This window comes from Streptomyces sp. NPDC027672 (assembly GCF_055566335.1).
In genome coordinates this window covers 1-57,671 of record NZ_JBVHSO010000017.1, presented here as the reverse complement: position 1 = coordinate 57,671, position 57,671 = coordinate 1, and the positions used below count along the sequence as shown (strand labels likewise).

Genomic DNA, 57,671 nt, shown 5'->3' with positions numbered 1-57,671 from the left:
CCTTTGCTGAAAAGACTCCGGCAGGTGCGGTCGGGAAACCTCTCCGCGGCCTTGAGGCCGGGTCCCGAACGGTATCTCCAGCGCTTTCCCGCGTTACGCGGAAAGCCGGTGCACTTCGTCTCCCACCATCGTTCGCACGCCGCCGGCGCCTATTTCACCTCCCCCTTCCGCGAGGCCGCGGTCGTCGTGGTCGACGCCATCGGGGAATGGGACACGCTGACCGTCTGGCACGCCCGTGGCCGCCGGCTGAGAAAAGTGCGTTCCGTCCGCTACCCGCACAGCCTCGGCCTGTTCTACTCGGCCCTCACCCAACGCGTCGGGCTCAAGCCCAACGAGGAGGAATACATCCTCATGGGCATGGCCGGGTACGGAACGCCCCGCCACCGCGCACTCCTCCAGGACGAACTCCTGGCCGACCGCGAGCCGCCGGACTTCGCGCTCAAACGCGGTCTGCACCGCGGCCTCGGCCCACGATGGCATCCCGAACTCACCCACGCCCCCGACCTGGCCAGCAGCGCCCAGGCCGTACTGGAGGACTTCCTCACCGGCCTCTTCCGCTGGGTCGCCCGCACCATCCCGTCCCCCAACCTCGTCTACACCGGTGGCGTCGCGCTGAACTGCCTGTTCAACGGGAAGCTGGCGGCGATGGGCCTCTTCGACGACATCTGGATCCCGCCCAACCCCGGGGACGCCGGCTCCGCGCTGGGCGCGCTGGCCGCCCACACCCGCCGGTTCATCCCGTGGGAGGGGCCCTACCTCGGACACGACATCCGGCGCCGTACCGATCCCGCGCGCATCGTCGACGCCCTGCTCACCGGATCGGCCGTCGGACTGGCCAACGGGCGTGCCGAGTACGGCCCCAGGGCCCTGGGCAACCGCAGCCTCCTCGCCGACCCGCGGGACCCGGCCGCCAAGGACCGCGTCAACGCCGTCAAACGCCGCCAGCGCTACCGGCCGTTCGCGCCGGTCGTCCTCGCCGAGTACGCCGACAAGCTCTTCGACATGCCGGTGCGCGAGGCCCCTTACATGCAGTACGTGGTGGCCTGCCGCGAGCCCGACGCCTACCCGGCGGTGTGCCACGTGGACGGCACCAGCCGGGTGCAGACCCTGCGGCGCGAGCAGAACCCGCTGCTCCACGAGGTGATCTCGCTCTTCCTGCAGCGCACCGGCTGCCCGATGCTGCTCAACACGAGCCTCAACATCAGGGGCCGGCCACTGGTCAACACCTGGCAGGACGCCCAGGACTTCGCCCGCGAATACCAGGTCCCGGTTTTCTGACGCGCTCGGGAAGGCGGTGGGACGGTGTACGTCTACGCCAACGGCTGCTCCATGACCTACGGTTCGGAACTGGCCGACGACCCGGCCACGGGGGTCTGCCAGGACCACGAATACCGCTGGCGCTACAGCTGGCCGGGGCGGCTGCACGCGCTGCTCGACGCCGACGGCACGTACAACGACGCGATGCCCAGCGGCTCCAACGACCGCGTCCTGCGCACGACGGTCGACTTCGTCGCGCGCTGGCTGAAGGAGGGGCTGCCACGCGGGGCGCTGCTGGTCGCCGTAGGGTGGACGCACCCGGCCCGCCGCGAGTTCCACGTCGCGGGGGACTACCGGCAGGTCGTGCCCCACCACGCGTACGACATCCGCGCGCTGGACCGGCTCGTGACGGCCTACCGCAGGACCGCCGTCTGCCAGGACGAGGCCGAGCAGCGGTACGCCACCCAGGTCGCCTCCCTCCACGCCTTTCTGGAACAGCACGGCATCGCCCATGTCTTCTTCGACGCGATCGTCACCCCCGGGCTGCCCCGGCACCTGCGGGGCACCTGCGTGCAGGAAACCCTCACCGGCCCGGTCTTCCTCCGCCACGACCCGGCCGGACCGACCATGGCCGAGTTCCTGCGCCGCCGGCCCCACACCCTCAACGTCCAGCACCCCAACGAGACCGGGCACCGGCTGTGGGCCACCGAACTGGCCGACCGGATCGACCCCGCGGGTCTGGAGAGCGTCGGCCACGAACGGCTCACCGCGGCCGGATTTCCCGTGCTCGGCGGCGTCCGGGCACTCAGACGCCACGACCGCAAGGGCGCCGAACGCATCGGACGGTTCGTCAGGTCCCGTCGCACCCGCGCACGGCTGCGGCGGTCCGACCGGTCCGACCCGTACATCTACCCCTGAGCCCGGACAGGCCCCGCGACCGGAGGAGCCACCTGTGACGACGCCCGATACGCCGGCCGGCGGCCGGGTCCCCTTCAACGACCTGGCACGCAGCGCGCCCATGGACACCCTGCGGGCCGCCGTCGACGACGCGATCACGGCGGGCGACTTCGTCCAGGGTCGTGCGATCGGCTCCTTCGAGCGGCGGTTCGCCGAGTACAACGGCGTCGCGCACTGCGTCGGTACCTCCTCGGGCACCAGCGCGTTGCAGTGCGCGCTGGCCGCCGCCGGCTGCGGCCCCGGCGACGAGGTGGTCACCGTCTCGGCCACGTTCGTCGCCACGGCGGAGGCGATCACGCACACCGGCGCGTCACCGGTCTTCGTGGACGTCGACCCGGTCACCGGCACCGCCCGGCCGGACCAGGTGCGGGCGGCGGTCACGGCTCGCACCCGGGCCATCCTCCCCGTCCACCTCTACGGCCACCCGGCCGATCCGCGCGAACTGGCCGCGATCGGCGCCGGACACGGGATCCCGGTGATCGCCGACGCCTCCCACGCGCACGGAGCCACCTGGGACGGCCGGCCCGTCGCGTCCTACGCGGACGTGACCTGCTTCAGCTTCTACCCGTCGAAGAACCTCGGTGCCTTCGGGGACGCCGGAGCGCTCGTCACCGACGACCCGCAACTCGCGCGGCGCGCCCGGAGCTTGTGCGACCACGGCCGGGAGGACGGCGAGGTGGTGACGGCCGGCCACAACTGGCGGATGGACACCCTCCAGGCCGCCGTGCTCGCCGCCAAGCTGCCCCACCTCGACCACTGGACCCGGTTGAGGCGGCGGGCCGCCGACCGCTACCGCGGATCCCTGCGCGACACCGGCCTCACCCTGCCCACCACGTCCCCCGCTGCCGGACACGCCCACCACCTGTACGTGGTCCGCCACCCGCAACGGGACGCTCTGCGCGCCGAGTTGGCCGAACACGGCGTCGACACCCGCGTCCACTACCCGCGGGCGGTGCACCAACTGCGGCCGTTCAGTGCCCTCCGTACCCCGCCCGGCGGACTGCCGGAGACCGAGGCACTGGCGCGGCAGTGCCTGTCCCTCCCCCTGTTCCCCGGCATCACCGACGAGGAACTCGACACGGTGGCCCGAGCCGTCCGCGCGGCGCTGCGCACGGTCGAACGGAACACCACCACCGCCCCCGCCGACCAGCCCCGACCGCCCGCGACAGCAAGGAACTGACGGCCATGCCCGCCCTGCGCGTCCTCGTGATCTGGCCGCCCCAGATCCTCAGCTACTTCAACGCCGGACACCACAACCTCCTCTACAGCGTGGCCGGCTACCTGCGCCGCCTGCCCGACGTCGGCCAGGTCGACACCCTCGACGCCTCCGTGGAATCCCTCACCTGGAAGGAGGTCGGGGACCGCCTCCACCAGGGCGGCTACGACGTGGTGGCGATCAGCAACGACCTCGACGGGGTGGACGGGCTGACCCGCTTCACCACCTACGCGAGGCAACTGGCCCCGGAGGCACGTCTGGTGACGTTCGGCCGGCTCAGCGGCCTGCGCCCGGAGCTGTTCACCGACTTCGACCTCGACGCCATCGTCGGCCCGGGCGACTACGAGCCCGCGGTGGCGGCGTTCGTCCGCGCCGTCGGTGACGGCGGCCCGCCACGTCCCGGCACCGTGCCCGGGGTGTGGCTGCGCACGGACAGCGAGTGGACCCCGCCCGCCGCGCCCGGCGCCGTGCTCACCGCCGCGGACTGGGTGATGCCCGACGTCTCCGAGATCCCCTACGACGCCTACGACTGGCTGTACCGGGACGACCGCAACAAGTTCTGCGGCATCCCCGGCCGCCGCGAGCTGGTCGTCCCGGCGGCGCGGGGCTGTCCGGTCAGCTGCGCCTACTGCGAGGTCCCCGCGGTCTTCGGCCGGCCCGACCGGCGTGCCTCGGTCGAGCAGGTGGTGGCGTACATCGAGGAGTCCTTCGCCACGCTCCCGTTCGAGTACGTGGCCTTCTACGCGCCGACGTTCACCCTCGACCGGTCCTGGACCACCCGGCTCTGCGAGCGCCTGGTGGAACGCGGCGCCCGCTACCCGTGGAAGTGCGCCACCACCGTGCACCACCTGGACGAGGACCTGGTGGCGCTGATGGGACGCAGCGGATGCGTCCGCGTCAGCGTGGGCGTGGAGACCCTGGCCGAGTCCGGACACCCGGCCCTGCCCCGGCTGAAACGCAAGGGCGAGGACGACGTCGAGGCGCTCGCCGCCTGGTGTGAACGGGCCGGGATCGAGCTGAACTGCTTCGTGATCGTCGGACTGCCGGGCACCACCGTCGCGGACGCGGAAGCCGCCGTCGCCCGGGTCCGGGCCCTGGGCGGACGCGTCCGGCCCACCATGTACAGCCCGCACGAACTGCTGCGCCCGGGGATGACCGCCGACGCCATCTCGCTGCACAACCGGCAGATCCTCCCCGAGGGCGCTGTCCCCGACCCGGCCGAGCGGCAACGGGCCTACGACATCGTCTTCGGCCGGGAACGCCACGTGACCCGGGTCGGTGAACTGGTCCCGGAGCGGCGCGAAGCCGGCTCGACGGCGGGTACCCGGTCATGACGCCACCCGCCCCGGACCGCCCGCTGGCGGAGTGGTTCCCCACGACGCCCGCCATGCGGGCCCTGCGGCCCCGTCGCCGCGACCACGTACCCGGCCAGCTCAACCTCAAGAGCTGCGAGCTGCTGCACCCCGCCGTGGAGCGGTGGTACGCCGACCAGCTCGGCCGCCTCGACCCCGCCACCGTCGTCCAATACCCGCTGACCGGCCCGGCCCGTGACGCGGTCGCCGCCCACTTCGGCCAGGATCCGGCGCGGGCGCTGCTCACCCCGGGCTCCGACCACGCCATCCACCTGGTGGCCGAGGCGCTCGCCGCCCCGGCCGGACGCCTGGTCGTCGCCCGGCCGCACTTCGATAGCTGGAGCACCTGCGCCGTACGCTTCGGCTTCCGCCTCGACGGCGTCGACATGCCGCACCGGGCCCCGATGGACGTCGACCCGCTGATCGAGCGGCTGCGGTCCGGGCCGCCGGCGGTGCTGGTGATCACCCAGCCCGACAGCATCACCGGCCAGTCGTACACCCGCGCGCAGCTCACCCGGGCGGTCGCCGCCGCCCACCGGCACGGCAGCGTCCTGGTGGTCGACACCTGCTACCTCGCCTACGCGCGGGACGGGGAGTCCACCGTGCGGGAGCTTCCGGCGTGGGACAACGCCGTGCGGATCAACAGCTTCTCCAAGAGCCACGGCCTCGCCGGCGCCCGGATCGGCGCGGTGCTGGCACCCGCGCCGATCATCGACTACCTGGCAAGGTGGTCACCGGACGGCATGCTGTCGCACCTCAGCCTGGCGCTGCTGGAACGCGCCCTCGCCGAGCCCGAGGTGTTCCGCTCGGCGCGGGCCGAGGTGCGCACGGCCCGGGCGGAGCTGGCCCGCGCCGTCGAAGAGACACTGCCGGGCTGGTCGGCGCGGCCCACCCAGGCGAACTTCGTGGCCTTCGACGCCGGACCCGACGACGCCGAGCGCGCGTACGCGGCACTGCTGGAAGGCGGCATCCGTACCCGGCTGCTGCGTGACGTGCCCGGTTTCTCCGGCGGGTTGCGCATCGCCACCCCCAGCAAGTCCGCCGTGCGCCGGGTGACCGACGTCCTGGCCGCCCTCCCCGCCCGCACGAGGAGTTGATATGCCCCTGCTCAACCTCGCGGCCATCGGCTCCGCACCGCTGTCCACGGAGCCCTATCCGCACGCCGTGCTCCACGACAGCTTCGCCGGCCAACAGCACGCGCTGGCCGAAGAGTTCCCCGTGGAAGGCTTCCACTACGATGCCCGCGAAGCCGCCGCACCGGGCGGCAAACGCTACCGGTCGTACAACTACCAGCTCGTCAGGTTCGGGACACCCGACCAGGACAACATCGCCGCTCTCTCCCCGCGCTGGCGGACCCTCCTCAGCGAACTGACCGGCCCCGCCTACCGCGCCGCCGTCACCGCCGCGACCGGGGCCGACCTGACCGGGACCGTCCTGGACATCCGGCTCGTCCGCTATGCGGAGAACTGCTGGATCGAACCCCACGTCGACCGCCCGGACAAGGTGGTGACCCATCTGTTCTACCTCAACCCCGCCTGGCGCCCGGAGTGGTCCGGCTCGCTGCGGGTGCTGCGCTCCGCCGACATCGACGACTGGAGCGACGAGGTCTTCCCCCTCGCCGGCAACTCCGTGCTCATGGTCCGCACCGACCGTGCCTGGCACGCCGTCCCCCCGGTCACCGGCGCCGGATCCCAGGACCGCAAGACCCTCCTGGTGCACTTCGCCCGGCCCCACGACACGGCCACCGGCCCGGGACGGGGGTGAGATGCGCAACGTACTCGTGGTCGGGATCTGCGGCGCCGGCAAGTCGACCCTGGCCGGGGCGCTCGCACACCACCTGGGCCTGCGCCACGTCGAACTCGACGCGCTGCGGCACGGCCCCCGCTGGGGCGTACGGCCCTCCTTCGCCGACGACGTCGCCGCGCTCACCGCGACCGACGGCTGGATCGCCGACTCGACCGCCTACCCGGACGTGCTGCCCCGGCTGTGGACCGCCGCCGACACCGCGATCTGGCTGGAGCTTCCCCGACGCGTGGTGCTCGGCCGCGTCCTGCGCCGCACCGCGCACCGCCTGCTCACCGGGGAGGTCCTGTGGGCAGGCAACCGCGAGACCTGGCGCGGCCTGCTGAGCCGCCGGCACCCCGCGATGAAGGTGCTGCTGGACTTCCGCACCCGCCGCGAACAGGAACGCCGCATGCTCGCCCGGTTCGACGGCACCGTGGTACGGCTGCGTACACCGGCCGAGGCCGAGGCATACCTCGCGGCGGTACGGAAGACGTCCCCCGCTCACCGTGACGACGTCAGGGGGAGCGATGTTCTCAGTGGTCAGTGACGAAGACGCCGACACCCACGGCCTGCCGGGCCTGCGGGTGGCGACCGACGACCGGGCCACCCTCCTCGGCCGCGACGGCCACGATTTGCTCGTCCTCGACGGCGTGCTCCACCCCGACGGCGGCATGACCCCGCCGCGCCTGTTGCGGATGCTGCGCGCCGCCGCCGACGCGGGAACCACGGCCGACTGGGCCGCGGTGAAGGGCCGGTACGCAGGCGCGTACCTGCGCTCCACCCCCGGCGGCACCCAACTGCTTGCGTTCAACGACCACTTGGGCGTGGCCGACCTCTACGCCTGGATCGACGGGCCGGACCGCGCGGTGCGCCGCGTCGCCGTCGGTGACGACTTCGCCGCGCTGCTGCCCCGGATCCCCGCCTCGGCCCGACGCCTGGACGAGCACGCGGCCGACGCGTTCCGGGTGCTCGGGGCCACGGTGAACGGCCGCACGTTCGCCCGAGGGGTACGGCGCCTCCCCCCGGGCACCCTGCTGACGTTCGACGGCGGCACGGTGCGCAGAGAACGCAGCTGGCGGTACCACTTCGAGCCGACGGCACGCGACTTCGACGAGGCCGTGGACCGGTGCTGGCACCTGATCACGCAGGCCGGACGGCGGATCGCGGCGCACACCGAACGCCACCGACCCGCGCTCCTCGGCGTCAGCGGCGGACACGACTCCCGGGTCACCGGCGCCGCCTGCCTCGCCGCGGGCATGGAACTGACCGGCTACTTCTTCGGCGAACGCGACAGCACCGCGGCCCGCGCGGCCGAACACGTCGCCCACATCTGGGACGTACCACTGGAGTTCACCGGACACCACGGCGAACTGTCCCGGTACTTCGAGCGCGCACTGCGCCACCAGCCGCTGGCCGACCTGGAGTGGTGCAAATACCTCCCCGGACGCGACACCCTGGTGGCCGGCTCCGGCACCCTGCTCTCCGGCCGGCTCGGCGACCACCTGCTGAGCGACAAGGGACACCAGCCCGAGGACGGCCCGCAGGACGACCGCACCATCGCAGCCGACCTGCTCCGCGAACTCGCCAAGGAACCACCGGAGCCGACCGCCACCGAGCGGATCGTCACCGACATCACCGAGGAACTGGCCGCCCTCGGGGGCTCGTCCGTCCAGCGCCGGCGCGGCTTCAACTTCCACAGCATGAGCATGTCCGTCAAACAGTGCGGACTGTTCCACACCCTCGGGAAGATCCCCCATCACTCGGTCTTCGAGGACATCGACGTGTTCGAGTGCGCCCTGGACCTGCCCAACGCCTGGCGCGTCGGCAATCGCTTCTACGACACCCTCCTGGCACGCCGGCAGCCACGCCTCGCCCCCTCCCGCGTCGCCGTCCCGACGACCAACGAACACAAGCCGATCGAGCGCTGGCTGCGCGGCAACACCGAGTTCGCCGCACACGCCGGACACCTCGTCGACCCGGCCGACGACATGGCGCTGCCCGACCGTCGGCAGACCTTCGGCGAGGCCGTCGACGCCATCGTCGCCGGACGGGCGACCAGGAACGAGATCCACCGGTTCTTCCGACGCGCCACCGTCAAGGCATATGAGCGCACCCACGGATAGCCCCGCCGCGCGCCTGCGCGCCCACGCCGTCCTGGCCCGCTACGGATACCGGCGTTACGCCGTCTACGCCAAGGCGTCCCTGATCGGCCTCGGCACCACCGTGCTGTTCGGCGTGGTCCGCACCGCCGTCATGCACGGCGTGTACGCCGGCCCACGGCGGATCGGCGGCTACCACGTCGCCCAGGCCGTCACCTACGTATGGCTGGTGCAGGGACTGATGACCGTGGTCCGCGTCTACGGCGACTCCGAACTGGCCACCCGCGTGCGCACCGGGCAGATCGTGGCCGACCTGGTCCGGCCGGTGCACCTGCAGTCCGCGTACCTCGCCGCCGACCTGGGCCGCGCCTGGTACCACCTGCTCCACCGCGGTGTGCCGCCGATACTGGTCGGCTGGGCCTTCTTCGGGCTGACCGGACCGGCGGACCCGCTGACCTGGCTTGCGTTCCTCACCAGCGTCGGCCTCGCGGTCGTGGTGAGCACCCTGTTCCGCTTCCTGTACAGCCTGTCCTCGTTCTGGCTGCTGGACTACCGGGGGGTGGCGCTGATCGCGGTCATCCTGGTCAACCTGCTGTCCGGCTTCGTCATGCCGACCGGCTTCTTCCCCGGCTGGCTGCGGACGCTGGCCGCCGCCACCCCGTTCCCCTCCATCATCCAGGTGCCCGTGGACGTCTTCACCGGACACGACAGCGGCGCCGGCACCGCCGGGGCGCTGGCCGGGCAGGCCGCGTGGGCGCTGTTCCTGCTGGCCGCCGGACGGTGGCTGCTCGCCGTCGCCCGCCGCCGCGTCGTCGTGCAGGGCGGCTGAGCCGTGACCACCATCAGGCTCTTCCTCAGACTGGCGGGCGTACAGGTGCGGTCCCAGATGCAGTACCGCACCAGCTTCGCCCTCTCACTCGCCGGCAACTTCGCCTTCACCGCCCTGGACTTCGCCGCGATCGTCATCCTCTTCGGCGACATCACCCGGCTCGGCGGCTGGACCGCCGGCCAGGTGGCACTGCTCTACGCCGTCTCGTCGCTCTCCTACGCCCTGTGCGACATCGTGCTGGGCAGCCTCGACCAGCTTCCGGCGATGGTCCGGGACGGCTCGTTCGACACCCTGCTCATCCGGCCGGGGCCGACCTTCGTGCACCTGCTCGCGGCGGACTTCCTGCTGCGCCGCGCGGGACGCCTGCTCCAGGCGACGGTCGTCCTCGCCGTGGTGATGATCCGGTTCCCCCCGGCGCAGTGGACCCCCGGCAAGCTGCTGGTGCTGGCGTCGGCGGTGGCCGGCGGGGCGGTCATCATGGGGTCGCTGTGGACCATGGCCGCCTCCGCCGCGTTCTGGGTCGACGGCGCCGAGGGCCTCGTCGGTGTCTTCTCCGCGGGCACCAGCTTCCTCATCCAGTATCCGCTCGACGTCTACACGGCCTGGCTGAGGTCGTTCGTCCTCTTCGTCCTGCCCATCGGGTTCGTGTCGTACCTGCCGGTGTGCTGGGTCCTCGGCAAGCCGGACGCGGCGGGGCTGCCCGGCGCCGTCCGGCTGGCCACACCCGTGGTCGCCGCCGTGACCGCCGGCGCCGCGGCGATCGTGTGGCGCACGTCCGTCCGGCGCTATCGGAGCACAGGAGGCTGAGTGGCCGACGCCATCGAGATGCGCCACGTCACCCGCACCTTCACGGTGCGCACCAGAACGAGCGCGTTCCGCCGGAAACGCGGTGCGGTGACCGCGGTGGACGACCTCAGCTTCACCGTCCCCGCCGGGGAGTTCGTCGGCTACCTCGGCGCCAACGGCGCGGGCAAGTCCACCTCCATCAAGCTGCTCACCGGCGTACTGGCCCCCACCGCCGGCCGCATCCGGGTACTCGGCCACGACCCGTTCGGCGAACGGGCGAAGACCGCCCACCGCATCGGCACCATGTCCGCCCAACGCGTCCAACTGTGGTGGGACCTGCCGCTGCGGGACTCCTTCGAGCAACTGCGGTACATCTACCGGGTCGACGCCACCGGCTACCGTCGACGCCTCGCCGAACTCGTCGACGTACTCGACCTCGCCGCCCTGCTGCCGGTACCGGTACGACAGCTCAGCCTCGGCCAGCGGATCCGCGGCGAACTCGCCGCCTGCGTACTCCACTTCCCGGACGTGCTCTTCCTCGACGAGCCCACCATCGGACTCGACGTCATCGCCAAGGAACGCATCCGCGGATTCCTCACCGCACTCAACCGCGAACAGGGGGTCACCATCGTGCTGACCACCCACGACATGGCCGATCTGGAGCGCATGTGCTCCCGGCTGATCCTGCTCTCCAAGGGCAGGCTGATCTGCGACGACTCCATCAGCAGGCTGTTGGTGGCACACGGTCTGACCCGCACCCTCGTGGTCGACCTGGCCGAGGCACGCCCGCCGCTGCGGGTACCCGGCGCCAGCGTCGCCAAGGTCGATGGACCCCGCCAGTGGCTGAGCTTCTCCAGCCGGGACCTGTCACCGGACAGGCTCATCGTGGAGATCACCAAACAGGCCCGCATCGTCGACCTCACCATCAACGAGCCCGACGTCGAAGACCTGGTCCGGGCACTGCACGAGACGGAGCACCGATGAGCCACGACCACCGACACCCCACCCCCGTCCGCACCGCCGACCGGCTGACGGTGCGCGGCGGGCGCCCCCTGCACGGCTCGGTCACCACCGGCGGCTTCAAGCACTCCCTGGTCACCACGGTGGCCGCGGCGTGCCTGGGCCAGGGCACGGCACGCATCGGCAACTGCCCGCCGATCGCCGAGACCGGGACGCTGGCCGCACTCGTCGAGCGGCTGGGCGGCTCCGCGCGGCTGACCGGAACGACGCTCACCCTGGACCCGTCCGCCATCACCACCAGCACCCTGGACCCGCGGCTGAGCGCGGCCATCCACGGCTCGGTCTACCTGGCGCCGATGCTGCTGGCCCGCTTCGGCTCCGTCACCATGCCCGGCACCGGCGGCTGCCGCATCGGCGACGGCACCGACGGCAGGCGCCCGGTCTCCCATTACGTGGACGTACTCGGCAGGTTCGGCGCGCGCGGACAGACCCTCGCCGACGGCGGGTTCACGGTACGGGCGAGCCGGTTACGCGCCTGCGCCCTCGACCTCGCCGACTACTGGACCCACTACGGAAGCGGCCCCTACCACTCCGGCGCCACCAAGGTGGCCGTCCTCGCCGCGGCCGTGGCCGACGGCACCACCGTGCTCGATCACGTCTACGGCAAGCCCGACGTCCTCGACATGGTCGCGCTGCTGCGCCAGGCCGGCGTCGCCATCGAGGAACCGGCCCACGGACGGCTGGTGATCCACGGGGTGCCCGACCTGCCCACCGCGCCGTCGGCGATCACCCTGCCGCCCGACCTCATCGAGGTGGTCACCTGGTGTTGCGCCTCCCTCCTCAGCCCGGAGGGCATCACCATCACCGGAGCCGGCATGGACCGCGCGCTGCACGCCCTCGCCCCCGAACTCCACGTGCTGCGCACCCTCGGCATCCCCTTGCGGACCGGCACCGACACCCTCACCGTCGGCCCCGCCGCCCTGCCGCTGGCACCGGTGGACGTGGTGGTCTCCGGCGACGGTGTGTTCAGCGACAGCCAGCCGTTCCTCGCCCTGCTGGCCGGCTTCGCCGAGGGTGTCTCCAAGATCCGGGAGACCGTGTGGGCCAGCCGCTTCGGGTACGCGGACCAACTCGCCGAACTGGGCGTCAAACTCGACGCCCGCGACGCCTCGGTCCGCGTCCACGGACCCTGGTCGGCCGCGGTCCCCGGCCGCCGGCTGACCGCCGGGGACCTCAGGGCCGCCGCCGTACTGCTGCTCGCCGCGCTCCACGTACCCGGCGTCACCCACCTCGCCGGCATGAGCCACCTGGCCCGCGGCTACGCCGACCTGACCGGCCAGCTACGGCGGCTCGGCGCCGACATCACGGAGGCCTGACCATGGACGGCCCGCCACACCACCCCGCGCCGGGACCCCGTGTCGTACCCGGGGCGCCCAACACCCGTGACCTCGCGGGCCTGCGCGACAGCACCGGACTGCGCCTCAGACCCGGTCTGCTGTACCGGGGCGCCGGCGCCGCCATCGGGCCGCTCGCCGACCACGCGGCCCTGCGCGTCGTCCTGGACCTGCGCGACCGCCACGAGCGGGCCGAGACGTGCCCGCCCCGGGAGGTCATCGTGCTCTCCCGGCCGCTGGTGGCCGACCGGTCCGTGCTCAGAACGGCCGGCACCCCCCAGCCCTCCCACTACCTCGCCTACTACCACCGGCTGGCGCTGCCCGCCGCCCCCACCGCCGCCGAACTGGTCGGCCTCCTCGCCCAACCCGAGCGGCTGCCGCTGCTGGTGTGCTGCTCCGCCGGGAAGGACCGCACCTCCGTGGTGTGCGCGCTCGCCCTGCGCGCCCTGGGGATACGCCTCGCCGACCTCGCCCGCGACCACGCCCTCACCGGCCGGCTCTACCGCCGGGACCCGGCCACCGCACGACAACTGCCCTGGGCACGCGACCTCGGACCCCGCGAACTCGCCGCACGCACCACCACCCCGGGGCACACCCTGCGCACCCTCCTTTCCGACCTGGAGCGCCAGCACGGTTCCGTCCGCCGCCTGTTGACGGCCCACGGACTGCGACCGGACACCCTGCGCCGGGCACGCCACGTCGTCCTCGGCCTCCCACCCATGACCGCCCACCACCAGGAGTCGACGTGACCCCACCACGCACCGGACGCGGCTACCTCACCCACGCCTTCAACCACACCGGCTCCGACTACCTGCGCATGGCCTACTGCCTCGCCCTCTCCCTGCGCCTCACCCAGTCCGCCGTCACCGCCCTCAGCGTCATCGTGCCGGAATCACAACACCTCCCGCCGCACTACCGGGACGTCTTCGACCACGTCATCGCGATCCCGGACGTCCGCCCGGAGTTCGTCGACAAGAGCTGGCGGGTCGACAACTACGTGCGCATGTACGACCTGACCCCCTACGCGGAGACCGTAACGGTCGACGCCGACACGCTCTTCTTCGACGACGTCTCCCCCTGGTGGGACGTGATGGCGGCGGCGGACATCGTCGGCGGCACCGCGGTCACCTACCGGGGCGATCCGGTCGTCGGCAACCCGCTGCGCACGGAGCTGTACCGGATCGGCCTGCCCGACCTGCACAACGGCTTCTTCTACTTCCGGCAAGGCCCGGTCGCCGAGCGGCTGTTCGCCACCATGTCGGGGTACCTGGCGGACTGGGCGGGCACCTGCGCACGCCACTTCGGCCGCCCCGACGTGCCCTTCTCCTCCGACTCCGCCCTCCTGCTGGCCCTGCGGGACAACGGCCTCGAAGACATCGCCGGCGGCCCCCGCCCCGGCACACCCCACTTCGTCCACATGAAGGCATGCGTCCAAGGCTGGCCGGGGGTACCGGAGACGGCCCGCGAGTGGCGGCCCTACGTCAGCCACGACTTCGACGACCGGCTACGGCTGTGGATCGACGGCATCCGCATCGGCGCGCCCTTCCACTACCACGTACGCGACTTCGTCACCGACGAACTGCTGCTGGCCTACGAGACCGCGGCGAGGGCCCGGCATGGCGCCGCCTGAGGACGCCGCGCGGGTGCTGCTGCTGGGCTGGAACGCGGGACGGGCCGCGGCGGCGCTCGCCGGCCTCGGCGCCCGCGTGACCTGCGCGGCCGAGCCCTCCGAGGCGGCTGCCGCCCGGGACAGCGGGCTGATCGCGGAGACCGTGGTCGTCACCGACTCCGCCGACACCGAGGCCGTCCTCGCGGGGCTCGCACGGTCCGGCCACGCACCGCACGACTACGCCGCCGTGGCCCCGTCCCAGGAGACCCGGGTGGTCGCCGCCGCCGTGCTGGGCGCGCTCGGCAAAGCCGCGGCACCGCCGCTCGACAGCGCCCTCGCGCTGCGTGACAAGGCCGTCCAGAAACGCCTGATCCGCGCGGCCGGCATCCCCACGGCCGCGTCCGCCGTGGCCGCGTCGGCGGTCGACGTCCCTCTGGTGCCGTTGCGCTTCCCGGTCGTCGTCAAGTCGCCGGGCGGCGAGGCGAGTCTGGGCACCGAGCGGCTGGACTCCCGCGCGCACGCCCGTACCTGGACGTACCGCGCCGGGCACGACGGCCCCTGGCAGGTCGAGGAGTTCGTCCCCGGAGCCGAGGTCCACCTGGACGGTGTGGTGCGCGGCGGCGAGGTGACGGCGCTCGCGGTCTCCCGGTACCTCGGGAACGTGCTCACCACCCACGACGGCGCGCCGATGGGATCCGTCGTCACCGATCCCCGACGCGCCCCGGGCCTGTACCGGCACGGCCGATCGCTGACCGCACGCGCCCTGGCCGCCCTCGGGCACCGCGACGGTGTCTTCCACCTGGAGGCGTTCGAACAACCCGACGGCTCCCTGGTCTTCGGCGAGTGCGCGGGCCGGGTCGCCGGTGGCCGCATCGACGAGGTGGTCCGCCGCAAACTCGGAGTCGACCTGCACCAGCAGTGGGCGGCGGCGCTCCTCGCCCGGCCGGCCCCACCACCCCGCACGCCCCCCAGCGACGACGCCTTCGGCTTCATCCGCCTCTCCGCCGCCCCCGGAGTCGTCGACCAGGCGCCGGCCACCCGGGAGATCCTCGCCCGCCCCGGTGTCGTCACCGTGGAACGCGAACGCCGGACCCGCGGCGCCCGCACCGGCAGACCCGTCTCCTTCGCCGTCTTCCGCGCCGTGCTCACCGGCACCGACGAAACCCAGGTGACACAACGCGCCCAGGACCTCACCGCCTGGTTCCACCACCGGACGGACCAGATCCTGCAAGGCGGCCTCGGGTAGCCGGCACGGGCGAACCGCACCGACCCGCCGCAGGAGTTCAGGCGCATGAGTTCGTCCACACCGAGCGCCTGCGGACGTCCGGCGCGGAGGGAAGCGACAAGTGGCCGGCGGGCGAGCCGCCGTTGCGACTCTCGGTCGCCCCGGAGGGTGACCGCCAGTCAGGCGCGGACGACCGCGAGGCACTCGATATACGGGTGCGGCCGGCCGTAACCCGCGAGTGCCCCGGTACGATGCGCCGGTGAACACGGAGACCAGCGGAGGCAGCCCGACGCGGCGGCGCGGAGGGGCCGCCGAGGAAGCGCCCCCTGCCGCCCGTGACCGGCGCACCGTGGTCGCCGGACCCGGTGACCTGCCCGCTTTCCCGGGCGACCTGCCCGCCTTCGCGGTGCAGTTGCGCCGCATGCACGGCGAGGTCGGCCGGGTCATCCAGCAGTACGCGGCCCGGCAGAACCTGCACGCCACCGACGTGCAGGCGCTGGCCGCCATCCTCGACGCTCCCGAGCCGATGACCCCCACCAGGCTGCGTGCCATGCTCGGCCTCACCTCCGGCGCGGTCACCGCCTGCGTCGACCGGCTGGAGCGCGCCGGTCATGTCCGCCGGGTGCGCGAGGACACCGACCGCCGCGTGGTCCACCTCCACTACGCCGACGACGCCCGCGCCGCCGCCCGTATCCACTTCCGCCCCCTCGCCAACGCCTTGCGCCGGGCCGGCGCGGACTTCGACGCCCACGAGACGACCGTGGCCCTGCGGTTCCTGACCGCGCTGAACGACGCCCTGGCCCAGGTACCCGGGGAGCCCGCCGACCGCTGAGGCGCCGTCCGGCGCCCGGATACGGCGGCGCCCGCATCCGGATCACCGGCGCGGTAAGAAGCAGTGAGGGAGAGGTACCTCCAGATTACTCAACCATTGAGATTCTTCATGGTCGAGTTTTCTTCCGCCGTTCGTCCCGAGGAGTTCCATGACGCCCCCGCACCGCCGGGCCCGCAGGCTCGTCCCGTTCGCCCTGATCGCCGTATGGCTGGTGGTCGGGGCGCTTCTGGGGCCCTTCGCCGGACGGCTCGGTGAAGCAGCCACCAACGACCAGGCCGCCTTCCTGCCCCGCAGCGCAGAGTCCACTCGCGTCCTGCGCGAGCAGGCCGCCTTCCAGCAGCGCGAGACACTGCCGGTCATCGTGGTGTGGACCGGCGACGGCGGGGGTGCCGTCAGCGGGCAGCAGCGGTCGGCCACCGCGGCGATGGCCGCGCTCGCCGGCACGACCGGGACGGCCGGACCCCCCTCCCCGGCTCTCCCCTCGAAGGACCGCGCCGCCCTGCAGGCCGTGGTGCCGTTGAGCCCCGATCTGGGCGACCGGCTCGCACCCACACTGCAACGGGTGCGGGCGGCGGCCGAATCGGTGCCCGGTACCCGGGTGCAGTTGGGCGGACCGGCGGCCACCCGGGCCGACCTGGCGGACGCCTTCTCCGGCATCGACGGGGTGCTGCTCGCGGTCGCCCTAGCTGCCGTCCTGGTCATCCTGCTCCTGGCCTACCGGTCCCTGCTGCTGCCGCTCGTCGTCATCAGCGGCGCGGTGTTCGCCCTCGGGCTGGCGTGCGCCGTCGTCTACGCCCTGGCCGACCACGGTCTGGTGCGCGTCGACGGGCAGGTGCAGGGCATCCTGTCCATCCTCGTCATCGGCGCCGCGACGGACTACGCGCTGCTGGTCACTGCCCGTTGCCGGGAGGAACTGGCCGCCGGACGGGACCGTCACACCGCCGCACGCGCCGCCCTGCGCCGCTCGGCCCCGGCCGTCCTCGCCAGCGCCGGCACCGTCGCCCTCGGTCTGATCGCCCTGCTGCTGAGCGATCTCACCAACACCCGGGCCCTCGGGCCGGTCGGCGCCGTCGGGATCGCCTGCGCCGCCCTGAGCGCGCTCTCCTTCCTGCCGGCGGTCCTGGCCGTCCTCGGCCGCCGCGCCTACTGGCCGGCCAGGCCCGCGGGCGAGGCCGGCACCACCGGGCTGTGGCAGCGCGTCGCGCGCCTGGTCGACCGGGCGCCGCGGCGGGTGTGGGCGCTTGCCCTGGCCGGACTGCTCGCCTGCTCCGCCGGGGCGCTCACCCTGGACTCGCGGGGTGTGCCGCTGGACGAGACGTTCGTCCGGCAGGTGCCGTCCGTCACCGCCCAGCAGACCCTGGCCCGGCACTTCCCGGCCGGCGCGGGCACTCCTGTGGTGGTTCTCGCCGACGCTGCCTCCGCCGACCGCGTGGAGCGCACCCTGCGCGGCACCGCCGGCATCGCGGCGGTGACCGCGACCGGCGCCCAGGGCCGCCCGGCGGCCGGTCCGCGCACGGTGGACGGCCGGGTCAGCTTCGAGGCGACCACGAACGCGCCGCCCGATGCCCAGGCCGCCCGCGACACCGTGGCCCGGCTGCGCACCGCGCTGCACGCGATGCCCGGCGCGGACGCCCTCGTCGGCGGCTACACCGCGCAGCAGTACGACACCCTGCGCGCGGCCGAACGTGACCGGACCGTCATCGTCCCGGTGGTGCTCGTCGTCATCCTGGCCATCCTCGTGCTGCTGCTGCGCTCCCTCGCCGTGCCCGTCCTGCTGGTGCTCACCGTCGCCCTCAACTTCACCGCGACCCTCGGCGTGGCAGCGTGGGTCTTCCGTGACCTGTTCGGCTTCAGCGGCACCGATGCGTCCGTGCCGTTGTACGGGTTCGTCTTCCTGGTCGCCCTCGGCGTCGACTACAACATCTTCCTGATGTCCCGGGTCCGCGAGGAGACCTTGCGGCACGGCACCCCTGAAGGCGTTCGGCGCGGACTCGTCACCACCGGCGGGGTCATCACCTCTGCCGGTGTGGTGCTCGCCGCCACCTTCGCGGCGCTCGGCGTGATTCCTCTCGCCTTCCTGGTGCAGATCGCCTTCATCGTCGCCTTCGGCGTGCTGCTGGACACCCTGGTGGTGCGCTCGCTGCTGGTCCCGGCGCTCGTGCGGGACGCCGGGGACCGCGTGTGGTGGCCCACCCGGCCCGGAACCGGGGAGCCGCACCGTCGCGGGGAGCCGGAGGGCCGCTCGACGGCACCGGAACGGCGGTCCCGAGCCGTCCTGCGGCGGCAGGACGGCTCCTGACGGCCGCGCTCCGGGCGGCGCGCCGCCCGGAGCCACCTCCACCTGAGGGACGCCGACCCACCAGGCCGTACGAGGCGCTGGTGGAGTACACCGGTTTCTCCGATACGGCGCGGCGCCAGACCGGTATACCGAGATCGTCGCGGAGCGACTGCGCGCGGCGAAGAAGGGCCGGTGCTCCCCGCTCGCCGCACTGGCAAAGCAGGCCGCTCACGCCCTCGCGGCGTACGCGAGCGAGGGTGATGTCACCGGCGGTGTCCAGCAGTATCTCCGGAGCCGCAGAACTCGGCGTCGACAACCCGCTGTTCGTGGACGTTCCAGTCGCCGTTGAAGTTGAGCGACAGCACGTGATCGCCGTCCGCCGTTGCCATCGTCTCCGAGACGGAGCCCTGGATGCCGCCGTTGTGCCCCCACACCTCGGTGCCGCACGACAACGTCATCTTCATCAGTCCCAGGCCGTAGGAGAAGTTCGGCACGTCATCGACCGCCACGGTCGTCATCATCTTCTCCAGCTCGGGCTTCTCCAGGAGCCGGCCGGAGAGCAAGGCCCGGTAGAACCGGTTGAGATCGCGGTTGTCGGAGATCATCTCTCCGGCGGCGCCCGCGAAGGACGGGTTGAGTTCGGTGACGTCGTAGGTCGCGCCGTTCGGCTCCCCGGGTCCGGCGAGTTCCCCGGTCAGCTTCGAGTAGGCGCGCCCGCTCGGCCCGGGGACGCGGACGCTGGTGCCCGGCACACGGGTGGAGTCCAGTCGCAGGGGGCGCAATATACGCTGCTCGACCTCGTGGGCGTAGGTGTGGCCGGTGGCCTCCTGGATCACCATGGACGCAATGACGTAATTGGTGTCGGAGTAGCTCCAGCCGTGGCCGGGGGCGAAGGTGGGCCGGTGGGTCATGGCGAGCCGGACGATCTGGCGGGGCGTCCAGGTCTCGTAGCGGTGCTTGAGGAAGTCGGTGCTGAACTCCCTTCTTTTGAATGTCTCGTCGTCGGTGTAGCTGTAGAGACCGCTGGTGTGGTTGAGGAGCTGCACAAGTGTGATCTCGCTGCCACGGTTGCCGTTTCCCGCCACGAGGCCCGGCAGCCAGTCGTCCACGGTGTCGGCCAGGCTCAGTTTTCCTTCGGCCTCCAACTGGAGCATCACCGTGGCCACGAACGTCTTGGTGATCGAGCCGATCCGGAAGCGGTCATCGGTGCGCGGCTTCCGTCCGGTCGTCAGATCCGCGGTGCCCGCACGTCCCGCCCAGGTGGTGCCCCCCTGCTCGGCGAGAGCGACACCACCAGGCGGCCCTTCGTGCACCACCGAATCCAAGGCCGCCTGAGTGGCCCCGTGTCCGCCCCGCGCGGCCGGCACGGCCTTGGTGCCCGCGGCCGATGCCGGCAGGGTGAGGCCGGCTGTGATCGCTGCCGCCGCGAGTGCCCCGACGGCGGCGACCCGGAGCAGGCGCTCACCGCGCCTGCGGTTCCCCCGCTTGGACGGACGTGCCCCGTCTGCTGTATGCGCGTCCTCGTACAAAAGAAAGCTCCCGCTCGATGGGTGACTGCCGGACCGGGCTCAGTATTTCGTTCGAGGTCCGGGCCCGGGATACCGCCAACCACCTGCTTGCAAGTAGGGCTATCCCCCGGTGCCGCAGGTCAGCGTCACCGCTACGTGGCGTGCCGGGCCGGCCACGGCGGCGGCACGAAAAGCCGCAGCGCCATAGACCCCTCCGGGGTTGACATGCCCTGCGCCCGTTGGCCAGTCCTTCCGGGATCTTCTTGTCTGTCCCCGGCGAACTGCCCTCTGTCATTCAACCGAGTCGTTTGACAGCGAACCCAGCCGTTCGGCTCTTCCTTGCCATCGAACCCAGTCGTGGGAGGCAGCCGCGCCGGGGCCTCCGGACAACGGTTGTTCCTCCCGGCGGGTGGGTGTGGCAGGGCCACCTGGTTGGCGGTGCCAGCCCGTACGTTGGCAGGCATGGACAAGAACCGGCTGAGCGAATTCCTGCGGGCCCGGCGCGCGCTGGTGCAGCCCGAGGACCACGGGATGCCCCCAGGGACACGCCGCACCCCTGGTCTGCGGCGCGAGGAGGTCGCCGTCCTCGCCGGGGTGAGCACCGACTCCTACGTACGGTGGGAACAGGGACGCGAACGCAATCCCTCACCCCAGGTCCTCAGGGCATTGGCGGCCGCACTCCTGCTGGAGAACGAGGAAGCGGATCGCCCGCAGGCGGGGCGGGGCAGGAGGCAACTCGGTCACGGCGTGCACCGTGCAGCGCTGCCCAGGCTCCCGGCCTCCGGCCCTGCCAGTACGGATGGAACACCACCTGCGCCGGGCGAGTCCTGCTCGGGCCTCGGATAGCCGTTTATTCTTCGGCTGCCTCTGGCAACGTAGCTGTATCGCCTGTCCGGCCAGGATGGTCTGACGCGACGGTGAGCGGCAGTTCGCGCACCTTGCCTGCGGGGCTCAATGCCAGGACCAGCCAGGAGGCCGCCAGTCGTACCGTCATCACCCACGTTGTGGGACGCATACCAATGGCCGAGTCCAGAAGACCGCCCAGTGCAGACTGCCGGCCCGCGACGAGTAGGCTGATCGTTCGTCATCGGACCAGGGAGGTCGGCGTGGACTATGGCGACAAGCTCTTCTGGCTCTCGGTTGTGATTCAACGCAAGTACGCGCAGGTCTGCGCCGAGTTCGACCTGACCCCCTCGCAGGCCACGCTGCTCTGCGCAGTCAGGAACGAGCCGCGGCGGATGGCTGACCTCGCCGCGTCGTTGGGTATGACCAAGAACGCATTGAGCCAGCTGGTCGATCGCACCGCGCGGCGCGAGTTGGTCGGCCGGGCAAGCTCGGCACAGGACCGACGGGTGGTCATGCTCGCTGCGACGCCCACGGGGAAGGTGCTCGCCGAGGCCGTTTACGCCGAGGTCGCCAAGCGCCTGCCCGAGATCGCGAGGAACCTCGACGCCGACGACCAGCGCGACTTCGAGCGCGTGGCCACCGCCATCGTGGACACCTCGGACCTCTCTTCGCCCACCTCGAACCCACCCATCACACCGTGAGGTCCGGCTGCACCCGCACCTTGACGTAGTTCATGCCATGAACTAATTTCGTTCATGGCATGAACTAATGAGGGGTGGCAGCGGTGAGCACACAGACGACCGGCACGATCGCAGTCTTCGGCGCGACGGGGCAACAGGGCGGGGCGGTGGTCGACGCGCTGCTGGACCACAAGGCGCGGGTGCGGGCTTTGGTCCGCAACCCGCAGTCCGACCGGGCCCAGGCGCTGGCCGCCCGCGGCGTCGAGCTGGCGGCCATCCGGGCCGACGACCCGGCGTCGCTGGCCGCCGCGCTGGCGACGGTCGAGGGGTTCTACTTCATGACCCCGGAGGCGAACAGCCTCGAAGAGGTCGAGGAGGAGATCCGCATCGGTACCGCGCTCGTCGACGCGGCGGTCGAGGCGGGCGTCCCGCATGTCGTGTTCAACTCGGTCTTCGGAGCGGACCGGGAGTCGGGTGTACCGCACCACGACTCGAAGCACTCGATCGAGGAGCACCTGAGGAAGTCCGGCCTCAGGGCCGCGATGGTTCGCGCGACCGCCTTCATGGAGAACTTCGCGAGCGTGATGGCACCGAGCCTGGAGCATGGGGAGATCGTGCTGAGGCTGCCGCTGCCGGAGGACGTCGCCCTGAAGATGGTCTCGGTCAGGGACATCGGCCGGGTCGCCGCCGCGCTCCTGCTCGACACCGCGGAGGCGCCCGGCGGAGCCGTCGAGGTCGTCGGCGACGAGCTGACGGGCCCCCAGATCGCCGCGGCGTTCGGCGCGCGCGCCGGGCTCCCGGCACGGTACGAGGCCCTCCCGTTGAGCGTGCTTCCCAACGACCTCGACAAGGCGATGTTCCGCGAGTTCGCGAAGGCGGCGGAATACCCTTCGGACCTCGCGGTGGTGCGCTCGATCGAGCCGGCCACCCTGGACCTGGTCGAGTGGATCCGAGTTACCGGCTGGACCGCGCCCACAAACGTGGCTGGTTCCTGAGCCTCCGGCCGCGATGAACGCCCCCGCGATCGTGCCCACGGTCTCGGCGCTCTGGGCACGGCAATCCGCCAACGGTTGAAGTAGTCACGAAGCTCCCGGGGCGTGCCCGAGGCCGACACCGGCACACTGGTTGTCGAGAGGCCGCCGCGCCGGCGTATGGACCCGTATAGCGGATGGGCCTTGACCCCGGATCCTGGACACTCGAGACACTTGGATCTTGAGTCCAAGGAGAACGGATGTTCCGTGGTCATGAAGCACTACCCGCCGAAGTTCAAGGCGAACGCGGTCGCGTTGTACGAGTCGCGGCCTGGAGCGACGATCAGGCCGGTCACCGCTGATCTGGGGGTCAACCCGGAGACGTTGCGGAACTGGGTCAGGGCGGCCGGGGCGAGTCGGCCCCGGGGACGCCGGGCGGAGGTTCCGGCCGCGCCGCCCACACCGCTGGAGGCGGAGAACGCCGCTCTGCGCAGGAAGGTCCGCGAACTGGAGGAAGAACGCGAGATCCTGCGGAGGGCGGCGAAGTATTTCGCCGGAGAGACGCGCTGGTGAACCGCTTCCGGTTCGTCGCCGACCACCAGCGCCGCCACGGCGTGAAGCGGCTGTGCATCATCCTCGGCATCGCCCGCTCCAGCTTCTGCTACTGGCGCCGAACGGCTGCGGACCGGGCCGCACGGCAGGCGGCCGACGCCCGGCTCGCCGTCCGAATACGGGCCGTGCACCGGGAATCCGACGGCACCTGCGGTGTCCCGAGGATCACCGCCGAGCTCTGCGACGAAGGCGAGCGGGTCAATCACAAGCGGGTCGCCCGCGTGATGCGCCAGGCCGGCCTGGCGGGTCTGCGCTTGCGCCGCAGGCACCGCACCACGGTGGCGGACCCGGCCGCGGCGAAGGCCGTCATCGACCTCGCCTCGCGCCGCCTCGTCGGTGGGGTGGTCGCGGATCACATGCGAACCGGCCTTGTCCTCGATGCCCTGGCAGCCGCCGAACGGACCCGCGGCAGCCTCACCGGGGCAGTCATGCACACCGACCACGGCGCCCAGTACACCAGCCGGGCGTTCGCCGACGCCTGCCGCCAGGCTGGTGTCCGTCAGTCCATGAGCGCGATCGGCAGCTCGGCGGGCTTCGCGCTCGCCGAGTCGTTCAACGCGGCGTTCCAACGGGAGACGCTCCAGGGCCGAAAGCACTGGTCCAGCGAGCGCGAAGCCCGCCTCCACGCGTTCCGCTGGCCGCACCGCCACAACACCCGCCGCCGTCACTCCCGCCTCGGACACCGCAGCCCGATCGCCTACGAGACAGCGTCCTGAGCAACACCAACTACGCTGACACCAGCCGCATAACCCGTGTCCAGGATCCGGGGTCAAGGCCCGGGTCGCCTACGCCAACTACCCGACCGACCCCCGCCACCTGGTGGCGGTGACCGCCCACTCCAACAGGCAGAAAGCGGACGGGAATCGAGTCAGTGGATGCCGCCGGCAGCCGATGCGACCTGCCGCTACACCGCGGACTGGATCTCGGTGAAGCTGACGTGGAACCTGACGGTCGACACGGCCGAGCACGATGCCCTGTCCCACCTCGCCAACGGCTGCCCCGACCAGGCCATCGACTACACCCCGTCCCCCGAACCGGCAGACGGACCCTTCCCTCCGCAGTCCTCGCCGGGGGAAGGACCCGTCTGTCATGCGGCTGAGCGGATGTGTGCCTCGGAAGTAGCCTCTGCGCCTCCCGCACGACACAGCGGTCCGGTCCGGAACCCGGACCGGGCGCTTTCGACTGCGCGGACCTGTGGCTACCCGTTCTCGTCTCCGACCGCCCCATCGTCCGTGTGGTGCTCGCGCAGCGACCGCAGGCTCGGCGTCGGCTGCCCGGTGAAGGCATAGCGGCCGAGGACGTCTATCCAGACGTGCTGGAGAGGTGCGAGGCAGACGAGGCATCCGCCCGGTGACGGGGAAGCCGTGGGCGGCAAGGAGATGGCCACTACTTGCGCCCGGAGCGTGGCGAAACTTCGGGGGTAACCGAGCCCGGTGTCCGGCGGATCACTGGCGGAGCCAGTGATCCGCCGGACAGAACCCAGGCAGTGCGGAGGCCTGCCGGACCGGCATGAGCGGTGACCGTGTCCTTGTCGGCGGCTCGGTTGTGGTCGTGCTCAGCGGGCGCGGCGTGCGCTGAGGGTGGCTGGCGGAGCCGGTGCCACCCGCGCGGTGCGGCCGGCGGTTCGCTTCTGTGCAGATGGTGTCCGGGTGCCGGGGAACCAGATGGACGTGTACTGCTCGATCGCCTCACGCAGGCCGCCTGTGTGAGCGCCCTCCCAGGGCACCCGGTCGGGCCACTGCTTGAACTCCTTGGACGTCCCGTAGTCCTGGTCGTGCGGTTGCACACCACGGGCGGAGTCTTGGTGGTCGAGCGTCTTGTGCTCGGTGAACCGCAGCACCGTGACGTCGAGTTCCCCACGGTCCTGGTGGGCGGCGGCGAGCCGTCGTACCTCGGCCTCGGTCTGTCGACGCTTCAGCAGGCAGAGGAATCCCGCGAACGCGCGGTAGTCACGGGACAACTCCACCTTGGTGCCGCGGTGATGTCCGGCCGGGCCCACACGTCCCGACACCATCATCGCAGTGCCCGCCCTGCCCCACACCCGCACCCGCACCGGCAAAAAGCTGGAAGTCCCCGTCAAACGCCTGCTGCGGGGTGCCCGGCTCCATGAGGTGGCGAGTCGGGAAGCCGTCGACGACATGGACGCGCTGCGGTACTTCACCTGCTTCCCCGCGCCCTACGCGCACAATGCGGAGCCGAAGGACACGCCCAGCCCGCCGGCCCCATGATCCGCAGCGCACGGCAGGCACCGTCGTCGCGTGCGCGGGTGGACCGCCCCTCCGCTCGGTCAGCCGGCGGCGGCCGTGGCACGAGTCGGAAGACATTCGCCGGCGTCCGCCTCGGGGAGCCCGGCTGAGCATGCGGTTGTGCCGCGCCCGATCGGGCGTTCGGTAGGCCGTTCACGAAGCCGGACCAAGACGGTGCACGAGGTCTGGACAGGATCCCGGTGCCGTGTTGTCATTCCGCTGTCAAGTTTTCCAACGTTGGAAGAGCCCCTGCCCCGGCGCCTGTTCAGCCGGTGCCGCCTGCCGAAGGGTCCCTCCGGGATCTCTGCGCGAGGAAGGTTCGATGAAACAACGACACACCCGCCCGCGAGCGAGAACGTGGGCACTGCTGACAGTCGCCGCTCTGGCACTGCCCACAGTTGGTCTGATGTCCACCGCGTCGGCCGCCGTGACGTCCACCAGCGCGTCAGCCCCCTCGTCCCAGCAGGGGGCTGTCGCGGTGCACGGTCTGAAGGGCGAGTACTTCAGCATGTCAGCGCCTGGCGCGAGAGACTTTGCGCAGTTGGGTGGCGCCCTGCTCGATCCGCAGATCAACTTCTCCGGACTGACCAGTACCTTCCAGGAACTGACCGGCAGGACGGAGCACACGACCGCCCGCTGGACCGGGCAGATCGAGGCACCAGCCACCGGTGACTACACCTTCTACGCCAGCGGTGACAACGGCTTCCGGCTCTTCATCGACGGCGAGGCGGTCATCGACCACTGGCAACCGGACTGGGACAACGAGCAGACCAGTGCGCCGGTCAGGCTGACCTCCGGCGAGAAGCACGACTTCCGTCTGGAGATGTTCCAGGACACGGGCGGCGCCAACATGTTCCTGCGCTGGTCGACTCCCGCCATTCCCAAGCAGGTCGTTCCTATGTCGGCGTTCACGCCACCGGCAGGGTTCGAGGTGTATCCGGTCGAGCCGTCGGTAGCCCAGGACGGGCGGCGCCTGCGAGCCCGGTTCGGGGGCAAGGTCGGCGGTGATGTGAAGACGCTGGCGGACCACCTGACGATCGAGTCCGACACCACGCCCATGCCGCTCGCGTCGGTCACGGTCGCTCCCGACGACCCCGACACCCTGCTGATCACCCTCGCGGAACCGATTCAGAAGAACCAGCAGGTCCGGGTGAGCTACGACGGTGAAGGCGGCCTGACGGTCGGCGGCGAGACCGTACCGAAGATCGTCCGCTACGCACAGAACGACTCCGCTCACCGGCTCACCACCGAGTGGGGTGAGAAGCTCGACGAGAAGCATCCCCTGCCGGAGTACCCGCGCCCGCAGCAGGTGCGAGCCAAGTGGAAGAACCTCAACGGGCCGTGGCAGTTCGCTGCCGCCGAAGCGGGCGAGCAGCCGGCCTTCGGCAAAGACCTCGACGAGAAGATCGTCGTGCCGTTCCCGGTCGAGTCACAGCTCTCCGGGCTGGAGCGGCACGAGGACCACATGTTCTACCGCAAGCTGGTCGACGTGCCGAAGAACTGGAGTGTCGGCAAGGGCGACAAGGGAAACCGGCTGAAGCTCAACTTCGGCGCCGTCGATTACCAGGCCCGCGTGTGGGTCAACGGCAAGGAGGTCGCCGAACACACCGGCGGCTACACCGCGTTCAGCGCCGACATCACCGACGCGCTCAAGGACAAGGGCCCGCAGGAGGTCGTGGTCGCGGTCACCGACACCGGGGGCGCCAACCAGCCCATGGGCAAGCAGTCCACCCGCCCGGGCGGCATCTTCTACACCCAGTCGTCGGGCATCTGGCAGACGGTGTGGATGGAGCCGGTCGCCGTCACCTCCATAGACAACGTAGTCACGACCCCCGACATCGACACCGGGAGCCTCGCGGTGACCGTCGAGTCCGACCGCGCCTCCTCCCACGCGCGTGTCGATGCCGTCGCCCGCGACAGGCGCGGCCAGGTCGTCGGCAGAGTCAGCGGGCCCGCCAACAAGCAGTTGCACCTGCCCGTGGCGAAGCAGCACCTGTGGAGTCCGGACGACCCCTACCTCTACGACCTCGACATCGAACTCACCGACGGCAGGTCGACCGACAAGGTCGGCAGCTACTTCGGCATGCGCGAGATCGCGGTCAGGAAGGTCGGCGGCTACCAGAAACTGGTGCTCAACGGGAAGCCCGTCTTCTCCCTCGCCACACTCGACCAGGGCTTCTGGCCGGACGGCCTGTACACCGCGCCCAGCGACGAGGCCCTCGCCTTCGACCTGAAGGCCCACAAGGAACTGGGCTTCAACGCCGTCCGCAAGCACATCAAGGTGGAGCCGGCGCGGTGGTTCTACCACGCGGACAAGCTCGGTCTGCTGGTCTGGCAGGACTTCGTCTCCGGGGACATCACCGACACGACCGGAAAGAAGGCGTTCGCGGATCAGGGCATGGAGGCGATGCGGCAGCACCACAACGCGCCCTCCGTCATCGGCAACATCGTCTTCAACGAGGGCTGGGGCGAGTGGGACCGCCAGGAGACCGGCCGCCTCGCCGATGCCGTCAAGGCCGCCGACCCGTCCCGGGTGGTCAACGCGCACAGTGGCGTCAACTGCTGCAACTCCAAGGGCGACTCGGGCAGAGGCGACATCATCGACCACCACGACTACACCAACGAGGACCCGCCGTTCCCCGACCACCGGGCCGCCATGGACGGTGAGCACGGCGGCTTCACGCTGCGCACCCCGGGGCACATGTGGCCCGGCGCCCCGACCGTGATCTACAGCGGCGTCGCCGACAAGGAGGCGCTGACCCGCAAGTACGTCGAGAACACCGAGAAGTTCTACCTCGCCCAGGCCGGCGCCGAGTTGTCCGGCTCGGTGTACACACAGATCACCGACCTCGAGAACGAGCTCAACGGCCTCTACACCTACGACCGCCGGGAGATCAAGGTCGACCCGGTTCAGGTCCGTGCGATCAACCGCAAGGTCATCGCAGCCGGTGCCGCCGCGGGCAAGCGCGCAGAGCCGAAGGGCGGCGGGCACTGGTCACTCGACGAGGGCACGGGCACCACCGCCGCCGACGAGGGGCCCAACGGCAAGACCCTGAAGCTCTCCCAGGGCACCAGTTGGGCGCCCGGCGTCAGCGGCAGCGCGCTGAAGTTCGACGGCAACGGACAGTTCGCCGAAACCGACGGCCCGGTACTCGACACCACCGGTAGCTACTCCGTCTCCGCCTGGGTGTCCCTCGCCGAACTTCCCGGCAACTACGCCACCGCCGTCAGCCAGGACAGCCGCTTCCAGGCGAACCCGTTCTACCTTCAGTACGGCCATGGCGCCTTCGCCTTCAGCACGCCCGGCGAGAACCGCGCCCGGCTGGTTACCACACCGGAGACGGGCCGCTGGTACCACCTCGTCGGTGTACGCGACGACGCGAACGGTCAGATCAAGCTCTACGTCGACGGTAAGCCGGCGTCGACCGCGGCAGCCGGCCCGAACTACGTCGGATCGGGACCCCTCGCGGTGGGCCGCGCCCAGTGGAACGGCACGGACACCGACTTCTGGAACGGCGCCGTCGATGAGGTGCACGTCTACGACAAGGCACTCACCGCCGAGGAGGTGAGCACGCTCTATACGCAGGAAAAGCCGTAGCCCCGGCCCCTGCGACGGTCCCGGCGAGTGCCCTTCGGCCTACTCGCCGGGACCGTGCGTGTGAGGGCCGGTGACGGCAGCGGCAACCCGCCCACGGCACCGCCGTCCCGGGACGCGGGTGAGGATACGACGACTGGTCTGTCCGGTCCTGGGATGTGCGGGCGGCAGACCTTCCGATTTCCCGTCGGCGCCGGCAGAGCTACGCCACGGTGATCGACAACGCCGGGACCGGTGAGCGGTTCGAGGTACTGCCCGCCCGTGAAGCCGCCACTGTGGAAGCCTGGCTGCGCGGACATCCGGGCATCGGGGCCGTGTGCCGGGAGGCGTTCCCCGGGTGCGGTCACGGTCGGGGATGCCACCGTTGGCGGCACGCCTCGCCGGTGACTGACACGCTGCCGGGGAGCCGGGTGCTCATGCGGCAGCCGGGCGTGGGAACGCCCGGCTGCCGCGTCTGTGCGTGGGTCTGTCACGGAAGCTGTCGTCTGCGGCCCAGCCAGGTCTGGGTGACGACGACGAGGGCCAGGAAGGCACCGCTGACGACCTGCTGGTAGGAGGAGTCCAGAGAGCCGATCTGGTTGATGATGTTCTGGATCACCTTCAGCAGCAGGACACCGACCAGCGAGCCGCTGACGTAGCCGAGGCCGCCGGAGAGCAGGGTGCCGCCGATGACGACGGCGGAGATCGCGTCCAGTTCCATGCCGTTGCCGAGGATGGTGACGCCGGAGGCGAGCCATGCGGCGTTGAGTGCACCGGCGAGACCGGCCAGCAGAGCGGACAGGGCGTAGACGAGGACCTTGGTGCGGGCCACCGGGGCGCCCATCAGGGCCGCCGCGTCCTCGTTGCCGCCGACCGCGTACACGTGCTGCCCGAACCGCGTCTTGCGCAGTACCACGGCTCCCGCGACGAACAGTGCCACCGTGACCCACACGGGGTTGCCGATGCCCAGGCTGGTGCCCTGGCCGAGGTCGGCGAGGACCGAGTCCTTGCCGATCAGGTAGGTTTCGGCTCCCTCGTCGGTGAGCGTGAGCATCAGTCCACGCGCTCCCAGCATGGCGGCCAGGGTGACGATGAAGGGCGCGAGCCGGGAGCGGGCGACGAGCAGGCCGTTGACGACACCGATCAGGCCGCAAACGGTGAGGGGCAGCAGCAGCGCCACGAGGGTTCCGTGGCGCGATCCCCAGGCCGCCAGGACGCCGCCGAGGGCGAAGAGGGAGCCGACGGACAGGTCGATGCCGCCGGTGATGATGACGAAGGTCATGCCGAGCGCGACGATCGCGAGGAAGGTCGAACCCGTCGCCATGTTCGCGATGTTGTCGCCGGTGGCGAAGGAATCGAAGCTGACCGAGGCGATGATGGAGACAAGGACGAGCACCGCCAGTGCGCCGTGCTGCTGGACCAGTGCGCTCAGCCGTTCGGAGCGGACGGAGCCCGCCGATTCCGTGCCGGCCCCAGGTTCCCTGCTCGCTGCGGTCGGGAGCCGGTCCGTCTTCGTGGCAGTCATCGCTTCCCCCGTCCTCGTGCCGCGTAGACCGCGCACACGATCACTATGGCCTGGGCGATCTGGGTCCACGAGGGCGGCAGATCGTGCTTGATGAGGGTGGCGGTGAGCAGTTGGATGAGGACGGCGCCCGCCACGGTCCCGGCGATGTTGACCCGGCCTCCGGTCAGCGGTGTTCCGCCGACGACGACGGCGGTGATGGCGGACAGTTCCATGAGGTTGCCGAGCGAGGTCGGGTCGCTGGCCTGGAGCCGAGCGGTGGCCAGCACGCCGGCCACCGCCGCGAGCAGCGCGCACGCCACATAGACGATGATCAGCACGCGGCGCACCGGCAGGCCGGCGAGCTGGGCGGCGGGGCGGCTGTCGCCGATGGCGAGGAGCTGGCGACCGAAGGTGGTGCGCCGGACGATGAAGGCGACCAGCAGCGCGAGGGCGGCGGCGATCAGGATGATGTAGGGGATGCCGGCTACGGAGCCGGATCCTAGGTCGGCCAGCGCCGGGTCGTGCAGGTCCTCCAGTTGCGGAAGCAGCACCAGTGCGATGCCGCGGCCGCCGACCATGAGAGCCAGGGTGGCCACGATGGGCTGGACCCCGATGAAGGCGACCAGTGCTCCGTTGGCGAGTCCCACGGCTGCGGCGAACAGGGCCACCACCAGCAGAGCCGGCAGCAGGCCGTAGCCGAGGTAGAGCGCGGTCACCGAGGCCGCGAGTGCCATCACGGCGCCGACCGAGAGGTCGACTCCTTCGGTGCCGATGACCAGAGCCATGCCGAGCGCGACGATGATCACTGGAGCGACCTGGACGGCCTGGGTGCGGAAGTTCTCGGCGGACAGGAAGTGCGGTGTGATGACGATGTTGACGATCAGGAGCAGGGCGACTCCCGCGTAGACGCCGTAGGTCTGCAGCCACTGCAGGACGCGGGCCTTGTCCAGCGGGGCCGTTCGCAGGGTGGCTTCAGCCATCGGAAGCCACCTCCTTGACCGCGTCGCGCGCCGGTTCGCCGCCGGCTATGGTGCGCATCAGCTTGTCCTCGGTGACGTCGTCGCCGGTCAGTTCCCCGACGACGGCACCGTCCTTCAGTACGACCACGCGGTCGGACCCTTCGATCAGTTCCTCCAGGTCGGAGGAGATGAGCAGGACGCCCAGGCCGTCCGCGGCGAGTTCGTCCACGAGTTTCTGGACCTCGGCCTTGGCGCCGACGTCGATACCGCGGGTGGGCTCGTCCAGAAGCAGTACCTTGGGGTTCATGGCGAGCCAGCGGGCGAGGAGAACCTTCTGCTGGTTACCGCCGGACAGTTCGCCGACCTTCTGGTGCGGTGAGGAGGCCTTGATCCGCAGCCGCTCCATGAAGGTTCGTACGACGCTGTCGACGCGGGCCTCGGAGACCAGGCCGAAGCGGGAGAGCCGGGGCAGGGCGGCCAGCGCGATGTTCTCGCGGACCGACAGGCCGGGAACGATGCCCTCGCTCTTGCGGTCCTCGGGCAGCAAGCTGATGCCCGCCCGGATGGCGCCGGGGGTGGAACCGCCGCGCAGCGGGGCCCCGGCGACCATCACGTGGCCGGAACGCACCGGGAGCGCACCGGAGATGGCCTTCGCCGTCTCGGTGCGTCCTGAGCCGAGCAGCCCGCCGAGCCCGACGACCTCGCCCGGTCGGATGCTGACGGAGACCCCGTGCAGCTTGTGAGGGATGGTGAGACCGTTCGCCTCCAGCACCGGCCGGGCGTCGGCGGCGTGGTGGTCGCCGGTGAACTTCGTCAGGCCCTCCGTGCGGACCTCGCCCAGTTCCCGGCCGAGCATCGTGGAGACCAGATCCAGCCGGTCGAGGTCGGCCAGCCGGCCATGGTGCACGCGGCGTCCGTCCCGCAGCACGGTGACCGTTTCGCACATGGCGTACAGCTCGTCCAGGCGGTGGCTGACGTAGATCACGGCGATGCCCGCCTCGCGCAGGCGGCGGATGACCGAGAACAGGGTCTCCACCTCCCGCGGTTCGAGGGATGAGGTGGGTTCGTCCATGACGACCACGCGGGCGTCCGTCGCGACGGCTCGGGCGAGGGCCACCATCTGCTGGGCGCCGACGCCGAGGGTGCGCAGCGGCTGCCGGACGTCGACCCGGACACCGTAGGCCCGCAGTGCCTGCTGGGCCTCCCGGTTCATGCGCCCGGAGTCCAGCAGGCCGAAGCGGTTGCGGGGTTCCCTGCCAAGGAAGAGATTGCGGGCCACACTCAGCAGCGGGATGAGGTTGACCTCTTGGTAGATGGTGGAAATGCCCGCCTTCTGGGCCTCCAGCGGTGTGCCGAAGGAGACTTGCTTCCCTTGGAAGGTGATGTCTCCCGCATCCGGCCGGTACACGCCGGTCAGGACCTTGATGAGAGTGGACTTGCCGGCGCCGTTCTCGCCGATGAGGGCGTGCACCTCACCGGCGTGCAGGGTGAGGTCCACCCCGTCCAGGGCCCGGACACCGGGGAAGGTCTTGCTGAGTCCGCGGACGGCGAGGACTTCGGCCGAGGGTGCCACCTGTGCCTCCATGAAGAGGGTGAGTGAGGGAGCGAAGGAGGACCCTGTGGAAGCGGGGCCTTCCTGACGGGTCAGTAGGCCCTGCCGATGTCCTGCTTGGCGTTGCCGGCGCTGTAGGCGCTGTCCTGGATGATGACGTCCTGGGGGACTTCCCCGCCCTTGGTGAAGGTGTCCAGCGTCTGGAACGCCAGCGGACCGAAACGCGGGTTGGACTCGATGACGCCGCTGATCCAGCCGTCCACAACGCCTTGGACAGCGTTGCGGGTGCCGTCCACCGTGACGATCTTGACATCGCCGGCCTTCTTGCCGGCGCCCTTGAGGGCGGTCACCGCACCGAGTCCCATCTCGTCGTTCTCGGCATAGATACCCTTGATGCCTGGCTTGGACTGGATGAGCTGCTCGGTGACCTGCTGCCCCTTCTCGCGGGCGAAGTCACCGGTCTGCTCGAAGACGACCTTCAGGTCGGGGGCCTTCTCGGCGATCCGCTCCCTGAAGCCCTTGGTGCGTTCGGTGGTGACGTTGTTCCCGGCAGAGCCGAGCAGGATCGCGACCTCGCCCTTGCCTCCCGTCGCCGCGATCATCTGGTCGGCTGCGCGCCGGCCCTGCTCGACGAAGTCGGAGGCGATGAAGGAGACATAGTCCTTGCAGGCCTTGGCATTGATCTTGCGGTCGATCGTGATGATCGGCACCTTCTTGGCCGCGGCGGCCTGCAGTACCGGGTCCCAGCCGTCGGAGTTGAGCGGGGCGATCACCAGCAGGTCGGCCCCCTGGGCCAACAGGTTCTGTACGTCGCTGATCTGCTTGGAGAACTGCGACTGGGCGTTGGCCGTCAGCAGCTTCACGCCCCGTTTCCCGGCCTCGTCCTTGACGGACTGGGTCTCCGCGATGCGAAACGGATTGGCTTCCTTCTCCGACTGGGAGAACCCGACCGTGGCGGTCTTCAGGTCGATCTTCTCGGCGCCGTAGGCATCGATGGTGCAGCCCTTGCTGCCGGGCTTCGGTGTGACGACCTTCTGCTCACTGCCGACGGCGGCCGCGGAGGAGTGCTGTCTGCCCGACGCTTCGTCCTCGGATTTGGTGCAGGCGGTCGCGGTCAGAGCCACAGCGGCAGCCAGAGCCACAACCACGGGACGGGCGAAGAGACGAGGACGGTGAGTGGTGCGCTGCATGATGACCCCGATCCGGGCGCGACACTGAAAGGGAACTGGGGAGTTCGGAAGACGAGCGGAAGTGGTGCTTCTCCCCCGAGACGGACGTGTTCGGCCCGCCGCAAAGAGTTTTTACATCGTTGAAAGAAGGCTGTAAACCCCCTGCGCGCGACCTTCGGGCAGGCCTCGGAGTCCGAGGGCATGCCGCGCGGGCCTGGACGGGCCCGACTTCGTCGCGCCGGCAACGCGCCAAGCGATGACTCTGAACCGCCGGGCATTCAGGGCCCTTTGCGATGGGGTGCACTTCCGATGGCGATGCAGGGGGTCCGCCGGTACCCGGCCGCCGGCTGGACGCCGGGCCCACGGCTGGAGCGCGCCATCCACATGCGGTCACGGCCGGTGCGACGTCCACCCGCTCCGGTGAGCGAGTTACGCGACGACCAGACGTCAGTCAACCCTGGCCGGCTGCGCTCGAGCGGCGGGCACGGTGGCCGCAACGCGTCACTTCCGAGCAATTCCGCCGGCAGGGCCCCACGGGCAGCGTTTCACCCGGCGAGGCGCGCCACGCACCTCCTGAGTAACACCGAGACTCCGTTGAAGGCGGGACGTGCGGACCTCGGTCTTGCAGGTCAGCCGCTCGCGCCCTCGTTTGCCGTGCGCCGCCCCAAGGTGCTCTCCCGTTCGACCAGACGGTAGTCCGCCCACACGCGCCGGGGTTCCGGAGCTTCACCGCCGAGCCGGGCCAGTACCGACTCCACCGCGAGCCGACCGATGGCCCCCTTGTCCGGGGAGACGGACGTGAGGGTCACTGCACCGAAACGCCCTTCGACGACATCGTCGAATCCGACCACTGCGATGTCCTCCGGCACCCGGAGTCCTCGCTCGTGCAGAACCCTCATCGCACCGAGGGCCATCGGGTCGTTGTAGGCGAACACCGCGTCGGGGCGCCTGCCGGCGTCGAGGATGCGGGCCATGGCCGCCGCGCCGTCCGCGTGTCCCCAGCCGTCGGTGGCGGCGACCAGCCCGTCATCGACGGGCAGCCCGGCGGCGGCCAGTTCCTCCCGCCACCCGCGCACGCGGAGTTGCGCAGGTTCACTGCGACCGCGTCGGGCTCCGATGAACGCCACCTCCCGGCGCCCGAGCCCGACCAGATGCCGGACGGCGGCCCGGGCGGCGGCGACGTTGTCGATGGCGATGTGGTCGTAAGGAAGGCCGTAGTCCCGCTCGCCGAGCAGCACCAGCGGTACGCCCCCCTCGCGATCACGCAGATCCTCGGTCTCCAGCTCGATGGGGCTGAGGATCAGCCCGTCGATGACCCGCGCCCGGAAGCCATGACTGACCAGGATCTCCTGCTCGCGCCGTCCACCGGTGTGGTCCAGCAACACGATGAAGTCGTGCTTGGCCGCCGCGTCGATGACGGCGGCGGCGAGTTCCGCGAAATAGGGGTTGCCGAGCTCGGGCAGGGCAAGCGCGATCATTCCCGTGCGTCCCGCGCGCAGATGCCGGGCGGTCAGGTTCGGCCGGTAGCCGAGCTCGTCGATGGAGCGCTGCACGCGCTCGCGCATGGCCGGGGTGACGTGCCGGTAGTTGTTCACCACGTTGGAGACGGTCTTGATGGAGACTCCCGCATGCGCGGCGACGTCCTTGAGGCTGACCCGCACGTCATTCCTTTCCAGAACGACCCGACGCGGGTGATCGGAGCCGGCCCGGTGAAGCACCGTGAGCCGTACGCCGAGCCCCGTGTACGACAATTTTACAACGTTATACATCCGTCCCAGTCATGCTGGCAAGGCGACAAGGCGGTGGACGAGCGCTCCCGTATCCGGTCCGTTGCCGTGTAACGCCCGTTCGAGACGTTCCGGTCAGGGGGAAAGTGTGCTGCACGAGCCCGTCGCCGTCTATGGATGTGTGACGCGCCATGCCTACGGCCCTCCGCGGTCACAGTGGCATCACGTCCGCAGGCTCCTGCCTGTTCAGGGTTTCGACCATTGCGAAAGCATCATTCTCCTTGCAATTGCCCTGCCTTGGGTGAGTCCCTAACGAAGTGCGCCTTGCGCTGTCGCTCATGCATGTGCTCATGCCAGTGCGGGGCGTCCTTCTTGGACCTGCGGTGCGGTGGTGTGACCACCCGGCCGCTGGTTCGCGCACTCAGGCCTCGGTAGCCGGGATCGGCGAGTGCGGAGCGGTCCACACCGAACCATGGGTACCCACCTGCGCGCCCCGACCTGTCGCGCATCCGCCCCCGATCCAGCGCGGGGTACCGGCACAGGAGGTGGGTGAACGTGCCGCTCCGGGACGATCCGACGCTTGTCGTCGCGCAACGGGGGGCGGTCGTCTCCTTTTCGGATGCGGGCAGCCCACCCATCGGATCCGGTCTCAACCGGCGCGCCGATACCGGCCCTTCGCGCGCCGACTTCGGACGACTGCGCCGCCGGGCCGCAGAGCAGGGGTACTGCTTCCCCAGCCCTGCGTGCCGGGCAGTCACCGAGGGAAGGGAGCTGCTCGTAGGGGCGACGACGGGCAACAGGTCCGTGTGATCTGGGCGAGTCGCACCCCTGGACGGCTGGCTCGCAGTGTGCTGTCATCCTCATGAGCCTCGCCACTTCCAACGATGTACAAGCCGTACGGCAGCCCCGTGAACGGCCTGGCCGTCCGACCGATGCGTTTCTGCATCGCATCAGCCGCGTCGTTCGTCTGCCGCCCCCGGGCCCCTTGTCCTGAGGAGCGGCCTGGCGGCAGCACCCACGCACCCGAGCCCACATCTGGAGCCTCGTATGTCCGTCAGCAGACGCGCACTCCTCGGCACCGGCGCCCTGGTCCTCGGCACGGCAGCACTGGGGGGTCCGCTCGCCCTCTCAGCGGCGGCCGCTGCACCGGGACCGGCCGGCACACTCGCACCCGAAGCGTTCCGCAAACTGCCCGTCGGCAGCGTCACCGCACGCGGATGGCTCGCCGGTCAGCTCAGACTCCAGCTCGAGGGGCTGTGCGGCCGGTACGAGAACCTCTCCCACTTCCTCGACTTCTCGGCCACCGGCTGGGTGCACCCGGACCGCAGCGCCTGGGAGGAAGTGCCCTACTGGCTGCGCGGCTACGTGCCGCTGGCCATCGCCACCGGGGACCGGCACGCGCTGACCCGCTCGGCCGCATGGATCGACGCCATCCTGGCCACCCAGCAGAGCGACGGCTTCTTCGGGCCGCGCGCGCTGCGCACCTCCCTCGACGGCGGCCCGGACTTCTGGCCTTTCCTGCCCCTGCTCCAGGCGCTGCGCACGTATGAGGACTACACCCGGGACGAACGGATCGTCCCGTTGCTCATCCGGTTCCTGCGCTTCATGAACGTCCAGGGGCCCGGGGCCTTCGACACCGGCTGGGTCTCCTACCGCTGGGGCGACGGCCTCGACGTGGCCCTGTGGCTCCACCGCCGCACCGGCGAGCCTTTCCTGCTCGACCTGGCCTCCAAGATGCACACCCTGGGCGCCGACTGGACGGGCCCCACGCCCTCCCGGCACAACGTCAACATCGCCCAGGGATTCCGCGAACCCGCCCAGTACGCGCAGGTAACGGGCGACGCGGAACTGACCCGGGCCACGTACCGGGCCTATGACAGGGTCATGGACGTCTACGGGCAGTTCCCGGGCGGCGGTATGGCCGGCGACGAGAACTTCCGGCCCGGCTTCACCGACCCCCGGCAGGGCTTCGAGACCTGCGGGATCGTCGAGTTCATGGCCAGTCACGAACTGCTCACCAGAATCACCGGCGATCCCGTCTGGGCGGACCGCTGTGAGGACCTGGCGTTCAACATGCTGCCCGCCGCCCTCGACCCGCAGGGCAAGGCGATCCACTACATCACCGGCGCCAACAGTATCGACCTCGGCAACAGACCCAAAACACAAGGGCAGTTCCAGAACGGCTTCGCCATGCAGGCCTTCCAGCCCGGTGTCGACCAGTACCGCTGCTGCCCGCACAACTACGGCATGGGCTGGCCGTACTTCACCGAGGAACTGTGGCTGGCCACACCGGACGGCGGACTGGCCGCGGCGATGTACGCCCCGAGTCAGGTCCGCGCGCAGGTGGCCGGGAACACCACGGTGACCGTCACCGAGGAAACCGGCTACCCTTTCACCGAGACCGTCGACCTGACCGTGTCCACCCCGCACCCGGTCCGCTTCCCACTGCGACTGCGTATACCCGGCTGGTGCGACGGACCGGAAGTCCGCGTCAACGGCCGGCCCGTGACCGCGCCGGACGGCCCCACGTGGGCCACTGTGGAGCGGACCTGGCACAACGGCGACAAGGTGACCCTGCGCCTCCCCCAGCAGACCACGCTGCGTCACTGGCCCGGCCGGCACGGCGCTGTCAGCGTCCAGCACGGCCCTCTCACCTACTCCCTGAAGGTCGGTGAACGGTACGAGCGGTACGCGGGTGATGACACCTTCCCCGAGTACGAGGTGCACGCGACCTCTGCGTGGAACTACGGCCTCACTCCGTCACCCCGACCGGCACTCACACGGACCGACGGGCCCGTCCCCGACAACCCGTTCACCCACGAGACGGTCCCAGTCCGTATGACCGCCGACGCCCGGCGCATCGAGCAGTGGATCGCAGACGACGAGGGCGTGGTAGCGCCCCTGCAGCCCGGCCCGGCGCGCAGCGACGCCCCCGTGGAAACCGTCACCCTCATCCCCATGGGCGCGGCAAGGCTGCGCATCACCGCCTTCCCCACGGCCTCGCCCGACGGCCGCCCCTGGACACCCGAACCGCCCTTCCGGCGGATCCAGAACAAGCACAGCGGCAAGGTGCTCGCCGTCGACGGTATGTCCCTGGAGAACAGCGCGCGTATCGTGCAGTTCGACAACTCCGGCACCGCCGACCACGCCTGGCAGCTCGTGGACCAGGGCGAGGGCTGGTACCTCATCCGCAATGGCAACAGCGGCAAGGTCCTCGGCGTCGACAACATGTCGACCGCCGACAGCGCGCAAGTCGTCCAGTACGAGGACAACGACACCGCCGACCACCTGTGGACTCTGGTGAACGACGGGGACGGCTGGTTCCGCATCCGCAACAAGCACAGCGGCAAGGTGCTCGGCGTCGACGGCATGTCGACGGCCAACAGCGCCCGAGTCGTCCAGTTCGGTGACAGTGGCACCGCCGACCATCTGTGGAGGTTCCTGTGAGCCGTACGGGGTGCCTCCCGGCCGGGGTGACGGGCCACCTGGCGGTCCGCAGGGCCGCCGTGCCGGGCCGGAGGGCCGGCCGGAGATCCGGTGATCCGTCCTGGCCGGACGGGTGCCTGCGCAGATGACACTCGGACTGGGGCACCGCAGGCCGATGTCCATTGGCCCTGTCGGCCGCGTTCATGCGTAAGCCGGTGGGCACTCAAGTGCGCGACAGCCCTCGCATCCGGTCGGTGCGCGGTGTGTCGCGGTGACACATGCGTGTCAGCGAAGAGGCTGCCGGGGAATCACCGGCAGTTGTACGTATCCGAGGTGTCCGGGTCCGGTGTGGATGGTGTTGGTCGCGCCGGTGTGGTAGCTCGGGTCGTACGCGTCGTCCGCAGAGCCACCAGGCCGCGTTCCAGTTGCGGATCAGCAACACCGGCGCGTGCTCGATCGCCGCAACTCCAGCGGCGGAATACTGTCTACGCTCGCCTCGGGAACCCGTGCGTCGCTGGGCTTGAACACCTGGCACACCCTCGGGCTCGGGTTCTCCGGCGACCAGATAACGGCCATCGTCGACGGGTCCGCCCTCGCCACCGTCAGCGATAGCTCGTTCACCACCGGCCAGGCCGGCTTCGGCGTCGTCGGATACCAGACCAACCTGTTCGACAACCTGAGCGTCACAACGGCACGGTCCCCGCGCTGTGGGACTGCAATAACGGAAGCAATCAGAGCTGGACGTCGATCAAGTCCAACGAGCTGAGCGTCTTCGACACCAAGTGCTTGAACGTGGTGGGCGGCAGCACCGCGGACGGCGCTGCCATAGAGATCCGCGACTGCGACGGCAGCACTTCCCAGCAGTGGCGTGTCAGGTCCGACGGGACGATCGTCGGTGTCGGCTCGGGCAAATGCCTCGATGTGACCGGTCACGGCACCGACAACAGCACACCGCTGGTGATCTGGCCCTGCAACGGCGCCGCCGACCAGCAGTGGCGCCGGACCTGACCGATTCCACCGCCCGCCCCCGTCCTGAGCGGGCCGGGAACCCACAAGGAGCCGCATCCGCACGTCGATGACCATGCTCATGAACCGACGCCTGGCGGCCCAACGTCCACAGCGTCCCGCTCCGGCGCGGGCAGCATGCAGCCGCCCCGTTTCCGCTCGACGAGCCGGCCCCGTTCCCCAGCCGTTTCAACCGGGCCCCCGCCCCCGCGTCGCGGGAGGCGGGGGCCCGGTCCCAGCCCAGTACCACCGGTGTCCGGTCATGGGCGCGCTACGGTGCCTCCCACCTTGCAGCCCATCCGGCACGGGTGGCCGGGCCGTCAGGGAGCCCAGGGGGCTTCGAGGGCCCAGGTGGTGTCCTCCGCGAACAGCGCAGGGCTGTCCCAGGCGTGGGTACCGCCCGGGGTGGCCAGCCACAGCTCGGCGTTGTAGTGGCGCAGATACTGCTCGGGGAAGTTGTACGCCGACAGGCGCACGCCGCCGGCTCCCGGGACGGGACAGAAGGTGGCGTCGGCCTTGAACAGATCGCCGCTTCCTGACTCCTTATAGACGCGGAATGCCCGATGGCGCAGGTACTCGCCGGCATAGTTGCGCGACTCGAAGGAGTAGCAGGAGGCGTTCGCGAGGCCGGGGACGATCTTCCAGGTGGCGTCGTTCTTCAGCAGCGTGCCGCTGGCGTCGCCGACGACCTCCGTGTAGGCCGCGCCGTCCTTGTGCCGGAGGTAGCGGTCGGTGTACCCCGGCGTCGTCACGCGCAGGGACTTGTACTGTCCGGCGGGCAGGGTGAGAGAGGCCGTCGCGCCGCGCGAGGCGTCGATGAGGGCGCGATTGGCGGCCCTGACCCGGGCCTCGTCGACCTTGACGACCTGACGGTCGTAGGTGAGCAGACCGTTGGCCTCGTTCTCGACGTCGGTGATCTCGGTGTAGACGGAGGCGGACAGCCCGCGCGGCATGCGCACCTCGCGGAGGGCGTCCAGCAGGCCCACGAGCCGGTTGTCCAGGTGCGCGGTGTCCTGCTGGTCCTCATAGCTGAACCCGCCGCCGGGGTACCACTCGTGGCCGGCGGCCTTGAAGCCGAGGCCGCCGTACTCGCCGAGGACGGCGGCGCGGGTGGCGCTGGGCGCGGTGGTGCCGGGGCCGACGTAGACGTGGTGGTCGACCACGTCGCCGTTGCCGCCGTCGACGGAACCGCAGCAGTTGACTCCGCTCATGTTGTCGACCAGCCGGGACGGGTCGTAGGCCTTGACGTGATCGGCGATGCGCGTCTGGTCGTACTGGCCCCAGCCCTCGTTCTCGTCCACCCACATCACCAGGGACGGCGAACTGCGGTGCTCGTCGATGATGCGGTCGTACTCGGCCTCCCACTGGGTGCGGGCGCCGGCGTCGGGCGTGCGCAGGTCCATGGCGGGCATGTCCTGCCAGACCAGCAGACCGAGCCTGTCGGCCCAGTAGAACCAGCGCTGCGGCTCGACCTTGATGTGTTTGCGGACCATGTTGAAGCCGAGGTCCTTGTGCTTTTGCAGGTCGTACCGGAGCGCGGCGTCGGTGGGTGCGGTGTAGATGCCGTCCGGCCAGTAGCCCTGGTCCAGGGTGCCGCTCTGGAAAACGAAGCGGCCGTTGAGGACCGGACGCAGGACGCCGTCGACCCTGGCGAGGCCGATGGAGCGCATGCCGGTGTAGCTGCCCACGGAGTCGACGGTCGTCCCGCCGGAGAGCAGGTCGGTCTTCACGTCGTAGAGGAACGGGTCCTCCGGGGTCCACAGGTGCGGGGTGGGGACGGGCACGGTGAACTCGGTGCCGAGCGGGCCGGTGGCGGTGCCCACCGTGACGCCCCCGGTGGAGACGGTGACGCGTGCCTGGTGGCCGCTGGTGCCGGCACCGAGGACGGTGACCTTCAGTCGATTGTTCGCCAGGTCGGGAACCATGTCCAGGCGGGTGACGTGCGCGGTGGCCGTGGGCTCCAGCCACACCGTCTGCCAGATGCCGGACGCGGCGGTGTAGAAGATGCCTCCCCCGGAGTGCGGGGTGACGTCGTTGATGCGCTGTTTGCCTACGGCCTGGCCGCCGGTCTGGGTCGGGTCCCAGACGGAGACGACGAGGGTGTTGGCGTTGCCGTTCAGCAGGTCGGTGATGTCGTAGGAGAACGCGTCGTAGCCGCCGCTGTGCACGGCCCCGGCCTGGCGGCCGTTGACCCAGACCGTCGTACGCCAGTCACTGGCGCCGAAGTTGAGCTGCACACGGCGTCCGTTCCAGCCGGAGGGAACGGTGAACGTGCGCTTGTACCAGAGCTTGTCGCTCTGCGTGATCTTCCGCTGGATGCCGGACAGAGCGGACTCCGCCACGAACGGCACACGGATCTGTTCGGTGAACGCCGCGGGCTGTCCGGCGTCGGCAGGGGTGACGGCGAAGTCCCAGATGCCGTTGAGGTTCAGCCAGTCCGGACGGGTGAGCTGGGGACGCGGGTACTCGGGAAGGGGTTTGTCGGTGGGAACCTGATTCGTCCAGGGCGTCGTCATGGGCGCGGGTTTGGGGGTCCACGCCTGGGCCGCGGCCGTCGCGGAGCCAGCCTCGGTCAGGAGCATGCCACCGAGGAGGGTCAGGGCGGCCAGGACCGCGGTGAACCAGCGTGCTCTTCGTCCGGCTCCGGTGATCGGGGCCTGACGTGTGGGCGATTGTCGCATCGTGGCTCCATGGCTCGTGGGATGGGTCGGGAGACGTGCGCATGCAACGAACGACCGGCGGGGTGGAGAGACCGCAGCCCGCCGCCGAGAAGCGGGAGGCAGGGCTGCCGCGTCCGATGCTCCTGCCGGCGAGGGGTGCCACCTGTGCCTCCGAGGAATGGGTGGGTTGGAGGGACAGCGGGGGGGCACGGCGACCGCCGGGTCCGTGGGACGACCGGCGCATCCTGCCTGCGTTTCCCCCGAGCCGACGCGGGCTGTGACGGTCGGCTCACCGTGACGGCGAGGGCCACGGCCACGGCTGGCGAGGGAACGGCGGCGGATGGCGCGCTGCATGGTGACCCCGATACGAGTGACCGCGGAGCAGGAGAAGTGACGAGCGGCGCAGACCGGTTTTACATCGTTGCAAGCAAACTGGCAACCCCCTGGACGGAGTTCGCCGGCCGGACAGGCAGCGCACGCTTGCCGGCTGCTGACGGAACCGGACACCCACCTCTCCATCCGCCCCGCTCCGTCGACAGCACAGGGCTGGTCGTCACCGGGACAGGTCAACGCTCACGTCGTATCCCCGCCGGGACAGGCACCGCTCCAGGCGAACAGGGCGAACCCAGCGCTCAGGCCGGACCACGGTCGATCCGGGCCGGCCGGATACACCTGGACGACTTCACGCCCGCCCGTCGTCCCATGTGGCGCACGGCGACCCGGACCGTGAGCGCCGAGCCTGCGGTCACCCGTGGGGGATGCGCGGGTCCACTGCATTGACGTGCTCATGCCTCGTAGTTACGTTGAGAGAGCGCTCTCTGCATTTGACAGAGCGTCAGCCCCGCGCGCGACCACACCGCTTGGAGCCCCGCTATGAAGGCAGTGAAATCCTCGTCAACCACCTTTAACACCATCTTGACAACGTTGTCGGTCCTTCTCTGTGGTGGACTGTCGACCGTCCCCGCCGCCGCGGCGCCGACAGCCGTGTGCAACAAGTACTGCGATGCGCGGGACCCGTCGCTGAGCCCTCAGGACCGGGTCCCCGCCACCGCGACGGTCTCCTCACGATCGATCGCGCTGCACTTCGACGACGCCGACGCCATGGGATGGGCGTCCATCGACAACGGCGCACCAGGCGACCGGGTCTGGCTGGACCGGTCCATGGACGGCGGCCGTACCTGGGACTCGGGAAGCCGTCTCGGCGACACCGCGGTGCCCTCCGGCGGGCGGGGTTGGCGTACGCAGATGTACAACGTCGACGACTGGGGCAGCCAGGGCGTCGGGGCTCTCCGGGCCTGCGGGCAGCCGGCCGGAGGCGCCATCGCGTGCACGCCCTGGGCGCGCACGACCTGGAACGCGGGGAGCAGGAGCACCGCTGCGGCCACCGCTCTCATGATGTCGTACGACCGGGACAGCAAGCTCTTCGGCGGCAACGGCTGGTGGACCGGGGCCAACGCGCTGACCGCGATCATCGACAACATCCGCATCAGCGGCATGGGGAGCTACGCCTACGCCGTCGCCGACACGTACGAGAGGAACATCAATGCCCAGGGCGGGCAGTTCCGCAACGAGTACCTCGACGATACCGGCTGGTGGGGTCTGGCCTGGGTCGCCGCCTACGACCTCACCGGGAACCGCCGTTACCTCGACACCGCTCGGGCCGACGCGGACCACATGTACGCCAACTGGAACAGCACATGCGGTGGCGGCGTCCGATGGAGCACGAACGGCAACTACAAGAACGCCATCACCAACGAGCTCTACCTCCAGTTGACTTCGGCCCTGCACAACCGGATTCCGGGTGACACCCTCTACCTGGACCGGGCAGTGAGCGAGTGGAACTGGTTCCGGAACAGCGGCATGATCAACGGTGATCACATGATCAACGACGGCCTCGGCGACGGCTGCGCCAACAACGGCCAGACAGCCTGGACCTACAACCAGGGTGTCATCCTCGGCGCCTTGACCGAACTCCATCGAGCCACCGGTGACGCCGGCCTTCTGACGACGGCCCGCGGCCTGGCCGACGCATCCAGCGTCCGGCTACAGACGGACGGCGTTCTGCGCGAACCCGGCGAGGGCGACGGCTGCACCGGAGACGGTCCGAGCTTCAAAGGCGCCTACGTGCGCGGTCTCGGCGCTCTCAACCGCCGGCTGTCGGACCATCCGTACGCCGCAGCCCTCACCCGGTGGGCGAACAGCGCCTACGACCGCAACCGCAACCTGCTCGACCAGTACGGTCCGCACTGGAGCGGCGGCAGCGGAACCACCGGCTACGGCTGCCAGCAGAGCGTCCTCGACCTGCTGAACGCCGCCTCGGGCTGAAGAGCCGGGTCCCGCCATGGGCCAAGGCAGTGAACCGTCGGCGATCACCCTCGGTTCTCCCGCTCGGATCGCGGATGGCGCGTTCGAAGAGCGCGACCGAACGGACGGATCGCCCGGAAACGTATTCGAAAGGGCCTCAGCGCAGGTCCGCACGGACTCTCCTGCTCCGTGCAATGCCCACCGTGGTGCGCCGACACGGCCTCGAAGCAACTGTCCGAACCGGCGTGTCGGGTCGGGCCGGATGGTGCGACCCGCCGACGGGTGAGGTGCCCCGAGTGGCCGTCCCGTCACCCCTCGGACGGGCCCGTGCCGGGTTCGTGCCGGGTGACCTGCCCTACGTGCCGGCGGACGGCGGTGTGCGAGCCGAGTGGGTCCGGGGCGCGGCCGTAGTGGCTCCGCAGCCGGTGGCGCGAGAAGTCGTCGAGGACACCGTGGTGCAGGGTGCGGGATGCGGGGTGCGAGATGCGACAGCATCGGACGCAGACGTCCGGGCTCGCGGCAGTTCCGGGCTGGTCTCCGCGTTCTGCCCGGATGCGGTCGAACCCGGCCTCGATCCGTGGCGTGGCGCCGCCTGCGGCCCGCCGCCCTCGTTCCAGTCGTGGCACAGGTCCTCCGCGTAGTCCAGTTCGGCCGTGACCTTGCCGGCTTCGACCGTCCCGCCCGTCAATCCTGTACCGCAGGCGGCCCCTCGCGGCAGAGGCACGTACCTTGGCCGGCCGGCTGCCCGCGCCGGCCTCCACCCGCGTGCAGTCGCGTCTGGAAGCCGCGCATCTCGGCGTCCCGCATCGGCCGGGACCACGCAAGTACGCTTCGAAATAAGGCAGTTGACGGTCGGTGGTGGGGTTCCGGATCATGTACGGACCATTGACGCCTCGTGGCACGCTGGCTAGCGTCAGAAGGAAGCGCGCTCCGACTGACCCCGCGTCACCGGGCCCCTGCCTCCGCCCACGCAGTTCCATGGCGCGGCAGCCACACGCCTCCCCCGGTCCAGCCCTCCGGCTCGCGCAGTGGAGGCCGCCGACAACGATGTCACCGGTCGAACACCGGCCCGTACACCCGCTCCGCTGTCCCCCAGCAGTGAGGAACCGAACATGAAGAGGCGCAGAGCTGCCCTGGTCGCGTCAGTGGCGGCCGCGCTCGGCATGGGCACAGCCCTGCCGGTCACGGCTGCCACCCCGTCCGCCCCCACGCACACCCCGCGGCCCGTCTCAGCCGCCGCACCCGTCCCCCTTCGCCTGATGCCGCTGGGCGACTCGATCACCTGGGGCGTCGGAAGCCCGTCCGGCAACAGCTACCGGGGCTTCCTGTGGAACAAGCTGGCCGCTCAGGGACACGCGCTGGACTTCGTAGGATCCGGCCGCAACGGCCCCATGGCCGACCCGGACAACGAGGGCCACTCCGGCTGGCGCATCGACCAGATCGCCTCCATCGCCGACTCCGTACTGGCCCAGTACCGCCCCAATGTGATCACGCTGGAGATCGGCACCAACGACCTGAACGGCAACTACCAGGTTCCGACCGCGCCCGACCGGATGAGCGCGCTGATCGACCAGATCCTGCGGGACGCCCCCGACGCGGCCCTGCTGGTCGGTACGGTGATCGTCTCCACCAGCCAGACCGAGGAGCCCAACCGGCCGACGTTCAACCAGAAGTTGGCCCAGATCGTCCAGTCCAAGGCCGCCGCGGGCAAACACGTGCGGCTCGTCGACATGGGCGCACTGACCGTCGCCGATCTCTCCGACGCGCTCCACCCGAACGACAACGGCTTCAGCAAGATGGCCGATGCCTTCTACGCGGGCGTGCAGGCCGCCGACACGGCCGGCTGGATCGCGTCGGGCGGCTCCGTGCGCTCCGGGATCGACGGCAAATGCCTGGACATCAAAGGTGGCAGCTCCGCCAATGGGACGGCCGCCCAGATATGGACCTGTAACGGAACCGACGCACAGGTCTGGTCGGCGCGTTCGGACGGCACCCTGCGGGCGCTCGGCAGGTGCCTGGATGCCGCGGGACAGGGGACGGCCAACGGCACCAAACTCCAGATCTGGGACTGCAACGGCGGCGCCAACCAGGTCTGGCAGGCGTACGGCGGCGGATACCGCAACCCCGTCTCCGGCCGCTGCCTGGACGACCCGGCGTCCTCCCCGGCGGACGGCACCCAGGTGGTGCTCTGGGACTGCACCGGCGGCCCGAACCAGCGGTGGACCACTCTTCCCATCACCGCCTGACTCCGTAGCGGTACACCACGCGCGGCGCGGAAAACCACCGGCCTGGGGCGTGCAAGACGGACCGGCCGGACACGGGCCCCGGGCCTGGAGCGGTCAAGCCCCGGGCCGCACGGGCCGGCCAACCAGCAGCGGCGCCTGCCCTGACGCGCCTTCTCGGTGCCAGGGCAGGCGATTACCTTCCCCGGCACGCCGGCCCATCCGCACCACCGCCTCGCACCCCGGCGCAAGTCCCCGACTAACGTGCGGGCTTGCCTCCTTGTCCACGACTCCTTGACGGAACCTCGGCACGCACAAAGAATGACTCCCGGCCACTGACAACGTTGTCGAAAGGCTCATGATGAGACGATGCACCAGTCACCACCGACCTCGCCCCCTGGGCGCGTTGGTGGTGGCCGCTGTGTTGGGCACAGGACTCGCGGCGCCGACGGCACACGCCGCGGTCGACGCGTCGCAGCGCGAGCACCGGCTGGCCGATCTGGTCAACCCGTTCATCGGTACGGAAAACGAGGGAAACACGTATCCGGGCGCGGCTGTGCCGTTCGGTATGGTCCAGTTCTCCCCGGACACCGGGCACAACACCGGCTACGACTACGCACAGGACCACATACGCGGTTTCTCCATGGTCCACCTGTCCGGCGTCGGCTGTGGCCTGGGCGGCGACCTCCCGGTGCTCCCCACGACCGGGGACATCACCAGCACGGACAACGCCACCTACGCCGCGGGATACAGCCATGACGAGGAGGAGGGCTCGCCCGGCTACTACAGGGTCGGCCTGAGCAGCGGCGTCAGGGCCGAGCTGACCGCCACCGAGCGCACCGCCGTACAGCGCTACACGTTCCCGGCCACCGACAAGGCCAACGTGCTTCTCAACGCCGGACAATCACTGCACAAGACGCTGCACACCAAGGTCGAGATCCTCGACAACCGCACCGTGCGCACGGCCATCACCGGCAGCGGCTTCTGTCAGGACACCAAGCCCTACACGGTCTACACGATCACGCGGTTCGACCGGCCGTTCAAGGAGTCCGGCACCTGGAAGGGCGCCGACGTCACGGACGGTTCGAAGAACTCGCAGGCGAACGCCGAGCGCAACGGCGCCTTCGTACGCTTCGACACCACCGAGGACCGCACCGTCGAGGCGACCACCGCCCTGTCGTACGTCGACGCGGGAGGGGCGGCACTCAATCTGCGGGCCGAAGGCGGTCGTTCCTTCGACACGGTGCGCCGGGCCGCGCGGCAGGCTTGGGAGGGCCGGCTCGACGACATACGGGTCCAGGGCGGCAGCACGACCCTGCGGCGGACGTTCTACTCCTCGCTGTACCGTTCGCTGCTCGCACCGAACATCGGCAGCGACGTCGACGGGCGCTACACCGGCTGGGACCAACGGATCCACCGTGCGGAGGACTTCACCTACTACCAGAACTGGTCGCTGTGGGACACCTACCGGACCCAGACCCAACTGCTGTCCCTGCTGGCACCACACGAGGCTCGTGACATGGCGCTGTCCGTGATCCGCGTCGCCAAGGACAACGGCTGGCTGCCCAAGTGGGGCTACGGCACGGTCGAGACCAACATCATGACCGGTGACCCCGTCACTCCCTTCCTCACCAACGCCTACCAGCAGGGACTGCTGAAGGGCCACGAGGAGGAGGCCTACCAGGCACTGAAGCGGAACGCCGACGACGTCCCGCCCATCGCCTCCGCTTCCGTTGGCCGTGAGGCCGACAAGGAGTACATCGACGCCGGCTTCGTTCCCTACATCAAAGGCAGGCCGCACGCCAAACCCGGTGACTCCGACTACGACCACGGAGCCTCGGCCACCCTCGAGTACGCCCTGTCCGACGCCATGCTCGGCCAGATGGCAAGGGAACTGGGACACGGCGCGGACGCGCGGCGATACACCGAGCGGGCGCTCAACTACCGCGGGATATTCGACCGTTCGACCGGGTTCTTCCGCGCGCGCGACGCCTCGGGCGCCTTCACCGGACCGGCGGACCCGGCCCGCAGCGAGGGCTTCCACGAGGGAACCTCGTGGCAGTACCAGTGGCTGGTGCCCCAGGACCTGCCCGGCATCATAGATCTGATCGGAGGCAAGGACGCGGCCAATCAGCGGCTCGACTCCTTCTTCGCCTACGACAGGCTGCTGGCCGACCCCGCGCGGACCGCCCGCGACGTATGGGTCCACGGGCCGTACGACTACTACAACGCGGACAAGTACAACCCGCAGAACGAACCGGATCTGATAGCGCCGTATACCTATCTGTCGACGGGGCAGCCGTGGAAGACCACCGATGTGGTGCACGCCGCACTGACCCTGTTCACCGACGCGCCGACCGGTATGACCGGCAACGACGATCTGGGCACCATGTCGGCCTGGAACGTGCTGTCGTCCATCGGCCTCTTCCCTGTCCAGCCAGGCACCGACACATGGGGTCTGTCCACCCCGGTCTTCGCACGCGTGGACATCACGCTCGACCGCCGCTACTACCCGCAGGGCCGACTGACCGTACGGGCCTCGGGCACTTCGGACTCCCAGCGCTACATCCAGTCCGCCCGGGTGGACGGTGCCGCGTACGGCAGGACCTACCTGACCACCGAGGAACTCCGCCGGCTCCGAGACCTGTCCTTCCAGGTAGGCCCGACGCCCTCGTCCTGGGGCACCGGCGAGGACGCGGCACCTCCGGCTCTGACATGACTCCGGGGCTCCGTTCGTCTCGATCAGTCGGTCGTCGGTCCGGATGTACCGTTGGCTGACGCGCAGTGGGCGCGGGCCAAGCCGTTGCTCCCGGACCGGAAGTCGCAGCGGGGTGGCCGCCGGCGGGACTTCCGGGCGTAGCCGGGTACGAAGTCCGGGTGAGCTGCCGCGTACTGGTTCGGGACGGTCAGGACACGACCGAGCAACGGGTCCGGGGCGCAGCGGTGGACGGTGGCCGGTGACGGGTCGTTGCAGGCGCTGGGGAAGTGCCTGGACGCGGCCGGCGGCGGAAGCGCGGGCGGCATGACGATCCGGTTGTGGAATAGCTGCGGCACCTGCGCTATTTCGTCGCCGTCGCCGAGGAGCGGCACTTCGGCCGGGCCTCCGCCCTGCTGCACGTCACCCAGTCCACTCTCAGCGCCCAGATCCAGGCTCTGGAGCGGGAAGTGGGCGGACTTCTGTTCTCCCGTACCAGCCGACGCCTCGAGCTGACCGAGGCCGGTGAACTGTTGCTGCCCGAGGCCCGCAGAGCCCTGGCGCAGGCCGACCGGGCCCTGCTGGTGGCCCGGGAGTCGGTGCACGGCGAGACGGGGACGCTCCGGCTCGGGTTCTCCGGCGTCGCCGTCCTCCAGGGCGTCCTCTCCGACGACCTGCGCGACTTCCACCGGGCGCACCCACGGGTCGGCCTCGCCCTGACCGAGCTTCCGCCGGCTGCCCAGATCCAGGCCGTGCGCGACGGCGCGCTCGACCTCGGCTACTGCCCCGACCTGGGCCTCGACGGCACCGACGGCCTGCATGTCACGCACCGCGCACGCACTCCGCTGTCCGTCGCCCTGCGCACCGACCACGAACTGGCGTCCGCATCCGCAGTCACCACCTCCGCCCTGAGCACCCACAATCTCATCGTCTTCGCAGGAAGCGAGGAGGACGAGACCGTCCTCTCCCGGCTCTGGCCCGCCGCCGAGGAGGCGCGCTCCCGGGTCCACCTGGCCGGCAGCACCCTCGCCGCCCTCGCCCTCGCCCTGGCCGGCACCGGCGTGGCCCTCGTCCCCACCGCGACGGAGCGCATCACCCTGCCTGGCCTCACCTACCGGCCCCTGCACGGAGCGCCGCCGGGACCGGACCTGCTGGTCCTCAGCCGCCATGACGAGACCTCAGGAGTGGTCCGCGCCTACCTCGACGCCGTACCCGCGCCATGATCCTCCCGTCGTCAGGAACACGTCGTTCGTCTCCCGCTCCCCGATGATGACCCTGACCCCGCCGAGGCCGTAGGCCCGCACGGTCACGCCGTTGGTCAGTTGGTCGTTGAGCTGGTTACGGGGAGGGGGCGGTGGGGATGGATCGTGCCGGATGGCCTGTGGGAGATCGCCAGGCCGCTGTTGCCGCCAGCGCGGGTGCGTCCGCAGGGCGGTGGGATCGCGAACATCGATGACGAGGCGGTGTTCGCCGCGATCATCCATGTGCCGGCGAACTTGCAGGTCCGTCACCCTCTCATCCCCGCAACTACCTCGCCTTTCCCGGCCTGGCAGCCGACCTCTGTGGCTACAAGCGGTTCCTCGAACTGACCATGCAGGACACGGTCTCATGCCGCCGGTAGTGCGGATGGCGAGGCCGGTGCCCCACTTGGAGACGCCGAACAACGGGGCAAGTTGGCGCAGATCAAGGGACGAATCCGAACCGGTCGCTGGCGGTCAGGGCGCCCTCCGCTCATCACCCCTGGCAAGTAGCCATCTTAAGTGAAGGCTAAAGAAAAGCTGGTTCAACTTCTTGACCGGACCATGACCGCCAGGCATGGTTCCGGAGAGCGCTCTCCCGGACGCTCCGCCCCGACTTCGCCAGGAGACGACTCCGTGACCGCTCCGCACCCCGGACCGCGCCGCTCCGAGCGCGGTCCGGCATGCACTCCCCTCCGGGCCGGCCGAGCCGCCCCGCGCACCGGCCCGGAGGGGCCGCACCCGCACCGAACCGACCCGTCAGGAGCATCCGTGTCCAGACCGCCTTCCACGATCACCTCCGTCCCACGCCGCGCCGGCGTGTCCCTCCTCACGCTCGGCGCGCTCCTCGCGTCCTCGCTCACCGTCGCCCTCGCACCGAACGCGCACGCGGCCGACGCCCTGTTGTCCCAGGGCAAGACCGCGACCGCCTCCTCGCAGGAAGGAGCCGGTTACTCCGCCGCCGCCGCGGTGGACGGCGATCTGACCGGTACCCGGTGGGCCAGTCAGTGGAGTGACCAGCAGTGGCTCCAGGTCGACCTCGGCCGGACGGCGGACCTCAGCCGTGTCGTCCTCACCTGGGAGTCGGCCTACGGCAAGAGCTATGAGATCCAGGCATCCGACAACGGAACCGACTGGCACACCCTGAAGACCGTGACCGGCGGCGACGGCGGAACCGACGACCTCACCGTGTCCGGGACCGGACGCTACGTCCGCATGCAGGGCCTGGCCCGGTCCGGCGGATACGGCTACTCGCTGTGGGAATTCCAGGTCTACGGTTCCACCGGCGGCACCACCCCGCCGCCCCCGGGCGGTGCCGTCAGGGTCGAGGGCACCCAGGGCAACTGGCGACTGACCGCGGGCGGCCAACCGTACACCGTCAAGGGAGTCACCTGGGGCCCGGCGGTTTCCGACGGACCCAAGTACCTGCCGGACGTCAAGGCGATGGGTGCCAACACCATCCGCACCTGGGGCACCGACGCATCGAGCAAGACGCTCCTGGACGCGGCGGCGGCCAACGGGATCCGTGTCATCAACGGCTTCTGGCTCCAGCCGGGCGGCGGGCCGGGCGCGGGCGGCTGCGTCAATTACGTGACCGACACGACGTACAAGAGCAACTCGCTGACCGAGTTCGCCAAGTGGGTGGAGGCGTACAAGAGCCATCCGGCGACGCTGATGTGGAACGTCGGCAACGAATCGGTCCTCGGACTGCAGAACTGCTACAGCGGCAGCGAACTGGAGGCGCAGCGCAACGCGTACACCAGCTTCGTCAACGATGTCGCCAAGAAGATCCACAGCATCGACCCGGACCACCCGGTCACCTCCACCGACGCGTGGACCGGCGCCTGGCCGTACTACAAGCGCAACGCTCCTGATCTCGACCTGTACGCGATGAACTCCTACAACAACGTGTGCAAGGTCCGTCAGGACTGGAACGACGGGGGCTACACCAAGCCGTACATCATCACCGAGAGCGGTCCGGCCGGCGAGTGGGAGGTGCCCGACGATGCCAACGGCATCCCCGACGAGCCGACCGACGTGCAGAAGGCGGACGGCTACACCAACGCCTGGAACTGCGTGACCGGTCACCAGGGCGTGGCCCTGGGCGCCACTCTCTTCCACTACGGCACCGAGCACGACTTCGGCGGCGTCTGGTTCAACCTCGTGCCCGACGGGCTGAAGCGGCTGTCGTACTACGCCGTCAAGAAGGCGTACACCGGCTCGACGGCGGGTGACAACACGCCTCCGGTCATCAGCAACATGACCGTCTCCCCCGCCTCCTCGGCGCCGGCCGGCGGTGAGTTCACCGTGCACGCGGACGTCCGCGACCCCGACGGTGACCCCGTCACCTACAAGGTCTTCCTGAGCGGCAACTACGCGAGCGGGGACAAGCGGCTCGTCGAGGCGCAGTGGCGCTCGACCGGCAACGGGAACTTCGCCGTCACCGCGCCCCAGAAGCTGGGCGTGTGGAAGGTCTACGTCCAGGCAGAGGACGGCCACGGCAACGCCGGCATCGAGACCAAGTCCGTGAGGGTCGTTGCCCCGCCGGTGACCGGTACCAACCTGGCGCTGAACCGGCCCGCGACCGCCTCCTCCTTCCAGCAGTCCTACGGCGACTGCCCCTGCACTCCGGCACTGGCCGTCGACGGCCGCTCCGAGACCCGCTGGGCCAGCGACTGGAGCGACCCGCAGTGGTTCCAGGTGGACCTGGGCGCGCCCAAGGCCCTGCGCACGCTCCAGCTCGTCTGGGACCCGGCCTACGCCAAGTCCTACGAGGTGCAGGTCTCCGACGACGGCAGCAACTGGCGTTCGGTGTACTCCACGACCGCCGGCGACGGTGACGTCGACACCGTCGGCGTCTCGGCCACCGCCCGCTACGTGCGCCTGCAACTGACGGCGCGCGGCACGGGCTACGGCTACTCCCTGCACGAGCTGGGGATCTACAGCTAACGGCTGTGCCCCGGACGACGGTGGCGGAAGCCACGCGGGTTCCGCCACCACCGCACCGATCGCACCACCCGCGCGACGCACACCGCGCGGCCGCCCTTCCCACCCCACGGGCAGGAGACCCCCATGAGATCGAGCCCGAAACGGCTCCCCGCACCTCTCCTCGGCACCGCGATGCTCGCCGGCGTCCTCGGCGTGGGCACCATCGCCTCCGCCGCCACCGACACCGGCGGCACGGCACCCGCCGCCGTCGCCCACACCGGGCACACGATGGCCGTGTCCACCCAGGCGTCCGCCGACGACCCGGACGGCGACGGCTACATACCGGCCGTTCCCCAGGTCACCGGTGTCACGCCGTCCACGGCCACTCCGCCGTCACGCTACTTCCACGAGTTCCAGGCCAACTGCTCGGTCACGCACACCGCCCCCGACGACCCGATCGTCTACCCGGGCCAGCCCGGCAAGTCCCACGACCACACCTTCATGGGCAACACCTCGACGAACGCCAACAGCACCACGGCCTCGCTGTACGGCGGTGCCACCACCTGCAAGGCGCCCGGCGACGCCTCGGCGTACTGGATGCCCTCGCTGTTCAAGGGCGACCAGAAGATCCTCCCCGTCGGCCCGCAGACCATCTACTACAAGGCCGGCGTCACCGACTACACGAGCGTGCGGCCCTTCCCCAAGGGGCTGCGGTTCGTCGTGGGCAACCCGATGCAGAGCGCCGACGAGTTCCGCCACCACAAGGGCTTCGTCGAGGGCTGGGAGTGCGGTGACAGCTACTTCAACACCGACTTCCCCGCGACCTGCCCCAACCGGGCCGACGTCCAGCTCAACATCCGCTTCCAGGCCCCGAGTTGCTGGGACGGCAAGTACCTCGACACACCGGACCACCAGAGCCACATGGCCTATCCGGTCGTCAAGCCCGGCACGAACGACAACATGTGCCCCGCCGACCACCCGGTGGCGCTGCCGATGATCGAGTTCAAGATGGCGTTCCCGGTCAACGGCGACATGTCCCAGGTCCACCTGGCCAGCGGCCGCGGCTACTCCTTCCACTACGACTTCTTCAACGGCTGGGAGGAGCGCACGCTCAAGGCCATGGTCGACCACTGCATCGTGGGCGGCCTCCAGTGCGACGCCCGCGGGTATGACCAGACACACCCGGAGGCGGGTGCGGCCCTGAACCAGGACTACCGGCTGCCCTGACCGGTCCCTCCGTTCCCCTCGGCCCGGTTGGACTCGCGCACACCGCGTGAGACCGGCCGGGCCCTCGGCACATCAACCGGTCTCCTCCGCTGGCCCGCCGGGTGCACACGGGGAAGCCGGGAGGTCCCGACGGCGTCGCGGCCGGCCGCGTGCTGCCGCGCAACAGCGACGAGAGGCTGCTCACCCCGTTCGACGGGGTCCGCACCCGGCCGCGGGGCCGGGCCCAGGCGCTCCGCGGCCGAGTCGGGGTGCGCCAGGCAGACCCGGACCGCTCGCGTCCCGGCCCGGTCCGGACGGAGAACGGGAAGTCCGCGGTGACCCGCGCCGACGCGTCCACGCTCGCGAGGTCCCACGTGCTGTTCCCGGCTCCGACGAGGGTGCTGCCGTGCCGGCTCCCGGCCGGTGCGGCGGGCGCGGTGCCGTCGGCGCGATGGCCCGGGGCGTGGCACGGCAGCGGCCTCGTCCGCCGAATGTGCTCCGGGGGACGAGGCCGTAGTCGGGTAAGGGCGGATCAGCCGGCGGTCACGCCGGCCTGCCGGTGCGCCCGGACGATCTCGGCGTAGCGCCGCCCGCTCGTCTTGACGGTGCGCTTCTGGGTCGCGTAGTCGACGTGGACGAGGCCGAAGCGCTTGTCGTAGCCGTAGGCCCACTCGAAGTTGTCGAGCAGGGACCAGGCGTAGTATCCGGCGAGCGGGGCGCCTTTGCGGACGGCGCGGGCGCAGGCCGCCAGGTGCTCTTCCAGGTAGCGGGTGCGGCCGGGGTCATCGACGGTGCCGTCCGGGCCGACGGTGTCGGGGAACGCGGAGCCGTTCTCGGTGACGTAGAGGCGTCGGACCCCGTAGTCGTCGGTGAGCCGCATCAGCAGGCTCTCCAGGCCGTCGGCGTCGATCTGCCAGTCCATGCCGGTGCGCGGGACGTCGGGCAGCCGGACCTCGCGGGCGTGGGGGACCGGGCCGGCGGGGTCGTTCTCGACCGTGGCCGGGAAGTAGTAGTTGAGTCCGTGCCAGTCCAGCGGGGTGGCGATGGTCTCCAGGTCGCCCGACCGCTCGGGGAGTTCGACGCCGTAGAGTTCGCGCATGTCGGCGGGGAAGCCGCGGCCGTAGACCGGGTCGAGCCACCAGCGGTTGGTGTGGCCGTCCATCCGCGTGGCCGCCGCGAGGTCCTCCGGGCTCGTGGAGGCGGCGGCGACGGTGGAGTGGTTGGTGACCAGGCCGACCTGTGCGCCGGGGACGGCCGCCCGGATCGCCTGGGTGGCCAGGCCGTGGCCCAGCAGCAGGTGGTAGGAGGCGCGGACGGCGGTGGTCAAGTCGGTCAGGCCGGGCGCCATCCGGCCCTCCAGATGGCCGATCCAGGCCGAGCACAGCGGTTCGTTCAGCGTGGCCCACCGGGTGACGCGGTCGCCCAGGCGCTCGGCGACGGTGGAGGCGTAGCCGGCGAGGTGTTCGGCGGTGGCGCGTTCGTTCCAGCCGCCCCGGTCCTGGAGGGCCTGCGGGAGGTCCCAGTGGTAGACGGTGACGTTCGGGGTGATGCCGGCTTCCAGCAGGCCGTCGACCAGCCGGTCGTAGAAGGCGAGGCCCTTGGCGTTGACCGGGCCGTCACCGCCCGGCAGCACCCGGGGCCAGGCGATGGACAGCCGGTAGGAGTCCGCGCCCAGCTCCTTCATCAGGGACACGTCTTCGGGCCAGCGGTGGTAGTGGTCGCAGGCGGTGTCGCCGTGGTCGTCGTTGTCGATCTTCCCGGGGGTGTGCGAGAAGGTGTCCCAGATGGACGGTGAGCGGCCGTCCTCGGCCACGGCTCCCTCGATCTGGTAGGCCGATGTGGCGGTGCCCCAGACGAAGTCGCGGGGGAAGGCGGCGAGGTCTATCGAGTCGGACACGGAAAACCTTTCGAGGAGGCAGGGAGGGGTCTTACTTGACCGCGCCCGCGGTGAGCCCGGCGACGAGGTAGCGCTGGAGCAGCAGGAAGCCGGCCACCACGGGCACGCTGACGACCAGCGAGGCGGCCATGATCTGGTTCCAGTAGACGTCGTTGAGGGTGGA

The 57,671-nt window shown here is 70.4% G+C and carries 39 protein-coding genes and 4 pseudogenes (1 of these 43 running past the window's edge); 33 read left to right on the top strand and 10 right to left on the bottom strand.

The annotated features are described in order from the left end of the window. From ACZ4SV_RS31740 to ACZ4SV_RS31660, 17 genes are all read left to right on the top strand, one after another. Positions 1-1,278, top strand: partial view of a carbamoyltransferase family protein gene (locus ACZ4SV_RS31740; protein ID WP_468008528.1) — the 3' portion only. Its footprint begins 192 nt before the window's first position; 1,278 of the gene's 1,470 nt are visible here — the last part of the coding sequence; its start codon lies beyond the left edge, outside the window; it ends in the stop codon at positions 1,276-1,278. Positions 1,279-1,302: 24 nt separating this feature from the next. Next, on the top strand, positions 1,303-2,175 hold the full coding sequence (locus ACZ4SV_RS31735; RefSeq protein ID WP_468008525.1) for a DUF6071 family protein: 873 nt from the start codon (positions 1,303-1,305) through the stop codon (positions 2,173-2,175). Between the two features lie 34 nt (positions 2,176-2,209). Further along, on the top strand, positions 2,210-3,394 hold the full coding sequence (locus ACZ4SV_RS31730) for a DegT/DnrJ/EryC1/StrS family aminotransferase (protein ID WP_468008522.1): 1,185 nt from the start codon (positions 2,210-2,212) through the stop codon (positions 3,392-3,394). A 5-nt stretch (positions 3,395-3,399) separates the two neighbouring features. Next, positions 3,400-4,764, top strand: coding sequence for a B12-binding domain-containing radical SAM protein (locus ACZ4SV_RS31725; RefSeq protein WP_468008517.1), 1,365 nt, complete (start codon positions 3,400-3,402; stop codon positions 4,762-4,764). Beyond that, complete coding sequence (locus ACZ4SV_RS31720) at positions 4,761-5,879, top strand: aminotransferase class I/II-fold pyridoxal phosphate-dependent enzyme (protein ID WP_468008513.1); 1,119 nt, start codon at positions 4,761-4,763, stop codon at positions 5,877-5,879. The genes ACZ4SV_RS31725 and ACZ4SV_RS31720 overlap by 4 nt, the downstream gene beginning before the upstream one ends. A gap of 1 nt (position 5,880) precedes the next feature. Then, positions 5,881-6,546 (top strand): 2OG-Fe(II) oxygenase, encoded by a 666-nt coding sequence (locus tag ACZ4SV_RS31715; RefSeq protein ID WP_468008508.1) that lies wholly within the window; start codon positions 5,881-5,883, stop codon positions 6,544-6,546. 1 nt (position 6,547) lies between these two features. After that, positions 6,548-7,114: a P-loop NTPase family protein gene (locus tag ACZ4SV_RS31710; RefSeq protein ID WP_468008505.1), complete on the top strand. Its 567-nt coding sequence runs from the start codon at positions 6,548-6,550 to the stop codon at positions 7,112-7,114. After that, entirely contained in the window at positions 7,104-8,690 is a 1,587-nt protein-coding gene (locus tag ACZ4SV_RS31705; RefSeq protein ID WP_468008501.1) for a hypothetical protein, read from the top strand. Before ACZ4SV_RS31710 ends, ACZ4SV_RS31705 begins: the two co-directional genes overlap by 11 nt. Beyond that, on the top strand, positions 8,671-9,495 hold the full coding sequence (locus tag ACZ4SV_RS31700) for an ABC transporter permease (RefSeq protein ID WP_468008497.1): 825 nt from the start codon (positions 8,671-8,673) through the stop codon (positions 9,493-9,495). Before ACZ4SV_RS31705 ends, ACZ4SV_RS31700 begins: the two co-directional genes overlap by 20 nt. A 3-nt stretch (positions 9,496-9,498) precedes the next feature. Continuing rightward, positions 9,499-10,302, top strand: coding sequence for an ABC transporter permease (locus ACZ4SV_RS31695; RefSeq protein ID WP_468008491.1), 804 nt, complete (start codon positions 9,499-9,501; stop codon positions 10,300-10,302). Further along, entirely contained in the window at positions 10,303-11,265 is a 963-nt protein-coding gene (locus ACZ4SV_RS31690) for an ABC transporter ATP-binding protein (protein WP_468008486.1), read from the top strand. Next, the gene (locus ACZ4SV_RS31685) at positions 11,262-12,617 is read left to right on the top strand and encodes a hypothetical protein (RefSeq protein ID WP_468008482.1); all 1,356 of its coding nucleotides are present in this window, start codon (positions 11,262-11,264) and stop codon (positions 12,615-12,617) included. Before ACZ4SV_RS31690 ends, ACZ4SV_RS31685 begins: the two co-directional genes overlap by 4 nt. A gap of 2 nt (positions 12,618-12,619) precedes the next feature. Further along, a complete protein-coding gene (locus ACZ4SV_RS31680) occupies positions 12,620-13,384 on the top strand; it encodes a tyrosine-protein phosphatase (RefSeq protein WP_468008477.1) in 765 nt (254 codons plus the stop codon). After that, positions 13,381-14,265, top strand: coding sequence for a hypothetical protein (locus ACZ4SV_RS31675; RefSeq protein WP_468008473.1), 885 nt, complete (start codon positions 13,381-13,383; stop codon positions 14,263-14,265). Before ACZ4SV_RS31680 ends, ACZ4SV_RS31675 begins: the two co-directional genes overlap by 4 nt. Continuing rightward, on the top strand, positions 14,252-15,490 hold the full coding sequence (locus tag ACZ4SV_RS31670; protein WP_468008470.1) for an ATP-grasp domain-containing protein: 1,239 nt from the start codon (positions 14,252-14,254) through the stop codon (positions 15,488-15,490). The genes ACZ4SV_RS31675 and ACZ4SV_RS31670 overlap by 14 nt, the downstream gene beginning before the upstream one ends. Before the next feature lie 328 nt (positions 15,491-15,818). Then, positions 15,819-16,301 (top strand): MarR family winged helix-turn-helix transcriptional regulator, encoded by a 483-nt coding sequence (locus ACZ4SV_RS31665; protein WP_468008805.1) that lies wholly within the window; start codon positions 15,819-15,821, stop codon positions 16,299-16,301. Between the two features lie 148 nt (positions 16,302-16,449). Next, positions 16,450-18,600, top strand: a complete 2,151-nt coding sequence (locus tag ACZ4SV_RS31660; RefSeq protein ID WP_468008465.1) for an MMPL family transporter — start codon at positions 16,450-16,452, stop codon at positions 18,598-18,600. Positions 18,601-18,842: 242 nt separating this feature from the next. On the opposite strand, the gene ACZ4SV_RS31655 is transcribed toward ACZ4SV_RS31660, so the two are convergent. After that, positions 18,843-19,892 carry a serine hydrolase domain-containing protein gene (locus ACZ4SV_RS31655; RefSeq protein WP_468008462.1) on the bottom strand — a complete coding sequence of 350 codons (1,050 nt, stop codon included), beginning with the start codon at positions 19,890-19,892 and terminating at the stop codon, positions 18,843-18,845. Positions 19,893-20,549: 657 nt separating this feature from the next. On the opposite strand from ACZ4SV_RS31655, the pseudogene ACZ4SV_RS31650 reads away from it, so the two are divergent. The 4 genes and pseudogenes from ACZ4SV_RS31650 to ACZ4SV_RS31635 all read left to right on the top strand — a co-directional run. After that, positions 20,550-20,786, top strand: a pseudogene (locus ACZ4SV_RS31650) (helix-turn-helix domain-containing protein); the annotation flags it as partial. 407 nt (positions 20,787-21,193) lie between these two features. Then, entirely contained in the window at positions 21,194-21,634 is a 441-nt protein-coding gene (locus tag ACZ4SV_RS31645) for a MarR family winged helix-turn-helix transcriptional regulator (protein ID WP_468008457.1), read from the top strand. 83 nt (positions 21,635-21,717) lie between these two features. Further along, positions 21,718-22,608, top strand: coding sequence for an NmrA/HSCARG family protein (locus ACZ4SV_RS31640; protein ID WP_468008452.1), 891 nt, complete (start codon positions 21,718-21,720; stop codon positions 22,606-22,608). 243 nt (positions 22,609-22,851) lie between these two features. Next, a pseudogene (locus ACZ4SV_RS31635) lies at positions 22,852-23,912 on the top strand (IS3 family transposase). Positions 23,913-24,751: 839 nt separating this feature from the next. Here ACZ4SV_RS31635 and ACZ4SV_RS31630 read toward each other — a convergent pair. After that, the gene (locus ACZ4SV_RS31630) at positions 24,752-25,156 is read right to left on the bottom strand and encodes a hypothetical protein (RefSeq protein ID WP_468008449.1); all 405 of its coding nucleotides are present in this window, start codon (positions 25,154-25,156) and stop codon (positions 24,752-24,754) included. Positions 25,157-25,217: 61 nt separating this feature from the next. Between ACZ4SV_RS31630 and ACZ4SV_RS31625 the strand changes: the two genes are divergently transcribed. Together ACZ4SV_RS31625 and ACZ4SV_RS31620 are read left to right on the top strand one after the other, a co-directional pair. Continuing rightward, complete coding sequence (locus ACZ4SV_RS31625; protein ID WP_468008445.1) at positions 25,218-25,424, top strand: hypothetical protein; 207 nt, start codon at positions 25,218-25,220, stop codon at positions 25,422-25,424. A gap of 340 nt (positions 25,425-25,764) precedes the next feature. Beyond that, on the top strand, positions 25,765-29,040 hold the full coding sequence (locus ACZ4SV_RS31620) for a LamG-like jellyroll fold domain-containing protein (protein ID WP_468008442.1): 3,276 nt from the start codon (positions 25,765-25,767) through the stop codon (positions 29,038-29,040). Between the two features lie 466 nt (positions 29,041-29,506). Here ACZ4SV_RS31620 and ACZ4SV_RS31615 read toward each other — a convergent pair whose 3' ends face one another. From ACZ4SV_RS31615 to ACZ4SV_RS31595, 5 genes are all read right to left on the bottom strand, one after another. After that, on the bottom strand, positions 29,507-30,541 hold the full coding sequence (locus ACZ4SV_RS31615) for an ABC transporter permease (protein WP_468008439.1): 1,035 nt from the start codon (positions 30,539-30,541) through the stop codon (positions 29,507-29,509). Beyond that, a complete protein-coding gene (locus ACZ4SV_RS31610; RefSeq protein ID WP_468008435.1) occupies positions 30,538-31,500 on the bottom strand; it encodes an ABC transporter permease in 963 nt (320 codons plus the stop codon). The genes ACZ4SV_RS31615 and ACZ4SV_RS31610 overlap by 4 nt, the downstream gene beginning before the upstream one ends. Next, the gene (locus tag ACZ4SV_RS31605) at positions 31,493-33,052 is read right to left on the bottom strand and encodes a sugar ABC transporter ATP-binding protein (RefSeq protein WP_468008432.1); all 1,560 of its coding nucleotides are present in this window, start codon (positions 33,050-33,052) and stop codon (positions 31,493-31,495) included. The genes ACZ4SV_RS31610 and ACZ4SV_RS31605 overlap by 8 nt, the downstream gene beginning before the upstream one ends. Before the next feature lie 71 nt (positions 33,053-33,123). After that, positions 33,124-34,221 carry an ABC transporter substrate-binding protein gene (locus ACZ4SV_RS31600; protein WP_468008428.1) on the bottom strand — a complete coding sequence of 366 codons (1,098 nt, stop codon included), beginning with the start codon at positions 34,219-34,221 and terminating at the stop codon, positions 33,124-33,126. Positions 34,222-34,829: 608 nt separating this feature from the next. Continuing rightward, positions 34,830-35,861, bottom strand: a complete 1,032-nt coding sequence (locus tag ACZ4SV_RS31595; protein WP_468008801.1) for a LacI family DNA-binding transcriptional regulator — start codon at positions 35,859-35,861, stop codon at positions 34,830-34,832. Between the two features lie 1,113 nt (positions 35,862-36,974). Here ACZ4SV_RS31595 and ACZ4SV_RS31590 point away from each other — a divergent pair. The 3 genes from ACZ4SV_RS31590 (at position 36,975) to ACZ4SV_RS31580 (ending at position 40,361) form a co-directional block, all read left to right on the top strand. Beyond that, entirely contained in the window at positions 36,975-39,374 is a 2,400-nt protein-coding gene (locus ACZ4SV_RS31590) for an RICIN domain-containing protein (protein ID WP_468008425.1), read from the top strand. 427 nt (positions 39,375-39,801) lie between these two features. Next, a complete protein-coding gene (locus ACZ4SV_RS31585; RefSeq protein ID WP_468008422.1) occupies positions 39,802-40,119 on the top strand; it encodes a hypothetical protein in 318 nt (105 codons plus the stop codon). Continuing rightward, complete coding sequence (locus ACZ4SV_RS31580; protein ID WP_468008797.1) at positions 40,005-40,361, top strand: RICIN domain-containing protein; 357 nt, start codon at positions 40,005-40,007, stop codon at positions 40,359-40,361. Before ACZ4SV_RS31585 ends, ACZ4SV_RS31580 begins: the two co-directional genes overlap by 115 nt. A 317-nt stretch (positions 40,362-40,678) precedes the next feature. Here ACZ4SV_RS31580 and ACZ4SV_RS31575 read toward each other — a convergent pair whose 3' ends face one another. Beyond that, positions 40,679-43,039, bottom strand: a complete 2,361-nt coding sequence (locus tag ACZ4SV_RS31575) for an AbfB domain-containing protein (RefSeq protein ID WP_468008418.1) — start codon at positions 43,037-43,039, stop codon at positions 40,679-40,681. Positions 43,040-43,891: 852 nt separating this feature from the next. Here ACZ4SV_RS31575 and ACZ4SV_RS31570 point away from each other — a divergent pair. From ACZ4SV_RS31570 to ACZ4SV_RS31540, 7 genes and pseudogenes are all read left to right on the top strand, one after another. Next, positions 43,892-45,343 carry a glycoside hydrolase family 76 protein gene (locus tag ACZ4SV_RS31570; RefSeq protein ID WP_468008415.1) on the top strand — a complete coding sequence of 484 codons (1,452 nt, stop codon included), beginning with the start codon at positions 43,892-43,894 and terminating at the stop codon, positions 45,341-45,343. A 1,091-nt stretch (positions 45,344-46,434) separates the two neighbouring features. After that, positions 46,435-47,568: a ricin-type beta-trefoil lectin domain protein gene (locus tag ACZ4SV_RS31565; protein WP_468008411.1), complete on the top strand. Its 1,134-nt coding sequence runs from the start codon at positions 46,435-46,437 to the stop codon at positions 47,566-47,568. Between the two features lie 337 nt (positions 47,569-47,905). Then, a complete protein-coding gene (locus ACZ4SV_RS31560; protein ID WP_468008794.1) occupies positions 47,906-50,263 on the top strand; it encodes a GH92 family glycosyl hydrolase in 2,358 nt (785 codons plus the stop codon). A gap of 326 nt (positions 50,264-50,589) precedes the next feature. Next, entirely contained in the window at positions 50,590-51,462 is an 873-nt protein-coding gene (locus tag ACZ4SV_RS31555) for a LysR family transcriptional regulator (protein ID WP_468008790.1), read from the top strand. Between the two features lie 111 nt (positions 51,463-51,573). Further along, a pseudogene (locus ACZ4SV_RS31550) lies at positions 51,574-51,726 on the top strand (IS5/IS1182 family transposase); the annotation flags it as partial. 522 nt (positions 51,727-52,248) lie between these two features. Next, positions 52,249-54,426 carry a discoidin domain-containing protein gene (locus ACZ4SV_RS31545; protein ID WP_468008407.1) on the top strand — a complete coding sequence of 726 codons (2,178 nt, stop codon included), beginning with the start codon at positions 52,249-52,251 and terminating at the stop codon, positions 54,424-54,426. Positions 54,427-54,549: 123 nt separating this feature from the next. Next, the gene (locus ACZ4SV_RS31540; protein ID WP_468008403.1) at positions 54,550-55,632 is read left to right on the top strand and encodes a DUF1996 domain-containing protein; all 1,083 of its coding nucleotides are present in this window, start codon (positions 54,550-54,552) and stop codon (positions 55,630-55,632) included. A gap of 511 nt (positions 55,633-56,143) precedes the next feature. Here ACZ4SV_RS31540 and ACZ4SV_RS31535 read toward each other — a convergent pair. Together ACZ4SV_RS31535 and ACZ4SV_RS31530 are read right to left on the bottom strand one after the other, a co-directional pair. Further along, positions 56,144-57,508 (bottom strand): GH1 family beta-glucosidase, encoded by a 1,365-nt coding sequence (locus ACZ4SV_RS31535; protein WP_468008399.1) that lies wholly within the window; start codon positions 57,506-57,508, stop codon positions 56,144-56,146. Positions 57,509-57,539: 31 nt separating this feature from the next. Then, positions 57,540-57,671 (bottom strand): annotated as a pseudogene (locus ACZ4SV_RS31530) (carbohydrate ABC transporter permease); the annotation flags it as partial.

Bases quoted from the DNA above. Each gene is read 5' to 3' on its own strand.
- ACZ4SV_RS31660 (WP_468008465.1), top strand. From the start codon at position 16,450: ATGACGCCCCCGCACCGCCGGGCCCGCAGGCTCGTCCCGTTCGCCCTG.
- ACZ4SV_RS31570 (WP_468008415.1), top strand. From the start codon at position 43,892: ATGAAGGCAGTGAAATCCTCGTCAACCACCTTTAACACCATCTTGACA.
- ACZ4SV_RS31715 (WP_468008508.1), top strand. From the start codon at position 5,881: ATGCCCCTGCTCAACCTCGCGGCCATCGGCTCCGCACCGCTGTCCACG.
- ACZ4SV_RS31685 (WP_468008482.1), top strand. From the start codon at position 11,262: ATGAGCCACGACCACCGACACCCCACCCCCGTCCGCACCGCCGACCGG.
- ACZ4SV_RS31590 (WP_468008425.1), top strand. From the start codon at position 36,975: ATGTCCGTCAGCAGACGCGCACTCCTCGGCACCGGCGCCCTGGTCCTC.
- ACZ4SV_RS31560 (WP_468008794.1), top strand. From the start codon at position 47,906: ATGAGACGATGCACCAGTCACCACCGACCTCGCCCCCTGGGCGCGTTG.
- ACZ4SV_RS31725 (WP_468008517.1), top strand. From the start codon at position 3,400: ATGCCCGCCCTGCGCGTCCTCGTGATCTGGCCGCCCCAGATCCTCAGC.
- ACZ4SV_RS31710 (WP_468008505.1), top strand. From the start codon at position 6,548: ATGCGCAACGTACTCGTGGTCGGGATCTGCGGCGCCGGCAAGTCGACC.
- ACZ4SV_RS31700 (WP_468008497.1), top strand. From the start codon at position 8,671: ATGAGCGCACCCACGGATAGCCCCGCCGCGCGCCTGCGCGCCCACGCC.
- ACZ4SV_RS31540 (WP_468008403.1), top strand. From the start codon at position 54,550: ATGAGATCGAGCCCGAAACGGCTCCCCGCACCTCTCCTCGGCACCGCG.
- ACZ4SV_RS31575 (WP_468008418.1), bottom strand. From the start codon at position 43,039: ATGCGACAATCGCCCACACGTCAGGCCCCGATCACCGGAGCCGGACGA.
- ACZ4SV_RS31615 (WP_468008439.1), bottom strand. From the start codon at position 30,541: ATGACTGCCACGAAGACGGACCGGCTCCCGACCGCAGCGAGCAGGGAA.
- ACZ4SV_RS31680 (WP_468008477.1), top strand. From the start codon at position 12,620: ATGGACGGCCCGCCACACCACCCCGCGCCGGGACCCCGTGTCGTACCC.
- ACZ4SV_RS31565 (WP_468008411.1), top strand. From the start codon at position 46,435: ATGAAGAGGCGCAGAGCTGCCCTGGTCGCGTCAGTGGCGGCCGCGCTC.
- ACZ4SV_RS31720 (WP_468008513.1), top strand. From the start codon at position 4,761: ATGACGCCACCCGCCCCGGACCGCCCGCTGGCGGAGTGGTTCCCCACG.
- ACZ4SV_RS31610 (WP_468008435.1), bottom strand. From the start codon at position 31,500: ATGGCTGAAGCCACCCTGCGAACGGCCCCGCTGGACAAGGCCCGCGTC.
- ACZ4SV_RS31670 (WP_468008470.1), top strand. From the start codon at position 14,252: ATGGCGCCGCCTGAGGACGCCGCGCGGGTGCTGCTGCTGGGCTGGAAC.
- ACZ4SV_RS31600 (WP_468008428.1), bottom strand. From the start codon at position 34,221: ATGCAGCGCACCACTCACCGTCCTCGTCTCTTCGCCCGTCCCGTGGTT.
- ACZ4SV_RS31620 (WP_468008442.1), top strand. From the start codon at position 25,765: ATGAAACAACGACACACCCGCCCGCGAGCGAGAACGTGGGCACTGCTG.